Source organism: Mesomycoplasma ovipneumoniae (assembly GCF_030012565.1).
In the GTDB taxonomy this organism is placed as follows: domain Bacteria; phylum Bacillota_I; class Bacilli_A; order Mycoplasmatales; family Metamycoplasmataceae; genus Mesomycoplasma; species Mesomycoplasma ovipneumoniae_D.
Genome location: NZ_CP124621.1, coordinates 173014 through 230684, shown reverse-complemented (window position 1 = coordinate 230684; position 57671 = coordinate 173014). Strand labels below are relative to the sequence as shown.

Here is a 57671-nt window from a genome sequence, read left to right as displayed (position 1 = left end):
AGTATAAAGCAATAAATCGTCAAAGTCAATTATGTTATTTTCCCTTGTTTTTTCAATGTAATTTTTATAAACATTGGCCTTAATTAATTCAGCTTCAGTATTTGCTAGCTTGAGTGCCTGAGCTGGAGATTGTTCTAAATTTTTGGCTCTTGAAATAAATTCAATCGCTTGAAATGCAGTAATTTTTTTATCGTCTTTGTCTTCAGTTGTTTTAAGATTTGCACCTAAAAGTTTTTCAATAATTTTACGCTGATCTTGCTCGTCAATTATATTAAAACGGTAATCATCTATTTGAATTTCATCAATTTCAACAATATTTTTTGCTTCAGTTCGCAAAATTAAATTACAAAGCGAGTGAAAAGTTAAAATTTGGATGTCTTTTGCCTTTTCATGAACAAGTTTTTCGACACGAGTTCGCATTTCTTCGGCTGCTTTATTTGTAAAAGTTAAAGCCAAAATCCGATTGGGATATGCCAGTGATTCATTAATAATATAGGCAATTTTTTTTGTTAAGACGGTTGTTTTTCCAGTTCCGGCACCTGCGACAATTCTTAGATGCGAACTATTGCTAATAACAGCGATTTTTTGTTTGTCATTTAGTTGTGAAAGAATATTTTGTGATGACATGATTAATTAACCTCCCAATGAATTGAACTAAAATTTGCATGAATTGAACTTAAATAATCCGCTTTTATAAGCGTTTTTTTCAAGCAAATAGTTGTTTTAGAAAAAGAATCAATAATTGTTAATTTTTTTGAACCTAAAATTGAGAGGTTATTTACAATTAAGAAGAAAAAGTTAACTTTTGAAAATAAAGCGGGAAAACTTAAGCTAATTTGTTGAAAAAAAGTTAAATTTTGACTTGAACTTTTAAAAGTTTGAAAAAAGTTAAGATCAATTCCAAAACTAAGATCTAAAATAATTGAGGAAAATAAAAGCGAAAATATTCAATTAAGACTTAAAAATGCTTCCCTTTTTAGTAAAATTAAGAATTTTTTGTAAAAATTAGGGTTTTCATCAAAAAAAACAAGTTTAGTTTTTGTTAAAAACAGTCCAATTGTTTGCTTTAAAAAAATAATTAGAAAAATGCGGTAAAAAATTACAAGTAAAAAAGCAGTTAGAATTCAAAGATAAAATTTTATTTTTGATCATTCAGTTAATACCAAAAATAGGTAGAAAAATACTAAAAAAGTAAGAAAAAGAAATACAAAATCAATTAATCCTGCAAAGGAACGTCTTCAAAAACCTGCTTTTACAAAATCAATTTTCAATTTAATTTTATCCTCTTACATTAAAATATTTTTATTTGTTCTTGGGAAAGGAATTACATCACGAATATTATCAATTCCGGTGACAAACATTAGCAATCTTTCAAAACCAAGACCAAAACCACTTGAGCCAGGGTTACCAAATTTACGCAAATCAAGGTATCATTGGAAATCTTCAACTTTCATGTTCAATTCGTTCATTCGTTCAAGTAGTTTTTCATAACGAACTTCACGTTGAGATCCACCGATTAGCTCACCAATCCCTGGAACTAAAAGATCAAAAGCTGCTACAGTTTTTTCATCATCGTTTTGGTGCATGTAAAATGCTTTTAGCGATTTTGGATAATTAATTACAACAACAGGGGCGCGGAAAATTTGTTCAGATAAAAACCGTTCATGCTCAGTTTTTAAATCAGCACCAAAAAACAGGTTCTTTTCCTCAAATTTATCAATGTGTTCAGAAAGTAATTTAATTGCTTGTTCGTAAGTTACCTGGGCTACTTGAGAATCACAAAATTGAATTAAACGGCGGCGCAGGTTTTTATCACCAACTTTTTCTAGAAATGCAAATTCATCTTTGTTACGAATTATTACAGCTTTTATTACTTTTTGAAGTAATTTTGTTGCTAATTCAATAATTTCATCAAGATCAAAAAATGCCACTTCAGGTTCAATCATCCAAAATTCAGCGGCATGTTTTCTAGTATTTGATCTCTCAGCACGAAAAGTAGGGGCAAAAGTGTAGACTTTTTTAAAACCAAGAGCATAGGCTTCGGCATGAAGTTGTCCTGTAACACCTAAAGTTGTTTTTTTGTTAAAAAAGTCTTTTTCCTCATCGTCGACAATAAAAGTTTCACCAGCACCTTCACCATCATTTGAGGTTAAAATTGGTGCTGAAAAATTAATAAATCCTTGACGACGAAAAAACTTATGAATTTCATAAAAAAGTGAAGATCTTAGTCTCATTATCACACGAAAAAGTCGAGTTCTGTGACGAAAATGTGGAATTTGCCTTAAAACTTCTAAGGAAATTTCTTGATTTTGAATTGGAAAATTATTGTTATAATTACGGCCTTTAACCTCTAAATCCTCAACTAAAACCTCTCCATTTTGCTGGCGCTCAGGAGTGCTTGTAAAAACGCCGCTAATTTCAATAGCTTCGCCAATTGCTAAATTTTCTACTTTTGTAAAGTCAATATTATCACTTTTAAGAACACATTGTAAATTTTTAAACGACGAACCATCGTTCAGTTCGACAAACATTATTTTTAAATTACCACGAATATTTGTGATTCAACCTTGAACTGCAATTTTCTTCTGATCATACAACTCAGGATGTATAAAAACTTCATTAATTGATACCGACATTTTATTTACCCCATTTTTTCAAATATTAAATATTATACCAGAAAATACTGGTATTTTATTTATTTTTTTTAACTTCTGTAAAAATTAGATTAAAATCCCAAGTTTTCCAGTTTGATGAGATAATCTTAAAAAAGTTCCGGTTTTGGGAACTTTTTAACTTTTTTGGCAAACTCGAGAAAAATAACTATCAAGGCAAAAACACTAAATTTTAAATCAAACACTAACGAAAGAAAAATCTACTTATTAATCAAATAAAGCAAACTAAAAAAGCTAAAATTTTAGCTTAAAAAGCAAAATTATGAAATTTTTAAACTACTTTTTTAGTTTAAAACACTAACAAAAATCATAAAAAATACAACTACTATTTAAACTCAATGTAAAAAGAAAACTCATTTTTATTTACATTGAGCCTAAAAAAACATATGAAGTTTTGAAAGAACAATAAAAAAAGCCTTAAATTTATAGATTTCTAAACGGTTAAATTTAAGGCATTCCATCATATTAAAAATATAATGGATAATTCGCGCTGTCTGATTTTTTTAGACAAAAGACATAATCAAGTCCCCCTTAATTCAATATCAAAATTTATTAATTCATTCTTAGTGAAACTTATTATAACATAATTTTATTTTTGACCAAGCATTTTTTTTTTTTTTTTTAAAAGGTTAAATTTAAAATTATAAATATTAAGATTTTAGATCAAAAAACACGGATTTACCGGTATTTTTGCATATTTATATTCGCTAAAAAGTGAATTTTTGCCATCAAACTGGCAAACTCAGTCATTTTCCGCATTTTTCAAATATTAGAAAAAATACCAGAAATTACTGGTATTTTATTTAATTTTTTAACTTCTTTAAAAATCAGACTAAAATATAGACCCTAAAAAAATTATTGCTTTCCGTCTTCAGCAGTTACAAAATTAACTTTAATATTTTCAACATCAAAAGCAAACTGGAAAGAATTTCCTGATCCGGCCCTAATTCGGTTGATAGTCCAGAAAGTATCGACCTCCATAATTGGAATAATTGGCGCAAATTCACGGATTATTTTTTCAAAAACTAGCACAAATTCAAAAACTCTGTTCTGAGTTCAGCCTTCTTGTTTTTCTTGGTGTGTAAAAATTGCGTTAAAAAATGAGTCAATTCTGTTGTTATATTCATCTAAGGGCTCGGCAAATTCTGGAACTAAAATTGGCTTATTATTATAATCAGTTGCAGGAATTTTTTGTTCCTTGTCAAGGTAGACTTGTTTGAAAATAGGCTTACCTTGCCCGTCAAGTTTCAATTTTCGGGTAATTAGTTCTTCAAATTTCTTTAAAAAAATGTCAGAAATCTCGAGTCTTTTAGCAATTTCAGCTCTTTGCTGAGGTGAAATTTGATTTCACATTTTCCAATAAGTCATTGAAGAAGCTGGGTTAGACTCAAGTCCAGAGAATTTATTATCACTTGGCGAAATTTCATCTGTATTGAAAAACGCTTTTATATATGAATGAGGTTGAGAATTACCGATGTTGAAAAAGTCAAAGTTTTTCATTGTCAAATCAAAGTCACCAGTTGAAAGTCTTTGTTGGTAAATTCCATCAGGAAGTCTAACAGGGTCAATTTCGATAAAATTATTCGTATTTCGGGCTAAAATGTCCTGTAGACCAATAGCAACTTTTTCTTCGGCATCGTCTTTATATATAAAAGTTAGCTTAACTTTTTCAACAGTAGGATTATTCTTTTTAAATCTTTCAAGGAAAAATTTTGAAGTCTGCGGATTATAAGATGAATCTACTCTTGGGACAGATTCAAATCAGACCCCTTTTGCTAAATGTGAGCCATAATTTTGGGCTAAAACTGGAAATTCAACTTGTTTTCCGTTTGCGTCTAGAAATTCTGAACGGTAGTTTCTGTTTTCCAAAAAGGTCTCCAAAGGATAACCGCGAGAAGTTAGTATACTGTCAAAATTAGTTCAAGTTGTCTGTGGAAAAGAGTGGTCAAGACCGTATAAATTGAGTAAATCGATACGATTTATGCCATAAAGAATCGCTTTTCGCAGATCTGAATCTTGAAGGTAAGATTTTCCTTTTTTGACATTATCTAAATTAACTTGGATCCCAATTGTACCATATCCGGTCTGTTTTTCCATGTATCTTCTTGTTCTTTCTTCAGATCAGAATTTAGACTGAAAAGTTGAAGGAATTTTGGTTTTTGCAATGTAACCATCCAAAAAAAGTGACGATAAAAGTTCGGGTTGTTCAGCAAAAAAGACTTTAATTTTATTAGGAACGGTTTTATCTGATGAATAATAACCTTGTCTTTTTGTTAAGATCATTGAACCTTGAGAACCTAAATTAAGTTCAGAAATATCAAAAGGACCGTTAATTAAAAATTTTGACAAATCGGTACCAAAATTATTAATTCCGCCAGCTTCAATCTCGACAAATTCCCGATTTATCGGGAAAATTATATCAGGATGAATAACCTGTCTAAATAAGTTAATGAATTTTTTTGCCGCTGAGTCTTCAAATTGGATTCGGAGTCCATATTCGTCTCCAGGTAAAAAATCGTATCTTGGAATCAAATTAGGACCGTCAAATACTTGTGAAGGATCTAAAAATGGATTTTTTGTTAGTTTTATTACTGATCTTTGGTTGTTTTGCACAACGTTAATTTCAGTTGAATTAGCACTAAAATTTGGGTTTAGTGACAAATTAGCCTGAACTAGATCAACAACTTCCTTGTTTGTCATTTGTTCAAAAATTTGACCTGTATACATTCCAAAATTTCTTGCATTTTCTTTAAATTGGGCAACATATTCTTCATCACCGGAGTTTTGTGATTCAAAAACTTTTTGGTCAAAGTCAAGACTAACTTTGCCAGTTTTTTGATCTTTTACATATCTTTTTTGACCAAAAGGATTTAGATAAGGATTTCCAAATTTTGAGACATAATCTTGTTGGAGCGAGATCATTTTTTGGGCATTTTTAATATTCAGTGAAAGAACCTTAACTAAATTTGGTGAGGCAACATTAATATTTAGTACATACAAAATGTAGTCAATAAAATTTTGGGCAATAACAGGTTGATTATTTGCTCATTTTGAGGCACCTTTATTGAGAAAAATTGAAGTTGAAACAATTGACTGGGAAGAATTTTGGATTCCAACAAAAGATTTTGCCCCGCCACTTGAGGGTGCTACTGAACCAAGAGCCATTCCAAAATCGCTAATTGTAAAAGAAGAACCATCCGGAGTAATACCTGCTGGATTTTGCAATATTTCATCACCTGCAGTGCTTTGAAGATTTGTGTTATAAAGTTCAAAGGTAATTGCCGGTAAATTTAATTTTGCCCCATATGAATTTGAAGCAGATGGACCTGGTTTTACAAAAGATTCAACTAAAGAATTAAGAATTTGGTGGGAAGAATTATTTTTTACGTAATTTAAAGTGTTAATTGTTGTTGTTGAAACTCCAAAGTCAAATTCTTGACGATTTCTTTCAAGAGCAGAAGCACATGAGAACAAGAAAAAAGTCGGTATTACAACAAAAGAGTTTAAAATTAGTAACTTTTTAATTTTTTTCATATTAAGTCCTATTTAAATTGAGGTCGAATTACAAGGAATGATTGATTTGCTTTTTGTTCAATGTATGTTGGGGCTAAGTTGAAATTTTTACCATTTTCAGCAAGATATTTTGATTTACCTAATGTAAATAATCCTTCAATTTCTTGTCTGTTTTGGTCTGAAAAGTAAATTCTGAATTTTTTTAGACCTTCGGCACCTGGTCTTAAAAGTGCATTTTTAAACTCACCAATAATTGACCAAGATGAAATTCAAGAACTATAACCTTCATCTTTTAGTGTCCATTTTGTTGATAAGTCAGCCTGTTTTTTTAAGTAAAAAATGTTATTTGTGTCATTACTTGCTAATTTAATGTAGAATTTTTGGGCTGTTTGTTCATCTTCAAGAGTTAAATATTTGGCTTTAGCGGCATCTTCATTTTTTAAAAAGCCTCAAAAAGCAACCCTGTCTTGTTTTGAATCACGTCAAATTCCTGAAAGAGATCTTTGGCCAACACCTTGAGTTTTAAGAGAATAATACCAAAAAGCCTCAGGTCTGTTTGTGACTTTTTCACCTTTTAAGTTAGTTATTCTTATTGTATTATCCTCAACAGGTTCAAGATTGTCATCATACAATTCTCAGTTTAAAACTTTTCTTTGGAAGCGATCTTTAAAAAACCCGTTATTTGTAGAGACATTTTGATTAATATAACCATTTCTTCAACGGAAATTACCAACAACAGGTTGAATATTTCCATCACTGTATTTTTTTGAATCAGCAAGCTCGCCTTTGTAAGCTGAAAGCACGCGAGATAATTCAACTGAAATTTGGGCAAAAATTTCATCTTTTTCGGTTTTATATTTGTTTTTAATTTTCTGAATTTTTTCTTGATTTTCAATATTAGCTAAAGTTTGATCAATGAATTTTTGAGGTTTAGGTTGACTTTCTATTTCATCAATTTCTTTCTGTTCTTGTTGGCTAATTACAAAAGATTGGTTATAAAGTTCCTGATCCTGAGCTTTTTTGAAAGTTTCAGTTAAATTTTTGTATAAAGAATTTAAATTTTCTGAATTTTTTGAAGCTACATTATTAGTTAGGAAAAAATTAGTAAAAGGACTAATTAAAGTTTGTGAATATCCTTGGGCAATATCAAAAGCCGGAATGAAATTTTTAATCCATTTTCTTGTATAAATTGCATCAACAAAATACTCATTACCGGTGTTAGATTCAGAAATATTTTTAAAACCAGGCATAATATTATCAAGCGTTTTATCACTTGGAGAATAATGAATTTGGACAAAATCTCTTGTTAAAGATTCAGGGAAATTATAGACATAATTACTGAAAAAATCGTCTGGTTTTGTTTCAAATCTTGCTGAATTTTTTGCGCGGAACCATGAAAGTTCAAGGTCTGAGTTCATTCGCTGAAATTGCTGAATTCGACTGTCTCTACTAAGTGAATAGTCAACAAAGGTTTTTGTCCCTACTAAGTATTGCAATTTGAACAAATCCAAGTCTTTTGCCTCTATTTTTGCTTGACTTAAAAAGTCCTTGAGTCATCTAAAAACTTCTGATTTTTCTGGATCATTTAAATCTGAATTAACAAATGATTCATCATCTAAAACTAATGAATTTGTTTGGTCATACCCTGCAAAAGTCAATCATGCAATTTTAATTTTATCATTAATATCTGTAAGTTTACCAAATTTGGTTGCTGGTAAATTTTGCTGTGTTTTTCGAGCAAAATTTTTAAACCCCATAAATCCAACAGATGATAAAAATAGGTGGTCAATATTTTTGTTATCAATTTTTACATTTTTGATCAACAAGTTTAGAGTTGATTGTTCAAAGGCTTCCATCAACGTATTTGCAAAATTTTGTAAATTTTGTTGCAATTCTTCTTGAGAAATATCAAAAATTGACAATAATTTTTCAAATTTTGAGTCAAATTTTTCGCCTTTAACTCATTTAAGCGAAGAATTTTCTGTTTGATTTTCTTTTAATTTGAACTTTTCAGACAATTTATCAAAACCATATTTGTAAAGGTCAAACTTAGAATTAACATAGTCAAAATTTCAATCTCTAACAAATTCACCTTCACCTTTTTTTGAAATTTTAAGTGCAAATGGATCAATTGAAATAAACTCTAAAAAATCTGAAATTGATGAAAATTCTGTTTCATTTTTCTCGTTTTGATATGCAAAATAATTATTTTGATAATCAAAACCAAAAAGAGTTTTGTCTCAAGCATCGAGGTAAATTTTCGATTTATCAATGTTTGTGCCTGTAACATTAAATTTAAAATCTTGTGCAATCCCAAAAAATGGTTTTTCAGCAGTAACATTTGAAAATTTTAAAAGTTTTCCAAGAGGTGAAGTTCAACGTTCTGATAAATCTTTTTGCTCATCAAATTCACTCTGATCAAGAACATTGTCAAGTTGAGTTTGGGCTTGAGTTTGAATTCTAACATTAAAGTCATATTTTGGATTTTGATAATATTGATTTCCGTTTGCTGAAATTATTTTTCCATAATATAAACTAGAAAAAATTGGACCGTTAGTTAATTGTGCAATATCTGGATTATTTCTTGGTGATAAAATGTTAAATTCATCTAATGATAACAATAAGTGACTAGGAGCAATGCTTTTGCCATCTTTGTCAGTGAATTTTATAATTTTATGTAAATTTTTATATAGTTCAGAATTAAGGTTGAAAGCAAAGAATCTAGTCAAAATTCCTGCTGCCTGATCAGAACTTGCATTTTTAGTTGACAAGGATTGAACTAAAGCTTGGAAATAAATAGTGTATATTCTTTCAAGAAATGAGACTACTTGGGGTATTTTTGAAAAAAGTGAGTCTTTAAAAGTTGAAATGTTGTTTAAATTTGTGAATAAATCTGAATTTGTATGATCAGAAACACTAAGCATTGAGTTAAGAAGTGGTAGAATTTTGTTTTCTAAATCAAGTGATTTTTTGAATTGTTCAAAAGCTTGGGAAATTTGATTATTAGAAGAATCAGGTTGAACTCCCTTGAATAATTTGAAAAAATCAAGGAATTTAAAGCCGGCAGTTTTTTCTTTTTCTAATAATTCCTTTGCTAAATCCGCGACACTTTGGGGAACGCTAAGTGAAAGTTGAATTTCTATCAAAAATTGTGACAAGTCAAAAATTGAATCAGGAATTTCAACACTAGCTTTTAAATTTTTCGGGTTTTGACCAATAATTGTTCCGAAAAATGCTTGATTTTCAACAGGATTATTCAAAATTGATTTAAGTGATTTTTCAAACAATGGAGATGATGGCGAAAATCTAGTAAAAGACTGAGGGCTTGAGTCTCATCCATTATCACGAAAGTTTTTGACTATTTTATTCTCAAATTCGTCCTGAATTTGCTTAATTTTTTGCTGTAATTCAGGAAGACTATTAGGATTATTAAATGTTAAAGGATCAATTACTGGTTTCCCGTTTTCATAAAATAGGTGAACTTTTAAATTGCTAAAAGTTCTTCGGTCTGGGCTTGGTTCAAAATCAGCGACATGGATTTTTCCTTGATCGTCAAATTGGATTTTATTTCCGGCTCCATCAGTTAATGAATTAGAAAAAATGCCTTGAATATCGTTGGAATTTATAAATCCTTTTTGTTTTTTAGTGTCTTGATCTGATTCATCTTCAGTATTTTCTTGCGAGGTCGAATTTCTATTTCGGAAAAATTTAGAAACTCCAGAAGTTCCCGGATTTATTGTTCCTGAATCTGGGTCAATTGAATTTAGAAGAAAAAGATCATATAATTTTAGTTTTCGAATGTCCGCAGCATTTTTAAGACCCTCAATAGTTTGCAAAAATCTACGAGATTTTTTAGAAATTAACTCGTCAATATTTTGATTTTCATTTGAACCAAAAATTTGTGACTCACTCTCAAAATTATTTCCATTATCAAAGCTAAAGTTTGGATAAATTCCTTTATCTTCAGGGTTTAAACTAGGGGATGCTTTTCGCAAACTTAGTCCTGAAGATCTTGCATTAAGGTATAACTGAAGAACATCAAAATTATAAAAAGACTGTAAACCTAGTCCTGCATTTGTCGAAATCGCGTTTAAAACTACATTTGAATCAGGGTCAGAATTATCTTGGGCATAATTTAAAGTTTGGTGATGTCCGTACTCATGAGCACCAACATATTTTAAATAGTTAATTCCAGTTGTTTTAAAAAATGGAGAAGAAGCTTTTAAAAGCGCAATATACGGAATTCTTGATGAGTGTGAATAGCCGACAAATTCGCCATGTTTTGTGGTATATTTTTTCAAACCAGTTTCTGGATCAATCTCAAAATCAACATAAGTTCCAACAAGGTCTTCACCATTTGTCAATTTATCTCTTAAAACTTTATCAATTAGGCCGTCAAAAATTTCGCCATAAAGTTGATAAACTGTTGTGGTTTTTCCGTCTTTAAGAGTTTCAATTTCTTGAATAACCTTTGGAATTGCGCGATTTTTTCAATCAACAGCAATTTTAAAGCTATTAAATTCTTCAACATTTTTGGCATAATCTGAGTTTTCTGGATCCAGGTTAAATTTTATTGTTTTTGTTGAACCTTCAGGATCGTTTGGATCTATTAATTCAACTTCTAATTCAGTTTTTGACAGTTTTTTGAGTGATTTAATTTGATATGCTGACCATAAATTAGCATCAAATTCAGATAGATATTCGTTTTGTGCTTCAATTGAAGGACTTTCAGAACGAGTACCAAGTGGAAAAAATAACCTATTATTAGAATCTTTTTGATAAATACCGATTGTTTTTCCAACTGGGTGATTTATATTATAAAGATCATAAAATCCGTTTTTTACAATTTCATCAACTTTTTGGGAAATTTTTGTTGCTAATTCAGCGGCAATAAGCGTTATAATATCAGGATTTACATTCTGAGTAATAAAAAAATCTGTTGTTTCTGCACGATTAGCAGGAGTTTTTTTGTCTTCAGGGGTTGGATCAGAATCAGGATCTTCAAGTTCTAAAGAAAGAATTCCACGCGGGGTATTATTTTCATCATTTTTCAAATTAGACCTGATTGTGTCATAAATATCACGTATTTTATAGGTTTTTCCAAAATCTTGTGGGAAATTTAGACTGTAATTTTTAGGCAATTGGATGTCATTTTCATGGGCAAACATGAGAACTGCCAATTCAAATTTTTTCTTAACATCTTCAATTGTCTGGCCTTCATTTTCAAAGACAAAAAAATTCTCTGGCTGCTTAAATTTGTCTAATTTAGCAAGAATTTCTGAATCATTATCAAATGAATTTTTTAAAATTTTAACTATATCATAAATGTAAATTTTTTCATTTTTAACAAGATCAGCGGCAGGAATTCCGGCAACAACTTTGGATTTGTCATAATTTGCTAAAACTTGTTGTTGTGGAATTTTTTTAAAATATTCATCAAGAGCTTCTTTTGAAATTGCATCTTTAAAAATTTTGTAAGTTAAATTATCCGGTGCATTACCTCTTCCGGCTAATTCTGAATAAATTGGGAATGAACCAAAAAATGAATCTGGATAAAATTCTATTTTTGCTTCTTCTTTTCTAACAGCTGAATGCTGACCTAATAATAAATTATTACCTGATCGAGTTACACCCTTTTTTAGTGCAAAATGTTCTAAAGTTAAGGCATCTGGACCTCAGGCAACATTTTTAGTAAATCATTTTGCATATTCAAGAAATTCTGAAGGAGAAATAGCATCCCAATATTCGTTGACAAATTTCATAACCCCTAATTTTAGTTCAAAAATTGGAGTTTGACGGTTATAATTTATGGCAAATCAGTCTGCAAACTCTGATTCAGTAAAAACTCGTTTTTCTGATTTGATGTTTGGATTTAAAAAAATGCCGTATTTGCCGTCTTTATCGTCTTCTAATGGTTTAAATTCGGCAACATTTTCGCCTTGAGCATTATAAAAATTAGCATAAACTAACTCGCCTTGCTTAGTTTCATCAATGGTGTCTGAGGCAACATCAAGATTGTAAACTCCAAGTTCGTTATTATTTGCATAAAGTTTAATTCCGCCCATAATTCCGCCAACTGCTGCCGTCAGGCCGCCGCCAGCAAGCAAATAACTAACTAAAATACTAGTTTTTTTCATAATTATAGTCTCCTAATCTCCAACGTTTTACTTCAGAAAAAGTGGCTAAAATGTAGTGATTATTTCCTAAATCAATCCACTCAGGTTGGTTTGTTTCAGAATATTGGTGCATTTTTGGATCATAAATATATCCTGCAAGTGATTCGCCTTTTGATTCAATTGTTGGAATTGATTCAATTAGTGATTTTGTATAAGGGTGTAAAAATTTTTGGGTTATTTCTTTTGTTGGGCCAATTTCTAAAATTCGACCACGATAAACAACGGCAATTCGGTCTGAAATATATTCAACCATTCGAAGATCATGCGAAATGAAAAATATTGTCAAATTATATTTTTCCTTTAAATCTTTAAAAATGTTGATAATTTGGGCTTGAATTGAAACATCAAGCGCCGAAATTGGCTCATCGGCAACAAGAATTTTTGGTCTAAGCAATAAAGCCCGACAAATTCCGATTCTTTGCTGTTGTCCTCCTGAAAATTCTAAAGGAAATCTTGACAAAACTGAGCTATCAAGTCCAACTGATGCAAGCATGTCAGTAACGTATTTATAAGTAACATCTTTTGTCGGTTTTTGTAAAATATTGTTTAAAAACAGTGATTTTTTTTCAATAAAATCAGTGATTTTGGGGTGAATGGCACTGATTTTTTTAAGGTGATTGATTAAATTAGTAAATAATTCAGGAACTGAAGCCTGGGCTGTGTTTTTGTAAAATAAATCACTAATTTGGTTTATTAAATTTAGGGGCACTTTTTGGTTTTTAAGAATTTTCACTAACATTTCAAAGGTATTTTGATAATAATGCTGTGAAAATAGTAGTTTTATTGAGCCTTTTTTTCGCTGTTCAAGATTGACTATTCCTTCGGTGACTACATCGTAAATATTTTTATAAGGGTTAAGTGAAGAAAGTGGATCTTGGAAAATCATTTGCACATTTGAAACTAGCTCATCAAGAATTTTAGCCCGTATTTTACGAGTATTTTTTGGGAGTTCTAAATTATTAATAGTAATTTTCCCAAAACTTCGCGGAATTAAACCTGCTAGGGCAGACCCGGTTGTTGACTTTCCTGAACCAGACTCGCCAACAAAAGAAAGAACCTCACCTTCATAAATATTGAAACTTATGTCATGAATAACTTTGTTTTTTCGATTTCCGCTTCCATAAGTAATATCGACATTTTCAAAGCTAACAATTGGTTTTTTACCGCTAGATTCAAGCATTTTTTTAACACCAGGAGTCAACTGACGCCAAGTTTGGCGGACGATCTTACCAAAAAAATAAGTGTTTTTTTCAAGATAAAATTTAGAATTATTGCTCATTATTTTGCCTCATTTTTTGAAATTGGAGTCATTTTTGGTAAATAATTTTTGGCGGCATAACCTTTGGTGCTTTTGGATCAAGAAGTGCTGATTTTATACGGTGAGTTGGACTTATTTTATAAAATTTTGGCTCAACAAAAAAATCTTGTTCTAAGGCATAATCATTTCTAACCGCAAATGCATCACCGACAATTGAATTTAATGAAGATGGAACTACCCCACGAATTGAGGCCAGACGATCACCTTTATTTATGTCAGGCATTGAAGTTATTAGCCCTCAAGTATAAGGATGTCTTGGATTTAAAAGAATTTCGTCTCTTGTTCCTTCTTCAACAACTTGACCAGCATACATAATTGTGATGTAATTTGCAAGTGAAGCAACCACTCCTAAGTCATGAGTTATAAAAATGATCGTAATTTTCAGTCTTTTTTGCAAATCACGGATAATATCAAGAACCAAAGCCTGAACTGTTGTATCAAGGGCGGTAGTTGGCTCGTCCATAACAATAATTTTAGGCTCAAGTGAAAGAATTGCGGAAATAACAATTCTCTGAATCATTCCACCTGAGAGTTCATGAGGATATAATTTCATAACCATTTCAGGATTGACAATTTTTGTCATTTTTAAATATAAAAGTGCTTTTTCATAGGCTTCTTTTTTATTTTTGACAATTTTATTTAACAGCATTCCTTCCATTATTTGGGCACCGATTTTTTTGGTTGGATTCAAAGTTGACATCGGGTTTTGGAAAACAGCAGAAATTATTTTTCCCCGATAATTTGAAAGTTCTCAAGCCCGAAAATCAAAATTATGAACTGGATTGTTAAATAATCTTATTTCTCCTGATTCAACAACAGCATTTTCGCCCGCAAGTCCATAAAGACAAGAAGTAATTACCGATTTCCCTGAACCTGACTCACCGATTATTGCATGAATTTTACCTTCATAAAAATCAATTGAAGCATTACGAATTACGATATTTCGTATTGAAGGATTGGCTGGATTAACAAAGGATAAATTTAAATTTTTAATTTGGGCAACAATTTTGTACTTTTTATTGCCAATTTGTTTGTAGAGAACATTTTTTGAAAAAGCTTCAAAATCAAAGTGAGAACGGTTAAAACTTGTGTGCCAATATTGTTGAATTCTGTTTAAAATAGCTTGGATTTTATAGGATTTTTTTGATTTATAATGTTTTTTTATGTTAACTTCATAAGCTAAAAATTCTTCTTTAAGTTCAAGGAATTTTTCTTGATATTGCTTTGGATCCAAGTTTTTTTGCTTTAAAAGTTCTAAGTCTTTTTTAAACTTTTCTAAATTTTTTGCTAATTTATAACACAAAGTTGGATTTTCAGCATTTTTGCAATCAGAAAATTTGGCCAAAAAATAAGAAATCATTTATCTTTGCCTCCTTAGAGCATCTTGAACTGAATTTCCAATCATTTGAATTGAGGAAGTTAATAAAATTAAAAAGAATGAAGGAATTAAAACATAACGAGGATACAAAGTTACAATTGGAATTCCTGAATTAATTGCATTTCCTAAAGTTGGAACATTTGGTAGTGACAGACCAATAAAAGCAAGACCAGTTTCGCCAAGAATTGTACCTGGAATTACAAAAACAATATTTGTAATTAAAAGTGGAATAATTACTGGCACAAAATTAAGGAGAATTTTATAAGAAGGAGTTCCTAAAACACGTGAGGCAATTACTCATGTAAAGTTTCTAGCTCTTTTTATTTGCGCACGAACTTGATTTGCAAGTCCGATTCAGCCAGTAAGTGAAAATGATAAAACTAAAACTCAAAAGCTCGGACGCAAAACTAATGTCATCAAAATAATTACTAAAATTGTTGGTATATTTGAAACTATTTTAATAATAAAGGTAAAAATTTTGTCAAAAAGGTCAAAATTACCCATTAGTGTTCCAAAAAAAGTTCCAAGCGCAACATCAAAAAGGGCAACAATAAAACTTAAAATTAAGGAAAACTGCAATCCGTGTCATAAAAATGCCCAAACATCACGACCTTGAGAATCAGTACCTAAAATAAATCCTTGTGTAAAATAGTTTAAGTTTTTCATATCAGGTCGAAGTTGAGTCGGTGATCCAGTTGTAAAAGGGATAATAATTGCTAAAATTAGCATGAAAATAATAGTAACAATTCCAAAAACACCTGAAAAGGAACGGGAAAATCGAAGGAAAACTTCATAAAAATTATTACGGGGCTTACCAAAATAATTACGATCAAAACTTTTTGACTGAGCAACCATTAATTTTCACATTTGGTATGAAAAAGGCTGTAAAAATGGATTAGGTTTTAAGTTTTGGTCAATATATTTTTCAATTGACGGAAATTGATTCATTATTTTGCCCTCCTTCTAATTCTAGGATCGAGCAATTCGTAACTTATATCACGTAATGTATAAGAAATTATTGTCAAAAGTGAGTAAATAATTACTAAAAAGAGAATAATATTATTATCTTTTGACTGAATTGCATCAATCATGATCCCCCCAGATCCTGAAATTAAAAAGATTTTCTCAACAAAAATTGAACCAACAAAAGAACCTAAAACAACTAAAGGAAAAAATGTTGCAATTGGGAAAAGTGATGCCTTAAGTGCATGAGTTCAAACGAAGCGATTTCTTGTTAAATTTTTTAAATATGCAAATTTAGCATGCATAGAATTTAACTCATTATTAAGTTCAAAACGAATGTATCGCACATAACTAATTACAGATCCAATTGAAAGGGCAATGGCAGGTAGGACAAAAGTGGAGAAATCCTGTATATTAAAAATGTAAGGAATTCCGGCTTTTTGTCCAAAAATTAAAAGAAAAATTGCAAAAACTAGCGAAGGAATTGAGGAAAAAATCGCAATTCAGACTGTCGCTAAATTGTCAAAAAACTTACCTGGATTTTTTCCAACAGCAATTCCAAGCGGAACTCCAACTAAAAGTGTTAAAATAACTGAAACGATACCTATTGAAAAAGATGTGAAAAATCTTTGTCAAATAAAATCGCTAATTTCGACACGAGGTCTAAGACTATATGAAATTCCAAAATCAAAATTAATAAAATTCCAAAGGTAATTAAAATATCGTTGTGCTTGAGGCAAATCAAGTCCATAAAGATGTTTTTCTGCTGTTTTTTGAGCGTCATTTAGACCATGAAGAAAACCTGGCTCACCCGGAATTGAGTCAATCAGAAGAAAAACTAGTGTCGCAACAATTCAGGCCACTATTACGAATTCGAGAAAAATTTTTACAATTTTTTTCGAAAAGCGAAAAAAAAGCGATTCAAAACCGAAATATTTAAATAGTGGATTTTTCTTTTTCTTTGTTGGCGGAATAGTATAAATAAAGTTATAATCAATAATTTTTCTGTTTATGCCTATTTTTAACAGATCTCTGCGATGTTCACCATCATTTTTTAGGGTCATTTTTTTCCTTATTATTTAGTTTTAAGTGTTTTTAAATAAAAAAACGGGTTTTTGGCCCGTTTTCAAATTAAATTTAATGCTATTTTAGAAATTTCACAAAATCAAATTTGAAATGGCCGAGTTTTTAATATTATTAAAAATATTTTTATTTTTGTAAGAGTTAATGGATTTATAAAAGGCATTGAAAAAAGAATATGCAAAAACACTGATTTTTTTGGAAAAAACCATTGACATTAACTCTCACATTTTAAAAATATTTAAAATAATTTGCATATTAATTTCCTTATATTATGAAAAACAATTAACATTTTAACACAAAAAGTAAAAAATAAGCCAAAATGTTTTTTTTTTTTTTTTTACTGAACAATAAGTTTATATAAATAACCTAATTTTCATATTTGAAAAAGCTTTTGGATTAGTCAAATTCATAATCAAATTTAAAATTATCACTTTCAAAATTAGCAACACTGTCTTGATAAGGGATGGCAAAACTTTGAATAACAACTCGAAAAATAGGGTCTATGTGTGTAATTTTAAGCGGACTCTCAGGTATTTTTGGATTTGAGTCAGCAAAATTAAAGCTATAATCAGCAACAGATTCCGGCTGGTCAATATTATTAATTAGCTGCAAATCATACTCAGAGTTTAAATCATCTTTTGAATTAAGTTTAATTTTGAACGGATTTTCTAGGCTTTGATTATGCCAGTGAAGTCTCAAAATAGGGGTTGGTTTTGTGTTTGGGGCGGTTATTTTTCATTTTTTATCAGCTTTTTTATCAGATTTTGTCTCAGTTTTTTCATTAGTTTGAGGGTTTGAACTGTTAAGTGGGGATGAAAAAATAAATTTATATGCATTAATTAAAAGATAATTTTTATTGTCTTTTTGAATAACATTTGGTTTTAATAACTTAGTTTCAATATAGCGTCAATTTTGCGCAAAAATTTTTGAAATTTTTTTATGTTTTTCAAAATTATCTTGATCTGAATCATTTAACAGGTCGGTATTCCCATCATTTATTTTTTTACCCGAATAAACTGCAGATGTTTTTTGAAAAATATTTTTCAAAAAATTTGGATTAGTTTCCTCAGATGAGCCAAAGTTGTCCTGAAGTGCTAAAATTCGATTTTTATTGTCAAAAACAAAACTTTTTGCAACACCAGAAGCATAAATTTTGCTTTTTTCCTCAGGCAAAAGATTAATTAAGCTAGGTTTATTTAAAAATCATTTCAACCTAATAGCATTTACTTCTGAAACATAAAGGTCAAATGAACGCGGATTTTGTTTTTGGAATTCATCCTTGTTTTCTGAAATTGGAATAATCAAAGATGGAGTAGAAGAAACATTTGTTTCTGTTTCTGGTTGAGAGCAGGAAATCAAAAAGATTGGCAAAATTACTAATCCACTGAAAAATTTATAAAAATGTTTTTTTATTGCCACCAAAAACCTCGCTTTTTAATCATTTTATTTTAGCTTTTTTAATCTTTATTGAAAATTAGAGGTCTAATATTAAATTTTAGAAGTTATTTTTATTAGGTTTTTACTTTAATTTAATAAAAATTGTAATATAATTTTTAGATATTTTACTAAATTATAATTTAAAGAGACTCAAAATGATTGAAATTAAGGATTTATCAAAAATTTTTGCCGATAAAGTTTTATTCCAAAATGTAAATTTAAAATTTACAGAAGGAAATACTTATGGAATTATCGGTGCAAATGGAGCTGGAAAATCAACTTTTTTAAAAATTTTAGCTGGTTTTATCGAACCATCATCAGGATCAATTCAAACATCACAAAATCAAAGAATTTCGGTTTTATCACAAAATCACTATGAATTTGACGATTTTATTGTTACTGATGTTGTAATAATGGGAAACCAAAAATTATATGAAATTCAACAAGAAAAAGATCAAATTTACGCAAACCCGGATGCTACAGAAGCTGATTATAACCGCGCTGGCGAACTTGAAGAACAATTTGGACTTTTAGGTGGCTGAAGTGCTGAAAATGATGCACAAATTTTACTTTCTGCACTTGAAATTCCTAAAGAATTTTGATACTCAAAAATGTCAGAATTAAAATCTTCCTATAAAGTCAAAGTACTTTTGGCAAAAGCGCTTTTTGGAAATCCTGATATTTTGATAATGGATGAGCCAACTAACCACTTAGATTTTAAAGCTATTAAATGACTTGAAGAATTTTTGATTAATTATAAAAATATTGTCTTAGTTGTTAGCCATGATAGCGATTTTTTGGATCAAGTTTGCACTCATACCGTTGATATTGATTATGGTGAAGTTAAAATTTTTACTGGAAATTACAGTTTTTGAAAACAATCTTCTGAGTTATTAAGAGAACTTCAAAAAAATGCTAATGCAAAAAAAGAAGAACAAATTGCAAAATTAGAGGCATTTATAGCAAAATTCTCTGCAAATGCATCAAAATCTGCTCAGGCGACTTCACGAAAAAAATCCCTTGAGAAAATTCAGCTCGAGGAAATTAAACCTTCATCACGAAAATATCCTTACATTCGTTTTAATGTTTTTCCAAGACCTGGAAAACAAATATTAAACGTTGAAAATTTAAGTTATAAAAATCCTGAAACTGGCGAATTTTTATTTAAAAATGTGTCTTTTACACTTTTACCTGGTCAAAAAATGGTAGTTTTTGTCGATGATGATTTGATAAAAACTAAATTACTTGACATTATTGCCGGAAAAGAGGTCCCAACTTCAGGGACAATTACTTGAGGCTCAACTATAAAATTTGATTATTTACCAGCAAACACTGATGATTTTTTTAATTCAGATTTAGATTTAATTTCTTGAATTTCACAGTGGCCAATTTTTAACACACAAGATGAAAATAAAGACAATTCAACCCATAGAATGCGTGCTTTTTTAGGAAGGATGTTTTTTAGCGGCGATCAAGTTTTCAAAAAGGTCAACGTTACATCTGGTGGCGAAAAAGTTCGACTTATGTTTTCAAAAATGATGTTAAGTGAGTCAAATTTTTTAATTTTTGACCAACCACTTAACCATCTTGATTCTGAATCAATTGATTCTTTCATTGAAGGTTTAAAACTTTATGATTCGGGAGCAATTTTTACAACTTACAATCTTGCCTTAATAAAAGAAGTTGCAAATGCGATTTTGGATATTAAGCAAGATTCAGCTGTATTTTTTCAAGGTTCGCTAGCTGAATATGAGAAAAAAATAGGAATTTAGTACATAAAAGTACTTTTTTTAACTTTTAAATTTAATTTAGGAATATATTAAATGGTTTTTGATACTATTTGTGCGATTGCTTCAGGCGCAATAAATCAGGCAATTTCGATCATAAGAATTTCAGGACCAAATGCCTTTAAGATCATGGAAAAAATTTTTACCGGGAAAATTGGTAATTCCATGGAAATAACTTTTGGCTGGATTCATGATAATCAGACTAAAATTGATCAAGTTTTAGTTCTATGATTTGCTGGGGATAAAAATTTTGTCGGCGAAGAAACTGTAGAAATAAACGCTCATGGTGGTGTTTTAAATACAAATCTAATTCTGGAAACTATTTTAAAAACTAAACTCGCTAGACTTGCAAATCCTGGAGAGTTCAGTTTGCGTGCTTTTTTAAATGGGAAAATTGACTTAGTTAAAGCTCAAGCGATTAATGATTTAATTCATGCTCAAGTTAAATCGCAACACAATGTTGCTCTTAAACAGTTTTCTGGTGTAAGTTCAAATTTTATTAAGAAATTAATTCAACAAATCGAGGAAATTATCGGGACTATTGAGGTAAATATTGATTACCCCGAGTATGATGATGTTGAAATTCTAACAAATCAGATTCTTATTCCTAAAATTGATGAATTAATAAAAAATTTTAATGAATTAATAAAAATAGCCGATAATTCAAGACTAATTTATGAAGGAATAAGAACATCTTTAATTGGCGAACCCAATAGTGGCAAGTCTTCACTTCTAAATGTTTTAATTGACGAAAATAAGGCAATAATAAGTGAAATTCCTGGAACAACTCGTGATATTGTCGAGGGTAATTTTGTAATTGACAATTTGCTTTTCAAAGTTTTTGATACTGCCGGAATTAGAAAAACTAAACAAAAAATTGAACAAATTGGAATTAGTAAGACTTTTGAAAACATGGAAAAATCTGATTTAATTTTACATGTTATTGATGCAAGTCAAAAAAAATCTAAACATCTTGATTTAAGTGAAAAAATTAGCGAAAATCAAGTATATTTACAAGTCTATAATAAATCTGACCTAATTGAAAATAGGGAAGAATTTGCTGATAAAATATTAATTAGTGCTAAAAACAAAGAAATTAATAGCCTAATTGGTAAAATTAAAACTATTTTTGCTTTTTTGGGAAAAGAAAACCAATTTGTCGCTAATTCATTCCAAATTTCACAGATAGAATTGGCGAAAACAGCAATTATTGATGCTAAAAATAGTCTAGAATCTGGTTTTGGACCTGAAATTGCAATTGTAGATTTGCGTAATGCTTGAAGAGAATTACAAACTATTTTTGGTAGAACAGACGATGAAAACTTGCTTGATTCAATTTTTTCACGGTTTTGTCTAGGAAAATAATAAAAATTGGCCACTTTAACATGATCATATGACGGCATTTTATCTTTAATAATGAATAAATGTACGCTAAATTCGATCACACGAGCAAATTTTTATGCTAATTTATAGCGTTAAAACAATTTTTTTTTTTTTTTTTTTTTTAAAATGTTTTGTGTAAAATCAGAGTTTTTTTATAAAAATCAGTGTTTTATACCGTGATATTTTAAGAAATTTTTGATACTAATTTATTAATATTCTAATTTATTTTTGCTTTTATAAGTTATAATTTTTAAAAGAAACAACCAAATTTATACTAGCAAGATTTTAAAAAATGCTATAAAAACAAAGGTTATTTTAAAAAAGAGAGGCAAAATGGACAAATTCATTCTTTTTGATATTGGCGGTACAAACATTAAAATGGGAATTATTGATAATAATAATTTTTTTCACCAAACAAAAACTTTTAAAACCAATATCAGTTCAATTCTAGAGAATTTAGATGAAATTATCAACTCAATTTTAGAAAAATCAGATTTTTCTAAAGACATAAAAGGAATCGCTATTGCTACAATGGGCGGGGTTGATGTTGAAAAAAAGAAAATTATTTTTGTAAATCATAAAACATTACCATATTTTGGCAGCGATTTTTCTACTTTAGAAAAAAAATTTAATTTACCTGTTGTTGTCGAAAATGACGCAAATGCCGCTGCAATTTCAGAAAAATTTTATCACAAAAACCTAAAAAATTACGCAACTGTTACTTTAGGGACTGGCGTTGGAATTGGAATTGTCAAGGATGAATTAATTCGAGGTGAAAATTTTCTTGCTGGTGAATTTGGTTATCTAATTTATGAGGGTCAAAGACTTGATGATTGACTTTCTTTTAGTTTGCTTGATAAAGAAATTAGTAAACTTTATAATATTAGAATTTCTGAATATGAAAAGTTTGATAATTTATATAAAAGTAACGCTGATTTCCAAAAAATGATTGATGACTATTTCCAAAAAGTTGTTGACTTTACTTATCAACTAGCAATTTTTCAAAATTTGGAAAAAATCTTTATTGGCGGCGGTTTTTCCTATATAAATAAGAAATACTTTGCAAAAATTCAGGAAAAATTCCTAAAAATGTTAGAGCAAACTCCTTATAAGTGTGAACTTTTAATCGCCGAATCCAAAAATAATGCCGGTATGCTCGGCGCTTTTTATCTTTTAAGGCAAAAATTTAATCTTTAGTAGATAAATTAATAGAAACTAACAAAAATAAAGAAAAATCCCGTTTTTGAAAAAAATACGGGTTTTTTTATGTCCGGTATGCTGGCGCTTTTTTTATCTTTTAAGGCAAAAAATTTAATCTTTAGTAGATAAATTAGCAGAAACTGACAAAAATAAAGAAAAATCCCGTTTTTGGCAAAAATACGCGTTTTTTTATATATAATTATTTTATATACAAAAAATAGGAAAATCAGTACAAAAGATTTTTCTATAAGAAGGAGGCTAATATGGAAAAATATCATGGATTTTTCCCCGCTTTAATAAGTCCTTTTAATGAAAAAGGCGAACTTATGACTGAAAATCTTGAGCATATTCTTGATTTTTTAATTGATGTGCAAAAAGTTGACGGTCTTTATGTCACTGGATCAACGGGCGAATTTTTGCTAATGTCTGTTGAAGAACGGCAAAAAATTTATGAAATTGTAGCTAAAAAAGCAAAAAATAAGGTAACTTTAATTGCTCAGATTGGAAGTTTAAATCTTGAAGAAGCAATCCAACTAGGAAAAAAAGCTAAAGAACTTGGTTTTGATGCAATCAGCGCAATCACACCTTTTTATTATAATTTTTCTTTTGATGAAATCAAAAACTACTACGAAGAAATTGCAAAAAACGTTGATTTACCGATGTTTATTTATTACTTGCCTCAACTTGCAGGTTCAAAAATTAACATTGAACAATTTGGAAGCATTTTAAATCTTAAAAATGTTATTGGCTGCAAATTTGGGTCAAATGACATCTTTTTATTCGAAAGACTAATCAAAACTTATCCAGAAAAAATTTGAATGTATGCTTTTGATGAAGCTTTTGGGCTTGCTTACCTTTTAGGAGCTCGTGGATTTATCGGTTCAACTTATAATACAAACGCAATCAAGGCAAGAAAAATTCTTGATTTAGCAAAAAAAGGTGATTTACTAGCCTTTAAAAACGAAATTCACATCTATAATGACTATATTCAATCACTTTTAGAAGTTGGACTAATGCAAACAATCAAAGCAATTATGCAACTTTATGGTGTTGATGCTGGTTATAATCGCCTTCCATTTAAAAAAATTTGCCAAAAAACACTAAATCAAAAGGCGCTTGAAATTAAAGAAAAATTTTTAGACTAGCTTCAACTTTTTCAAATTTTTAATTATAAAAAGTTGAAAAAGGGGGAAATATGGAAGAAAATAAATCAAGTTTTTCAACAACTGATTGAATTATTTTAGCAATTTATATGCTTTCAATGCTATTGCTTGGATTATTTTTTTGGTATCAAGAAAAAAATAATAAGCAAAAAAGCACTGATTCTTATTTAGTAGCCAAGTCAATTAAAGTGCCTTCAATTGTTATTGCTCTTTCGATTTGGGCTACCGGGCTTTCGTCCCTTACATTTTTAGGTCTCCCCGGACTTGCTTTTAAAACAGGATGAATGTGATCTGTCGGGCAAGTGGCAATAATTTTGATTAGTCCGGTTTTAATTAAATGAATTATCCCTTTTTATCGCCAAATTACTGCAAATACTGCCTATGCTTATCTCGAAAGTCGTTATAATTATTTAATTCGGGCTTTAAGTGGTGGTTTATTTGCTATTTTTCACATTTTCCGGATTGCAATTGTTTTATATATTCCTGCACTGACTTTGTCACTTTTTGTTGATTTAGACATTTATTTGATTATCGGAATTATGGCGATAGTCGTAATTTTAAACACTTTTTTAGGTGGTTTTAAGGGTGTTTTGTGAACTGATGCAATCCAGGGTCTCGTTTTACTTTTGGGAATTATTTGCATTTTGATTTTTGGATTAGTTCAGACTGACTGAAGTAAAGGCGATATTTATCAGTCAATTTTTAATGCAGGTCAATGAAAAATAAGTGCCGCTAGCGGTGGTATGTTCCTTCTTTTTTTAGGAAAATATGTTGAGACTATTTTCTCCTATACAGCATCTCAAGACATCGTCCAAAGATATAAAACCTCTAAATTCATTTCCGGAACTAATAAAACTATCTATATTAACGCAATTTTAACTTTAATTACTATTTTTGTGTTTTATGGCGTTGGTTCAATGTTGTATAGTTACTTTAAGTCCCAAGGATTTGACGTTGATGCCAAAAATGCTATTGACCAAATTGTTGGTCGCCAGGGTGCGGCAAATAATCAACTTCTTTCATTTTTCATCATAAAAGTCTTACCGACCGGACTTTCTGGTTTGATTATTGCCGCAGTTTTTGCCGCAAGTCAGTCAACAATTTCTTCTTCAATGAACTCGCTAGTTAATGTAATTGTTAGTGACTTTATCCAACCAATCCGTAAATTCCGGAAAAAAGCACCTATAAAAGACCGAATAATGTTGATTATATCAAAAATTTTAATCACATTTTTCGGAATTCAAGGAATGTTAGTTGCTTTTCTTTTGGCTTATTCAGAACAAACTAATTTATTTAACCTTTTCCTTGCAGTAGTCGGACTTTTTGGTGTGCCAATTGGTGCTGTTTTTATGTTAGGAATTCTAACTCGAAGAACAAATTCTTTTGGCGCCGTTCTTGGAATTAGTGTTGCTTTTATTACTGCTTTATTTTTATGAATCTTTACAAACAAAAGACTTGTTCCTGAAAATTTAGCAATTGAATTTGCTAGCGAATATGTAGCGCTAATTTCCTTTTTCGTTACAATTATTTTTGGCTATGTTGGTTCAATAATTTATACTTTCTTTAGTAAAAAAGAGAAAAACTTAACAAATTTAACAATTTGGACAAAAACACCTGAATTTGATCAGCTAATTGCCTTAGAAAAACAAATTGCAAAAAACGATTCTAAGTTACAAAAAGTTGCCAAAAAAGTTGCAAAAACTGTACCAAATTTAATGCCAAAATGGTATAATATTCTAATTTTTGGACATCCTAATTATAGAGAAAATGAGACAATTCAAGCAAATCAGGAATTTTCTCAAATCCAAAAAGTTCAAGACGAAAAATTAGAACAATATGAAAAAATAAAGGAAAAATTAGCAAAAATCACTAATTAAAGGGTAAAAAAATGCGTCTTTTAAAAAATAGTTTCATTGTCTCATGTCAAGCGCTCGAAGATGAGCCACTTTATGGGCCAAAAATAATGCAAAAAATGATGAATGCTGTGCTTTTAGGTGGGGCTGATGGTATTAGAACTTCACAAATTAACAATGTCAAAGATTTTTTTGAACTAAACCAAAAAGTACCTTTAATTTCTTTAATTAAAAAAACCTACACAAATTCAAGTGTTTTTATTACGCCGACTTTAGCAGAACTCAAAGAATTAATGCAATTTGATAACCAAATAATTGCAATTGATGCAACTCTGCGCAACAGGCCGGCCGAAAATCTTGATGAAATTGTTGACTTTTTTCATAAAAACCGAAAAAAGAACCAATATTTACTTGCAGATTGTGCTGACTATGAAGATGTTGAAAATGCAATTAGATTAAAATTTGACTATGTTGCCCCAACTTTGCGCGGTTATACAGAAACAACAAAAAACCATAATAATATTGAAAATAATTACGAATTTTTACGTTGAATGGTTGAAAAAGTCCGTAATACCGGCATAGAAGTTGTCGCTGAAGGTGGTTTTAACGAGCCTCAAAATGTAATTGACGCTTTTAAAATTGGTTCTCATTCAGTCGTTGTTGGTTCAATGATAACTAGACCTTATGTTATCACTAAATTTTTTGTTGACAAAATTCGCAAAGAAATTAACTAAGAATTTACCACCTATTTGAAAATAAAAGCTTCTTGTTGATTAATTCAAGAAGCTTTTTTAAAAATTTTCATAAATTTTCCTGGGTTTGACAGTTTGATGGCAAAAATTGACTTTTTAGCTAATATAAATACGCAAAAATACCAGTAAATCCGTATTTTTTAACGCTAAAATCCTAATTTTTATTGCTTTAAAATCGACCTTTTGCAAAAAAATGCTTGGTCAAAAATAAAATTATGTTATAATAAACCACACTAAGAATAATTAATAAATTTTGATATTGAATTAAGGGGGAATTAATTATGTTTTTGCCATAAAAAATCAGAAAATGCGAATTATCCATTATATTTTTAAATATGATGGAATGCCTTAAATTTGACCGTTTAGAAATCTACAAATTTATGGCTTTTGGTTATTGTTCTTTCAAAACTTCATATGTTTTTTTAGGCTCGCTGCAAATAAAAACGAGTTTTCTATTTGCATTGAGTTTAAATAGTAGTTGTATTTTTTATGATTTTTGTTGCTTTATCCATAAATTGATTTTTGCCAGTGTTTAAAAATAGGTAATTAACTTTTGCCAAAAAAGGTAAAAAAGCGGCCAAAACTAAACCAGGACACTTTTTTAAAATTATCTAAACTGGAAAACTTGGGAGAAGCTTTTTTTAAAAATTCATAAATTTTAGGCAGAAAATAATTTGTCTTGATTTTCTAAAAGAATATCGATAGTTCTTGCGATTGTGTCAGATTTACAACTTCCAATTTTTCTTGAGGCTACCTCAATTAAATCAGGAGTTGCATCTTGCATTGCAAAACCATAACGAGCTAGTTTTATCATTCCATAATCGTTAGAACTATCGCCAAAAGTTACTAATTTTTTGGTACTTATGTTGTTTTTTTCTAGTAATTCTAAAATTGCAGTAGATTTATCGACGTTTAAAGGATTAATATCCAAAAAAATTCGGTTTGTTATTGTTACTTTATATAAATTATTTAGCTTTTCAGACCATTTTTTATGAAGATTTATAATTGCTTTTTCATCATTACGAAAGGCAATTTGTGTTATTGGATCTGCTTGAATAATTTCTATAATTTCAAAATCATTCAGTTTTGTATAGTGATTTAGGTCCATTATATGCTGATCTTTTAATCAGTCATAATTTTTTTGAGGAGAATATTCAAAAAGATTGTGCGGGGTTGAAAAAGCACAAATTGAGTTAGTATCTTTGCAATCTTTAAATAAATCAAGTACAACTGATTTTTTGAGTGTGCCTTTGTTTATTGTTTTTTTAGTTTTAATATCATAAATTAGAGTGCCATTATTCGAAACAAGATAATGAAAATATGGATATTGTTTTGCTAAATCAATGCAAGCTGACAAACCTCGACCAGTTGCTACAACTAAAATGTGCCCTAATTCATAGAGTTTTTTGAGCATTTTAACATTTTCAGGATGGATTGTATTGTCATAGCGCAATAATGTTCCATCAAGATCAAAAGCAAAAAATAGTTTCATTTTAATCCTTTTTAGATTTAAGTTGTGGAAATAAAATAACTGACCGAATGGATTCATTATTTGTTAATAACATCACAAGACGATCTATCCCAATTCCGCAGCCTGCCGCTGGGGGCATTCCGTACTCAAGAGCTTGAACAAATTCGTGATCAACTTCAGAAGCTTCCTGATTTCCTTTTTCTTTTTCATTAATCTGTGCTTGAAAACGACCTAATTGGTCAATAGGATCATTCAACTCGTCAAACATATTTGCAAATTCTTTTGTAGCAATAAAAAGTTCTGCTCTAAGCGTAAAATTGCGATTATTAGGATCAGATTTTGCTAAAGGCGAAATTTCAATAGGATGACCGGTAATAAAAGTCGGATTTATTAAAGTAGGTTCGACAAATTTTTCAAAAAATTCGTTGATTAAATGACCTTTTGTAAAAAATGGTTCAATTTTTATATTGTATTTTTTAGCTTCTTCAACTAAAGCTGAAAAATCTGCATTTTTAAGGTCAAAATTCATTTTTTCCGAAGTTATTTGGACCATGTCAAACCGTGCAAATTTTTGTGAAAAATCAATTTTATTTTCGCCATATCAGTGTTCTGACTGATTTAATCCGAGTTCTTCAAACAAAAAGCGAATTAAATTTTCAGTTTGATTCATTATCTTGTTTAAATCTGAATAAGCTTGGTAAAATTCAATTGAGGTAAATTCGGGATTATGAGTTGTATCAAAACCTTCATTACGAAAAATTTTCCCTATTTCATAAACGGCATCAATTCCGCCAACTAATAATTTTTTTAACGGTAATTCAGTTGCAATTCGTAAGTAAAAATTTTGACTTAATGAATTATAAAATGTTATAAACGGCTTAGCCGAAGCACCACCTAAAACTGGTTGCAAAACAGGTGTGTCAACTTCTAAAAATCCTTGTGAGTCAAAAAACTTGCGAATTAAGGAGATAATTTTGCTTCTAATAATAAAAGTGTGCCTTGATTTTTCATTTACTAACAAATCCAAATAGCGCTTACGATATTTATCATCGGCATTTTCAATTCCATAATATTGATCAGGCAATGGGTGCAATGATTTTGCTAAAATTGAAAAAGTTTCTGCTTTAAGACTTATTTGATTTGTTTTGGTTTTAAATAAATATCCAGAAATTTCAACTATGTCACCAAGGTCTAAATTTGAAAAAGTAAACTGATTTTGTGTTTGAAAATCTTTATTTGCATACACTTGAAATTCTAATGATTGACTATAAATAATGAAAAATGGGGAGCGTTGGCGAATAAGACGACCTGCAAAAGCGACTTTAATTTGGTTTTCAACAAAAAAATCATGGTTTTTATCTTGATATTGTTTAATTATTTCGTCCAAATTATCATGCAAGAAAATTGATTTTGGATAATTAAATCCTTTGGATTGTAAATTTTTAAGTTTTTCAAGGCGAAATTGTTGTTGGTCGTTTAATTTTGACATAGTCTTATTCCTTAAAACGTCAATTTAATTCTGAAACTATTTTCAGTATTTCTAAAATTTAAATAAAAATGAAAAAAATTTTAATTAGTCTTGTTTTGGGGTAGTGTCTGAATCTTCTTCTGAATTTTCTTTTGAATTTTCTTTAGGGTTTTGTTCTGAATTTAGTTCAGGGTTTTCTTGTGAACTTTGATCTGAAATTTGTCCAGAGTTTTCTTGTGATTCTTGTTCTGAAATTTGTTCAGGATTTTCATCTGATTTTTGTTCAAGATTCACACTTGAATTTTGGTCAGAATTTTGTACTGATTTTTGTTGAAGATTTTCATCTAAAATATCTTCAGGATTTGGATCTACTGATAAAAGTTCACTCAAAATATCAGAAGGTTTTACAGCACTTGTTTGAACTGGGTCTGATTTTGGAAGTGGCTCAAGAGTTTCAGCTAATTGTTGAATTTCTTCATAAACAATTGTCTCTTTTTCTAATAAAGTATCCTTGATTAATTCAAGTAAATCTAAATTATTTTTAATTGTTTCAGAAGCTTGTTTGTAAGCATTAGAAATAATTTGGCGAATTTCAATGTCAATTTCGTGACCAACTTTTGAAGAAAATGATGTATTTTTTATATAATCTCTTCCTAAAAATGGCGATGATTGATCTTGTTCATACTGAATTGGACCAAGCGATGACATTCCAAGTTCGGTAACCATTTTACGGGCAATTTTTGTAGCTTTTTCAATATCATTACCAGCGCCAGTAGAAATTTCTTGTTCACCATATTTTATTTCTTCAGCTGCTCGACCACCCATAAATGCCGCAATTGTTGCTAAAAGTTCTGATTTTGTGCTATTATATTTTTCTTCTTCAGGAAGCATTAAATTATAACCGCCGGTATTTCCACGGGGAACAATTGTAATTTTTTGAACTTTGACTCCAGATCTTAATTTTAGACCAACAACGGCATGTCCAGCTTCGTGATAAGCAACCATTATTCTTTCTTTTTCAGTTATTACGCGATTTTTCTTAGCAGGTCCACCAATTACTCGGTCAATTGCCTCGTCAATTTGCTCACTTGTGATGACTTGAGTTTTTTCACGAACTGATAAAAGTGTTGCTTCATTTATAACATTTTCTAATTGAGCTCCTGAAAATCCAGGAGTTCTTTTTGCAATATTTGCAAGTGTGATATTTTTAGAAATTCTTTTACCTTTTGCATGCAATCTTAAAATTTCTTCACGTTCTCTAACGTCAGGAAGTCCAACAATTATTGAACGGTCAAAACGACCCGGACGTAAAAGGGCTGGATCAAGAACGTCAGTTCTATTTGTTGCTGCTATTACTAAAAGTCCGGTATTTTCAACCATACCATCCATTTCAACTAGAAGTTGGTTTAATGTTTGCTCTCTTTCGTCGTTACCCCCGCCAATTCCTGAACCACGGGAGCGTCCAATTGCATCAAGCTCATCAATAAAAATTATTGCCGGTGAATCATTTCGTGCATCTCTAAATAATTCACGTACTCTTTTTGCTCCAACTCCAACATATAATTCCACAAAATTAGATGCAGAAATGAAGAAAAAAGGCACATTCGCTTCACCAGCAGTTGCTTTTGCAAGTAATGTTTTCCCTGTTCCTGGAGGACCTCCTAGCAAAATTCCACGCGGAATTTTTGCACCAGCGCTAGAATAACGCCCAGGATTTTTTAGGTAGTCGATAAATTCAGAAATTTCCTCTTTAGCCTCAACATTTCCTGCAACATCAGTATATTTTTTATCAGATTTAATACGGATTGCTTGATTTTTTCCAGGATTGAAAAATCCTGCACCTCCTTGAGAATTTCTGTTTGCGCGATAAATGAAAAAACCAATTATAAAAACTGGTATAATTACCGGGAGAAGTGAGAGAATATATTGAAGAATTGTTGTAGACGGTCTATCGGCTGAAGTAAAAGAAGGCAAATAGACATTATCTTTGGGTTTTTGTGCGCCGACTAAATCATAAAGTTCATTAAGAAGGAGCTTTGTTGGTTCTGTAGGATTTGTATAATTTGAGGGAACTGTTTTAACTGAAAGTGAAACTAATTCTGAATATGTTGTAATATTTGAATTTTGCAGTTGATTTTTAATCAATGGGCTAAGTTCAGCAGCACCAGATTGGAATTTTGTAATAACAGCAGGATCTGCTATTACCGAATAAGCAATTATTTTACCTTCAGTAGCTTCAACTACACGAATTCGATAAGCATTAATATCAAAAATAACTGAGTAAAAGAAATTACCATCGGTTGTGTTTTTGGCATTTTTAACTAACTGTTCTTCGAAATGAGATAAACTCTTAACAGTAAGGCTAGGTTGTAATTGAGTATATACAAAATAAGCAATCACTATTAAAAGTATAATTAAAAGAACAATTCAACCGGCCGATGGTTTCCTTTTTTGTTTTGCTTGCATGATTTTCCTTTCTAGTTCAACAAATCTTACTAAATTTTACTAGATTTTACATATATTTTTAGTTTTTTTTTAATTATATAGTTATTTTTTTTTATTAAAAAGGATCCATTGGGTGCTTTTGAACTAATAAAGTCAATTATTGAATTGATTTTTCCCTTTGATAATTTAATATTGTCAAAATTTTGGTGCAAATATAAAAAGATAATTTCTGGTTTTTTTCGAATTTTTTGAAAAAAATAAGCATGATATTCTGTTTTTTTTCACTTTTCAAGAGTTTTATAATTTTTTTTTAGTTCTATTAATTTAAAAAAATTTGCAATGAAATGAACAGAAAAAGTAAAAAATAAAGAAAAAGTGCTTAATTTTTGTAATTTAAAACGAATTGCGTTCCTTCTATATTTGTCTGTGAAATTTGAATCATCATCAAGATAAGGGATTTTCCTTTTTTTACAACTATTAAGAATTCTTTTTTTTGTGTAAAAATACAAAAGTGGCCTTGAGATTTGCATTCCAAAAAGGAAATTTTGCCCGCGGATTCCTCAAAATGTTACTAACTTTTTTTGCTCTTTTTGCAAAAAAATTGTCTCAACAAAATCATTTCAGTGATGAGCCACAAGTAATTTTGTGCATCCAAAATGCTTATAAACTCGGTAAAAAAACTCGTAACGAACCTTTCTTAAATTTGACTGTAAATTTCCTGAAACAGAAAAGCTATCAAAGGATAAAATTTTAAGCATTAAATTATATTTTTGGCAAAATTTTGCAACTAACAAAGTTTCAAAAATGGCCTGTGGCCTCAAATTATAATTGACATGAACAACAATTATATCTTTATTTTTATATTTGTCAAGCAAAAACATTGAATCAGAGCCGCCAGAAACTGCAATTAAAAATTTTTCTTTAGGCTTTGTTTTTGTTAGCATTAAATTTTTGAACCGTAGTCATAAAACTATTTGATAAATAAAAAATAAGAATGTCAGCAGCTTGGTCAATAACTTGTTTAACTTTAATTTTGGCCTGATTTTCAAAAGGACTAAGCACATATTCCTTAGAATTTTCGGACCGCGAAATACCAATTTTCAGTCTTTTTATATCTTTAGTACCGCATTTTTCAATAATATTTTCCATACCTCGCTGGCCGCCTGCGCTTCCGGTTGCTCTAATTATTGCTTGGCCAATTTCAAAATTCATATCATCATAAACAATTATCACGTCAAGAATATTAATTTTGTAAAATTGGACTAATTCAAAGACAAAATCACCTGATTTATTCATGTATGTTGTTGGTTTTGCAAGAATAAAATCACTTGTTTTACAAAAAACGCCGTTTTCAGTTTTTTGATCAAAGGTTAATCCGAGTTTTTCAGCTAATAAATCAAGAACTCAAAATCCAACATTATGTTTTGTTTGAGCATATTTTTCTCCTGGATTACCAAGTCCAACAATTAGTTTCATCTTAATTTACCTTTGATTTTATAGCTTTTTTTGCCTTATTTTTTAATTCAGGAACTCTAATTACTTCTTTATCGCTAAGTTCTTCAATTATATCATCATAATCGGTTTCGGGCGAGAAATTATTAAAAAAAGTGAAAGGATCAATTGGCTTACCTTCAAATATGAACTTATTTGTGTCAAAAAATTCACTAATTTGCATCTCTAAAAGTTCAATAGTCTGGTCGTCAAATTCAACAAAGGTTTTTGTAGTTTCTCAAGTATTTCTGTCAATTTCAAAGGCAAGAATATTCTTTTTCTCATCAAAAACAACAGAAAAAATTCTTAAATCTTCAAATTCAGTATAAAAAAGTGAATAAAGTTTTTCGTAAGTTGGATTTGTTGAATTTGAAATTTCTTTTGCGATTATTACTCGTTGCGGGTCTGAAAGGTTTATTGATTCTTGAGTTAAAGTTTTTTTATTTTTCATATCCATTTTGTGTTTGTAAAAATCTTTCAAGTATAATTTGAGCTGCTAATTTGTCAATAATTTTTTGCCTTTTTTTAAAGGACAGACCTGAGTCAATTAAAATTGAGTTGGCTTCCTTGGAAGAAAGTCGCTCATCTTGAAAAAAAAGCTGTATTTTATAGTGTTTTTTTATTAATTGGGCAAATTCTTCAACCATAATTGTTCTTGGAGAAATTTTACCTGATAAAGTCAAAGGATAACCTAAAACAAGAGTTGAGACAGAATATTGTTCCAATCAAAAACCAATTCGCGCGATAACTCTTGCAAAATCATACCTATTAAAATTATATTGCTCAAGGGGCAAAGAAATTTTCCATTCTGAATCAGAAATTGCAAAGCCGCAAGACTTAACCCCTAAATCAAGCGCTAAAACTCTGGGTCTAATGCTCATAAAAGCTTAATTATATCGTCTTTTATAGGTTTTTTCTTGATTTTTGCCTGAGCTATTTTAGAATTTCCACCTCCTGCACCATCGTAAATTTCCATAATTTTTTCAAGAATGACATTTGATTCTAAGTTAAAAGATGCAACTGTAATTAAATAATTTTCATCTTCGAGATTTGTGGCTAAAATAAATGTTGACTTTGGATTTTTTTGTCTAAAAGTAGCTGCTGATTGTTTTAGATTTTTGGAATTAAATTCCAAATCAATATAAAACTTATTTTGATTAATGTCAACAAAATTGTCTAAATTTAATTCTAATGATTCAGAAATATCTTGATTTTTTAAGATTTTTTTATATTTTTCTTTGAGCTCTTCTTCAATTTTTGTCAAGTGCTCAAATTCTGAATCTAAATCAGTAAAACTTGGAATATCAAAGCTAAAATCTTGACTAATTTTTGCAATTTTATTAACCAATGAACTAATTTGGAACTTCAAAAGTTCAATATTTTGTTTTAAAAACTCAACATTTTTGGCAAAAGAGCTAACTGCACGAATCCGATAAATTCCCGAACCCTTAGTTTGACAGGATAAAATTGTGAATTTTTCTAATAATTTAGTGTTTTGAATGTGAGTTCCACCACATAAATCCGTTGTAATTCCAGGAAAAACTACAAGCCGAAGCGCATTAGGATCCATGTATTCTGATTCTTCTAATGTCATAATTGCATTTAGTTTTTGGGCTTTTTCTAGGTTTGTGACTAAATATTCACGCTGAACTTGTTGACTTATATATGAATTTACGCGATTTTCGACAGATTTTATTTGTTCTTTCGAAGGTTTTTGAGCACAAGGAAAGTCAAAAGTCAGTCTTTCTTCATTATTGTCAGATCCAAGTTGCTTAATTTGAGGCCCAAATTCTGCCCGAAGTGAAGCAAATAAAAGGTGAGTTGCTGAGTGATTTCGCTCTAAATTCAAACGGTTGTCTGAATTTAACTCTAAAATTACCGGTAAATTTTTTGATAGTTTACCTTCAAAAACATGGACATTATTTAAAAATTTATCTTTAAAAACGTCAATAATTTCAATTTTTTTGTCGCCTTGAATTATATATCCCTGATCATGTTTTTGACCACCTGCTGTTGCATAAAAAGGAGTTTTTTCAAAAATTGCATATGAAATTTCGCCCTCAGTAGTTTGGTCAACTTCATTAAATCGATTTGCTAAAAAAGCAATTTTTGTTTCAGTTTTGTGAAATTCATAACCTATAAATTCTGAAATTTTTGACTCAACTTGATTTAAAGAATCAATAACTTTTCCCATGCCTTTTTTAATATTTGCCCGGGAAATTTGAGCATGTTTTTCGTGATATTCTTCTAATGATTTAAGGTCAAAACTAATATTTTTTTCTTGAAGAATTTCCTGAGTTAGTTCAGGAGGAAATCCGTAGGTAACAAAAAGTTTAAAAACAATTTCTGGAGAAATTTGGCCTTCAGTTTTTTTTATCTCATTTTCTAAAAGTTCATGGCCAATTTCAAGAGTTTTTATAAAGTTTTTTTCTTCATTATAAATCACGGACTCAATTTTTTCAATATCAAAATTAGCATTCAGTGTTTTAGCAACAATTGGGATTAATTTGTGTAAAAACTCTTCTGAAATTCCTAATTTTTTCCCGTTTCAATAAGCTCTTCTAATTAAACGCCTAATTATATAGCCTCGGTGTAAATTTGATGGCATAACTCCATCATTTACTGCGGCACTTATTGCACGAATGTGGTCAGCAATTAGTCTAAAACTTTTATTGATTTGGGCTTGTTTTGCATCTTTTTTAAAATAATTTTCAATATCGTATTTAAAATTAGTGTACTTTTGAATTTCTGCAATAATTGGCAAAAATAAATCTGTATCATAATTAGTTGGACCGTTTTGCAAAATTGAGACAATTCTTTCAAAACCTGCACCAGTATCGATATTTTTTGACATTAATGGTGAATAATTTTGTGCTCCGTCGTTATTAAATTCTGAAAAAACAATGTTTCAAATTTCAATAAAACGGTCATTTTCGATGTCATTTCTTATTAATTCATCACCACGAGCATCAAATTTTTCACCACGGTCAAAATAAATTTCGGTACATGGACCACAAGGACCTTGACCTAAGTCTCAAAAGTTAGTTTTTTTGCCACCGGGAATGAGTCTATTTTCAGGAAAACCTAAACCTTTCCATTTATTTAAAGTCTCAAAATCACTATCATAATAAGTTATATAAAGTTTTTCAGGGTCTAATTCTAATCATTTAGTCAAAAATTCAAAGGCAAAATCTATCGCTTCAAGTTTAAAATAGTCTCCAATCGAAAAATTTCCTAGCATTTCAAACAAAGTATGATGTCTTGAGGTTTGCCCAACATTTTCAATATCATTAGTTCTTAGTGCTTTTTGCGAATTAACAAGTCGTTTTGAAGGTGGAATTTTTTTACCAATAAAATAATCTTTTAGTGCCGCAACTCCTGAATTAATTCAAAGAAGTGAATCATCATTTTGGGGAACAAGGGGTTTAGATTCTATAAGAAGATGATTTTTTAGTTGAAAAAAATCATATCAAAGTTGACGAACTTCATTAGCTGATAATTTTTTCATTTGTTTTATCCTTATAATAATAATTTTACTTAATTTTTAGGATTTGTAAAATTTTATATTAAAATTTTATCTATGTTCCGTTTTTTTGTTAGTGAAAAACAAGAAAATTTCTTTATTCTTGATGATTTAAATTTAAGTCATATTAAAGTTGTGCGAATTAAAAACGAAAATTTTATCTGTGTTTACAAAGGTGAATTTTACCTTGCAAAATTAGTTCAAAATTCAAACAAAGCTGAAATTATTGAAAAACTTGAAATAAATAATGAACCTAAAAACAAGGTTATTTTAGCGCTTGCAATTCTAAAGACAAAATCCTTTGAATTTGCAATTCAAAAAGCTGTTGAAATTGGAGTAAGCGAAATTTGACCGTTTTTTAGTAAAAATGTAAGTCAAAAATTAGAAGGGGATCTAAGAAAAAAATTAAAAAGATGAGAGCAAATTTGTCTCCACAGCGCACAACAGAGTTTTCGAAATTTGATTCCAAAAATAAATTTACCTATAAATTACAGTGATATTTTGAAAAACTCTAGTAATTTTAGTCAAAAATTAATCGCCTTTGAAGGTGAGAAAAACCTGACAAAAATAGACCAATCAGAAAGCGACACAATTATAATAATCGGTCCTGAGGGTGGTTTTGAACAGTCAGAAATAGATTTAGCACAAAAATTTGATTTTAAAGTTGTGTCTTTAGGCAAAAGAATTTTACGCTCTGAAACAGCCGCAATTTTTCTATTAAGTAAGTGCATAAATGACTAACTTTTTAGCAAAAAGTGGTAAAATCTTCGAAATTTAGCAGTTTTTTCTAAAGTTTCGAAGATTTTTTATTTTATTCATTTTTAGCAATTTTTTATTTTATTCTTTATTTTTTCAATTGTGACTTAATTTTAATAAAAAATTCGAAAAACATTGTATAATTTAATAAAATTAAATTTAATTTTTTACTCCCAAAAAACACTAAAATAGGAGATTTTATGAAAATAATATCAATCGGAACTAATCATGCCGGAACTTCGTTTTTAAGAACCCTAAAAACTATTTACCCACAAGCAGAACTTGTATCATATGATAGAAATACTGACATTTCGTTTTTAGGTTGCGGAATTGCACTTTGAGTTTCTGATGAATTTAGCGATCCATCTGGACTTTTTTATTCAAGTCCTGAACAATTAAAATCAATGGGAATCGATGTTCATTTACAGCATGATGTTCTCGAAATTGACCGTAAAAATAAAATTATTACTGTTAAAAATTTAGTTAGTGGCGAAATTTTTAAAGACAGCTATGATAAATTAGTTTTTGCCGGCGGAACTTGGCCCATTATTCCACCTTTTGAGGGAATTGATCTTGAAAATATTTTAGTTTCAAAAACATTTACTCACGCAAAAGAAATTAAAGCAAAAGCAGTTGATCCAACAATTAAAAATGTAATTATTATCGGTGGTGGTTACATTGGTATTGAATTACTTGAAGCATTTCACAAATATGGTAAAAAAACAACGCTAATTGACATGCAAGACAGAATTATCCCTAATTATTTTGACAAGGAATTTACTCAAAAAATTGAGGATAAAATTGTTGAAGAAGGTATTAATTTACAATTTAATCAAAAAGTTGTTCGTTTCATTGCTGATGAAAGTGGAAAAAAAGTTGCTTTTGTTGAAACAGACAAAGGTAAATATGCTGCTGACCTTGTAATTTTAGCTATCGGATTTGCACCAAATACTAAAATTTTAACAGACGTTGAAAAAACTGCTAATGGCGCAGTCAAAGTTGACCAGTTCCAACGTTGCCTAAGTGATAAAGATCTTTATGTAATTGGTGATTCAGCTTCAATGGTTCACAATGTAACTAAACAACACGCTCACATTGCGCTTGCAACAAATGCCGTAAAATCAGGGATAGTTGCTGCTTTCCACATTGCAGGACGTGAAGATATTCCTTTCCCAGGTTATGTTGGAACAAATGCAATTTCCGTTTTTGGATTTAATTATGCCTCAACTGGATATTGTGAAAATGCTTGTCCAAAAATGGGCTTAGATAATGTTGGTGTTGAATATCTTGAAGACTGAGATCGCCCAGAATTTATGCAAAATAAATCTAAAGTATGAATCAAAATTGCTTATGACAAGCCAAGTCTAAAATTAATTGGTGCTCAAATTGGTTCATATGGAAAAGAATATAATCACACTGAAGTAATTTATTTCCTTTCACTAGCAATTCAAAAAGGTCTAAAATTACCAGAAATTGCTCTTTCAGATTTCTACTTCTTGCCTCACTACAATAAGCCATTTAACTTTGTAATCCAAGTAATTTTAAATGCACTAGGGCTAAAATATAATAAAAAATAGGATTTTTGCCTCAAAAATTTAACTAAAAAAAACCAGTTTTATCTGGTTTTTTTTAGTTTCTTATTTTCCCAGTTTAATAAGCTAATCTTAAAAAGTGTCGTGTTTTATAGACTTTTTTAACTTTTTTGGCAAAAATTAATTACCTATTTTCTAAGTTTTGCCTTGTTTTTTAGTTTTTAAAATTCAAGGCAAATTTTAGGGCTAAAGTTTTTTCATAAGTAAGATTGACTGTCGTTTTTCAATAATATTTTGACTAAATTCTAATTTAGAGTTAAAAAGAACATCAAAATCTTCAAAATTATAGTCATAAGAATTGGCTGAAAAATTATGAATAACCTTAATAATTTCGTTTTTAATTTGGATGCTAAAAATAATTAAGCCTTTTTTATTATCAACAGTTTCAAATTTTATCGAATCACAAATTGTTTGATTATCTGGCAATCTAAAAAACTGGGTTTTTAGACGAAATTCGTTAATTTTTGCTAAAAAATTAAAAATTTTAGTTTTAATTTCGCTAATTTCAAGAAGACTAAAATCAAGACCGTTTGTAAAATCGGTAGTTTTGTTTGAATAAAAATCAAGAAATTTATGAGCCTGATATGGAAAAGGTGGTTTTGTTGCATTTAAATTAAGTTGACAATTCGAATAACTAGCACCCGAAAAATCACATGCTTTTGAAAAGGCAAACTCAGTTCCTGAACTTAAAAGAACTTTTCCTTGAACAAATAAAGCCATCATTAATGCCTGACGATAAGTTTCGATAAAAGCATTTTTTGTCAGTCCTGAAGCACTTGTTAAAATTTTGTCAGCCAAAGTAGGACCATCATATGAAGTTATATAAGAAACATTTATATTGATATCGTTTGCAAAAAGGTCATCTCTTCTAGCTGAGTGATAAAAATCGCCAAAATCAAAGTCAAAAATTCCGCCTGGAATCAGTGAGACATATGAGGCAAATTTTGAACTGTTTTTTGACAAAATTAGACCTTTATCGCCAGGAACATTTGATCCGCGAATAACATTTGGAAGTCCATAATTTAAATAAGCAAAATTAAAATTATTAGAACGACTAGTTTTTTCAGTTCGACTTTTGTGCTGTAAGTCAGTTTTTTTACAAAATTTACCAAACAAAATAATGTTAGGATTTATTTTTTTAAGTTCGATACTTATAATTTCAAGCGATTTTTTGTCAAAATACGAAGCCGCATCAAAGCGAAATCCATCAACTTTATAGTATTTAACAAAAAAAATGAGTGAGTCTAGAATTAATCTAAATGCCATTGGCTTTTGCGAATCAAGAGGCGGAAATTGGGAAGGAAAAGACAAAGCCTCATCGCGATAAAAATAACCACGGGCAACATCATCTAAAATTGATTTGCAAAAAGTTTGACTAAAAGCAACATCAAGAATAATTCCAATATTTTTTTTATGAGCTGAGTCAATAAATGCTTTAAATTCTTTTATTTTTAAATACGGATCAAGCGGATTTGTCGAATAACTTGAATTAATTGAAAAAAATCCAAGTGGATCATAGCCCCAATTATAGTTTGTAAAATGACCTTTTCCTTGACCTTTTTTAAGAATTGAAACATTTTTTTGACTAAAAGTATAACAAGAATGGACTGGTAATAATTGCAAAAAATTGAAATTTAGTGCAGATAAATAATCAAAAATTTTCTGATCTAGAGCCCCAAGAAAAGTACCTGGATTTGCTATGTTTGAATTTTTTGAACTAAAATCACGAATATTTAATTCATAAATTAGTGCATCATTCAGCGGATTTTTGCTTTGAAATGATAAATCTGAAGGACTTTTACCAGCCTGAGTCGAATAAATATCAATTAAATAACTTTTTGGAACTTCATTTTTAGTTCAATCAAAAGGAGAAATACTATAAGAATAAGGATCGAGCGCTTCGGTTATTGTTGAATCACGGTGCTCAATTAATAAATTATAAAGATATCCGTGAAATTTTTCATCAATTTCGCAGAACCAGACATCATATCGCTTTGTCATTGCGATTATTTCGGTTGGATTTGTGTCTTGAAAATTTTCATAAATTGCAAAGTGAACCCGCGTTGCATCAGGCGATCATAAATAAAATTCAAAACGGTTTGAATTAAAAATTAAGCCAAGCGGTCCTCAATACGATTCGCCGCGCGAATTTTTTCTAATTAAAGCTGTATCATAATTTATAAACATATTTACTATAAAAACCCAAAAAAGTGCTAAAATAAACGATAAATCTAGAAGTTGTTATAATACTTATGTTGAAAAAATAGCAAAACTTCTATTAATGTGCTAAAAAAACATATTTTTAAATTATAACATAACAGCTTAAAATCATTTACTTTTAATTTTTTATTTTAAAAAAAATTTAAAAGTTGTATAATTATTTTAACCTTTATAAAATTAACATTTCAATAAAAGGTTGTCCTTTGTGACGACTTTTTTGTTTTAAACCTAACAAAATTATTGAAAACATTGAAGAAAAAGGAGAAAATTTGAATTTAATACAAAGGTTAAAAGATGAATTTAATGATATTTTGTCAATTAATTTTGTTTTAGAAGACGGGCTAAACTATTTAAGAGTTGTTACAAATTATAATTCACTTGATCAAGTTGAAGCGATTTCTAAAAAAATTTCTGAATTTATTGATAAAATTGAGTCTAGTGAAAATAATTTTATTTTAGAAGTGCTTTCAAGAGGACAGGACTGCCAAGATGAATAGAAAAAGAGAAAAAGTTACTAAAATTAACCCAAAAGACAATGCAAAATTAATTGTTCAATCAATTAAGGAGGTTGCTAAAAACAGCGAATTATCGCTAGATAGAGTTGTTGACATTTTCCAAGAAGCTATTGAATTTGTTATATCACGAAAAATTGACCCTGACGCCCATATTTTAATTGAAGCTAATTTGGAAGATTCGAATTTTAAAGTTTTTAATACAAACGGAATTGTTGTTGAAGATACTTATTTTGATGAGCTGACAAATGAAGAAAAAATTAATGAATCTATTTCATTTATTTTAGTTTCTGACGCAAAAAAGGTTAACGAAAATGCCCGTGTTGACGACATTTTTTCAATTGAACTTGACCTTACAGCTTTTGAACAATGACTCTTTACAGCAATTATGCACACTTTTAAACAAAAAATTTCTGAAATTGTCCGTAATAATGTTTTTAATAAATATTCATTATTAAAAAATCAAGTTGTCTCTGCGACAATCACAAACAAAATTTCAGCTGGTTACATTTTTGAAATTGATGATGATAAAGTTTCTGCTTTTATGCCAAGTCATTATGCAACTGGAAATAATTTAAAAATCGGTTCACGTCATGAAGTTGTTATTGAAAATGTAACTAAAAATACAAAACAGTCGCAAGTTGTCGTTTCATCAAAATCAGTTCAACTTGTTAAGAAAAAAATAATTGATGCAATTCCTGAATTGCAATCTAAATATCTTGAAATAGCTTCAATAGCACGAATTCCTGGTGAAAAATGTAAGGTTGCAATCCGAAAAACTGATGATGCCGAAGCAAGTGATATTTCCGAAATTGGCTCAGTTGTTGGTGAGACTGGTTCAAGAATTTTTGCAATTAGCCAAGAACTTGATGGCGAAAAAATTGAAGTTATTAAATATGATGACAATATAATTCAATTTATTGTAAATGCAATGTCACCTTCAAAAGTTATTTGCGTAAAAGAGTTCAAAATAAGTCATAAATTACGGCGTTTTACTGTAGTTGTGCCTGATTTTCAACATAGTCTTGCTATTGGAAAAAACGGTTCAAACGTAAAACTAACAGCCGACTTAACTCGTAGTCAACTTCAAATTTTACCTTATTCTGCAGTTCTTAAAGACAATAATTTCCAAATTGAGTGAAACGGAAATGTTAAAGATCATCAAGAACTAATCGATCTCAAAAACGAATATATGCAACGTCAACAAAGTCGCGCTTATCAAAATCAAAATAAGTGAAATTCATATAGTCGACCTAGCAATAGTTTTGACTCAATTTTGCAGCAATTTGAATCTGATATTCTCGAACTTGAAAAACCTTATGGGGTTGAGAATGAATTTATACCTAGAAGTAAGCTAAAATCTGCTAAAACTCAGCCAGAAGTTGCTAAACCAGCTAGTCCTGTAAAACAACCGGCAACTAAAAATAGACCTTCAGCTAAAGTCGTTAATAAAAAAGAAAATAATACAAATTACTCAAATTATCAATCGGATTCGCAAGAAAATTCATATTCTTTTTCAAATGTAAGTCAAAAAAAATTTTTTGACGCCGACTCTTTGTTTGACTCAGCCCTTAACGAAGCAATCAGCGAAAATGAATTAATTGACAAGCAACATTTAGAAGAAGAAGGTAAAAAACAAGAACAAAAAGCTCAAAAAGTACAAGTCAGTCCTCGAACCGAAGAAGATAATGAATCATATATCCAAAATGAAAGACAGATTAAAAATTTCAAATCAGATGATGATCTTGTAAAATACACCGGTGTTGATGATATTGATATTGACGATTTTGACTTTTAAGGTAGCAAAATGAAAAATCACACAAGAAAATGTATAGTTGATCAAAAAGTTTATCCTATAAATAATTTAATTAGGTTCACTTATATTAATCAAAAATTAATTATTGATAAACATTTTGATAAAAAAATTGGTGGCAGGGGCGCTTACATTTTCAATGATTATGAAAAAATTCAACATGCGATTAAAAGAAAACTTTTTAATCGCGCTTTTAAAACAAATATTTCCGCTTTTGCTTACCAAAATTTAGCAATCGAGGTAGAAAACTTATGAAAAAACCGCAAAAAAGAATCTCAAATGTAGGCGAAATTAAGGCTCAACTAAAAACTGTTGAAACTAAAGTTCACAACGGAGTTTTCCTCTTTTCGGGAATAATGACAATTAGCGAACTTTCAGAAAAAATTAATGTCTCTGTTAATGAAATTATTACTTATTTTTTCAAACAAGCAAAAATGTACAATTTAAATCACAGTCTCTCTGAAGATGAAATTGCCGAAGTTTGTCTTGAATTTGGACTTGATTTTAAAAAAGAAGTCCAAATTGATGCATCAAATTTCATGGAAGAAGTAAGTATTAAAGACGAATCTGACCATCTCAGCCACCGCCCACCAATTATTACGGTTATGGGTCATGTCGATCACGGAAAAACAACACTTCTTGATTTTATTAGAAAAACTAATGTTGCAAAAAATGAGCGCGGCGGAATAACCCAACACACCGGTGCTTATCAAGTTAATTTTGAAGACAATATTATCAATTTTATTGACACTCCAGGTCATGAAGCCTTTACACAAATGCGAGCTCGCGGGGCAAAAGTTACCGATATTATCGTGCTTGTTGTTGCCGCTGATGATGGAGTTATGCCACAAACTAAAGAAGCTATCAGTCATGCTACTGCCGCAAATGTGCCTATTATTGTTTTTGTTAATAAAATGGACAAGCCTAATAAAGACGTCGATCGGATCAAAAATGAACTTTCAGCATTAAATATTGTCACCGAAGAATGAGGAGGAAACAATATTTTTGTCTACGGTTCGGCACTAACTGGTCAAGGAATTGATGAACTTTTTCGGTCTATTTTGCTAGTTGCTGAAATACTTGAGCTTAAGGCAAACAAAAATCGTTACCCAATTGGAACCGTTATTGAAGCAAAACTTCACCATAATAAAGGAACAATTGCAACACTAATGGTCCAAAATGGAACTTTGATGGTTCGCGATTTCATTGTTGCTGGTTGTCAATACGGTCGAATTCGTTCACTTGAAGACACAAACGGTAAGCCAATTAAATTTGCGCCTCCGGGAACTCCGGTTATTGTCACAGGTCTAAATTATGTTCCTGAAGCTGGTGATAAATTTTTTGGTTTTCATGAGGAAAAATTTGCCAAACAACTTGCATTAGAAAGAAGACAATCAGAAAAACTTTCAAAAACAAAAGCCCAAACTACACAACAAACAAAAGAAAAAACCTTAAATATTATAATAAAAGCTGACGTGACCGGAATTGCCCAAGCTTTACACTCAACAATTGAACAACTTGCTTCAAAACATGTTCATATTCACATTTTACACTCAGGAGTTGGGATTATTAACAAAGCGGATATTTTGCTGGCCCAAACTTCAAATTCAACTATTTACACTTTTAACCTCCAAGTTCCACCAGCAATAAAAGCTCAAGCTAAACAAGCTCAAGTTGAAATTCGCGAGCACACTATTATTTATAAAATAATTGATGAAATTAAAAAACAAGTTAAAAGCATGCGTGAAATCAAATATGAACTTCAACATATTGGAACTGCTAAAATTATTGCTAAATTTTGGTTCTCAAAAGTCGGTTCAATTGCCGGATGTAGCGTTGTTAGTGGAAAATTTGTTGAAAATTGCAAAATTGAATTGTGAAGAAATTCCAAATTAATTCACTCAGGAAAAATCGAATCACTTCAGCGCGATAAAAATCCTGTAAAAGAAATAACAATTGGAAATGAATTTGGAACACACATTTACAAATTTGATGACATCGAAATCGGTGATGAACTTAGATCTTTTATTGAAGTTGAAATTGATAACTAAAGGAGAAAATTATGTCTGTTAGTCATGAAAAACGGCAAACTTATTATCACCAGTTGATTTCAAAAATTATCGACTCACATTTTTCTGAAAGAATGCCAATTGCTGTAAATTGAGTTCGACTTTCAGGTGATAATTCTCATCTTTTTATCTATTTAGAGTTCGAATATGATGAAGATAAGTTTCTAGGCGAAATTATTAAAGCTGAAAAATTTATACGACTCAAATTTGGTAACCTTCTTGAAGGATTTAAGGTTCCAGAACTGCACTTTAAACTTGATCCGGTTGCAAAACGTGTCGATGAAATGGACAAAATTTTTGCTAGAATCAAATCTCAAGATGAAAATGATGAAAAAAACTAACTATTTTAAATACGAATCTAATACCCGAGTTTCCCAGTTTTAAATAAAGTAAACTAAAAAAGCTTAAATTTTAACTTAAAAAGCAAAATTATGAAATTTTTAAACTACTTTTTTAGTTTAAAACAATGACAAAAACCATAAAAAATACAACTACTATTTAAACTCAATGCAAATAGAAAACTCATTTTTATTTACGCTGAGCCTAAAAAAATATATGAAGTTTTGAAAGAACAATAAAAAAAGCCTTAAATTTATAGATTTCTAAACGGTTAAATTTAAGGCATTCCATCATGACTAAAAACATAATGGATAATTTGCATTTTCTGATTTTTTAGACAAAAAACATAACTAATTCCCCTTAATTTTAAAATCCAAATTTATTAATTTATTCTTAGTGATGGTAATTATAACATAACTTTATTTTTGACCAAGCATTTTTTTTTTTTTTTTACAAAAGGTCAATTTCAAAACTATAAAAATTAAGATTTTAGGTCAAAAAACACGGATTTACCGGTATTTTTACTATTTGTATTCACTAAAAAATGAATTTTTGCATCAAACTGGAAACTCAGGAATAACTATTTTAAAAAGTTTTTCAAGGAAAATTCATTTATTTTTTGACATTTTTTCAAAAAATAAATGAATTTTTTTAAATTTAAAATAAAATTACTTGAAATATGAATCTAATAAATTTACACACAAGAAGCGAATATACATTTTTATCATCAACAATCAAATTAGACTCACTAATTGATTTTGCGCTAAAAAATGATCTAAAAACATTGGTTCTAACTGATTTTAACACAATGTTTGGGGTTCCAAAGTTCTACAAATTATGTAAGGAAAACGGGATTAATCCTGTAATTGGCCTTGAAATTGAAATTGAAAAATTTCATTTTATTTTGCTTGCAAAAAACTATCAAGGCTATGTTTTTTTGTCGACAATCTCGACCAAAAAAACAAAAAATGAGGACATTTTTCTTAGTGATTTACAAAATCAAGACAATATAATTATTATTGACCACCCCAAAAAAGGTTTTTACTGGCAAAAAAAGGTGCAATTGTCAACCTTTTTAGGCCAAAATAATTTAAAAAACTACTATATTGTCGAAAATAATCCCAAAATTAGCAATGCAATTTATGTGCAAGAACGAAATGTACTTCATGCATCAGAGAAAATTTATTTAGAAGCCCTTTATAAAATCAAAGGCGAAATTTTTGATGCTAGCCAAAAATTGTACGATTTTGATGACTGAGAAGTTGAAATTGAACCTGAAATTATCAAGAGAACCAACGGTCTTGTTGAAAATATTAAAATTGAATTTCCTAAATTTGGCATTAATTTACCAAATTTAGACCAGACTGGCCAAGATGATCCTGATATTATTTTAAAAAATGTTCTAATTGAAGCAATAAACAAAAAAAGAGCTGAACTTGAAAATTACAACTACTCCTCAAGGTTAAAATATGAATATAAAATAATTTCTGAACTAAAATTCAGTAACTATTTTTTGATAATTTGGGATTTACTTAAATGAGCAAGAAAAAATAATATTCTAATTGGGCCAGGTCGAGGTTCGGCTTCTGGATCACTTATTGCTTATTTATTAGATATTACCGCCGTTAATCCTTTGAAATACAACCTAATTTTTGAAAGGTTTTTGAATCCTAAACGAATTTCAATGCCCGATATTGACATTGATATTCAAGATACTCGTCGAAATGAGGTAATTGATTATCTTTTTCAAAAATACGGTCCTGAGCATTGTGCGACAATTATCACTTTTTCGACACTTGCGGCAAAAAGTATTTTTCGCGATATTTCAAAAGGTTTTGGTATTCCTGAGGTTCAAATTAATAAAAACGCTAAATTAATTAGTGCAAATATGACACTAGCTCAAATTTATCAAAACACTAAGTCCGAATTTTACAAACTAATCCAAAAAGGTGATAATTTTCAAGGTCAAGACAACAGTGCAATTTACAAAAAAATCTATGAAATCAGTGTCTTTTTAGAAGGAATGCCCCGTCAGTCCTCAACTCATGCAGCCGGAATTGTGCTTTCAAAAACACCAATTTCTGAGCTAGTTCCGCTTCATTATTCAAAGGAAAATCTTAATCAGATTCAGTATTCTGCTGAATTTATTGAAGATTTTTCACTTTTGAAAATTGACCTTTTAGGTCTAAAAAACTTGACTATTGTTGCAAATATTCTTGCCGAAATTAATAAAAAAGGTCACAATTTGCAATTTAGTGAGCTTCCAATCTATGATAAAAGTGCAAATAAGCTTTTATCTGAAGGAAAAACAAGCGGAATTTTCCAACTTGAGTCGCCTGGAATGACAGCAAGTATTATAAAAATCGGTGTTAATTCAATTAATGATGTTGTTGCGGTAATTTCGCTTTATCGACCTGGGCCAATCAAGCAAATTCCGACCTATGCGCAAAACAAAAAAAGTAGAAATTGACCTAAATATTTTCACGAATATGACAAAATTCTTGAGTCAACTTTTGGAGTTATTATTTACCAAGAGCAAATTATGGAAATTTGTCAAGTTGTTGCAGGTTTTGATTTGGCTCAGGCAGATATAATTCGTGTTGCTATTTCCAAAAAAGATGAATCAAAACTGGAACAAATTAAGAAACACTTCCTTGAAGGAGGTGCTAAATTAGGGCGTGATCCTAAATTAGTCGCTGAAATTTATGATAAAATTTATGAATTTGCTGACTATGGTTTTAATAAAGCCCACGCGGTTGCCTATGCAAATTTAGCCTATAAAATGGCGTATTTAAAAGCTAAATTTCCCCTTTATTTTTTTGCTGAACTTATTTCAAATGAAAACGGGGCTCAGGCAAATATTAAAAAATATGTCCAAGAAGCAAATAATTTTGGAATCCAGATTTTACAGCCAAATATTAACTTTTCGTCCCACAAGGCGACTTATTTTGAACAAAATAACAGGATTTACCTTCCACTTTTAATGATAAAAGGTCTTGGAACAATCGCAATTAAATCAATTATTGACGAACGCCAAAAAAATGGAAAATACAAGTCTTTCCTTGATTTTATAAGGCGAATGAAAATAATTAATTTTTCAAAAGTTGCAATTGAAAAATTAATTTATGCAAATTCACTAAAAGAATTTGCAAATCAAGAAACACTAGCTCATAATTTAGATTTGCTTTGAAATCATGCTACTTTAGTCTTAACTGACAAAGACGGAAATTTGGTTGCCCTTGAAAATAATAGCGAAACTGAGTCAAATTTGCTTGAAAAACTACCTTATAATGAAGATGAAAACTACGAAAATGAAATAAAATATCTCGGAATGTCATTTATTGAAAAAAAGCAGGCATCGGTTATTGGAAATCATACTCCACTTAAAGATTTGAGACCTAATAATGAATATTTATTATATCTTGAGTTTGAAAATGTAGAAAAACGTGTTGCAGCGAATGGATTTCCACTTCGCTATCTAATTCTAACAGATGGAGAAAAAACAATTGAGGCCTATGCAGGCCATTTAGATTATCGTTCCCTTGAATTAGGAAAAACCTATAAATTTAAGTTATTTTTAAAAAATGATGGAAAATATACAATAAAACAAATATTAACAAAATAAAGTTGACAACTATGAATAAAAAAATTTTGCTAATTGATGGAAATTGACTTGCTTTTAAGTCATTTTTTGCTGGCTACTACGGAAATCAGCTAGTTAATTCTAAAGGTGATATGACTTTTGCAATTCATATTTTTTTTAATACTGTTTTTAAATTAATTAAACTTGTTGAGCCAAACAATATTTATTTTGCATTTGATTTTGGCTCAACAACTAGTCGTCACCAAAGCTATCCTGATTACAAAAAAGGTAGACAAAAACCGCCTGATTCTTTATTTCTTCAAATAAATATAATCAAAAAAATCCTTAGTTTATCAGGGTTTTTTTGATCACAGGACAGCGAATTTGAGGCTGATGATTTAATTGCATCTATGCAAAAAATAATAAGAAATACCGATCCTGAAACAGAAATTTTCATTTTTAGTTCAGATCAAGATTTACTACAATTAGTTGATGAAAAAACAACTATTATTAATAAAATTAAAAATGATTCTATTAATGCAGTTAATTTGGAAAATTTTCACCAGAATTTTGGGATTAATCCTGAGCAAATCGTTGATTTTAAGGTTTTAGCAGGTGATAGTTCTGATAATATTAAGATAATTGATGGTCTAGGAACAAAAGGTGCAATAAAATTACTAGAAAAATATAAAAATGTAGATAACATTTTGGAAAATCTTGATAAAATTAGTGCAAAATTGTCAAAACAGATCGAGGAAAAAAGGGACAAAATAGTGTTTTTTAGAGATTTTATTAGATTAAATTATGGTGCCAAATTTAATTTTGATATTTTTGAAAGTTTAAATATCAAAATTTGTCCTGATTTACTAGAAATTTTAAACGAACTTGAGTTAAAAAAAGTTAGTGATGCTCTAATTGAATTATCTAAAAGGAAAATTTATTAACAAAATTTAATCTAAAATGAAGAAATCTATTTTATTCCCGCTTATTTTTGCAGGATCGGCGGCAGCTATTGGCGCTGGTGCATATTTTATTTATAATTCATCTACCGGAGAACAAACTGGAAAGGGAGTTGTTATAAATAAAAGTGAAACATTGCCTAAAAATGACTTGACCGGCGCGACTGATGAGACTGAAAAGCAAAACCAAAATCAAGAAAAAAGCCAAGAACCTGGAAAAAATGTAGAAAATGACTCATCCTCATTAAGCGATGAGTCTCAAAAGCCAAACCAAAATCAACAAAAAAGTCCAGAACCTGAAAAAAATCTGCAAAATAATAATATCCAATCAATTCGTGTTGGTTTTTGAAACGTTTTAAATTACACAAATAAATCAAAAAATCCAAATAGTGCAAAAACTTATGCTCTTGCTAATGTTATAAATTCTTCCGGAAGTGATGTTGTTGGTCTTGCTGAAATTACTTCAACTGGTGATGGGACTGATATTATAAAAGAACTTGAAAAATTAAATCCCTCCGCTGGTTGAAAAGAAATAACTACTAACGAATATGGGAAAGAAAAGCAACGAGAAAAATATACTTTTTTATATAAGTCTTCGCTTCTTGAAACAATAAATTTTGAGGGAAAATCTAATCCATACTTAATTCAAGAAGGAAAAAATTTGACATGAGCTCGACCAGTTGCGGCTGTTAAATTTAAAACTAAAACCAATATTAAAAATGATTTTACTTTTGCAATTGGACATTTTGATGCGCCGGGTAATAAAAGTAAAAGTCGTAAGGAAAAGGCTGATCCTGAAGCTTCTGGTCAAGGTGAACAAGAAGCAAATGAAGCTCGTGATTTAGTTAATGTTTTAGCTGAAATTGACAAAAAAGATGGACCAAACAATGAAATAATCTTCATGGGTGACACAAATATTCGCACTGAAAACACTGATAAATTATTTAAGTCAACATTAGAATCATACCGTTTGCTCCTTAATAAAGATGAAAAAACAAGTTTATCTTCTAAAAATTTTGGCGAATATGCAAATTCTTATGACAAAATTTTTTATAAAGGAGATTTAAAGACAAAAAATGCGCAAAAATACAACATATTTTCAATTTTCGAGAAAAATGTAGTCGATTTAGAAAAATATGACAAAATGCGCAAACAAGATGGTAGATCAATAAATTATAAAACTACCAACCCAAAAGATATAGATAGAATTAGGGGAATTTCAGATCATACAATGGTTTATTTTGACCTTGAATTAAGCGAATCTGACAAAGATTAACATAGATCAATTTTTTCCCAAATAATCAAAAAAACCTATGAATTTCAGCGTTTTTTCTCAAAATATTAGTGTGCAGTTATAAAAAATCCAAGCTTAATTTATTATGGCTTACATAATTGCACTTTTACTACTTTTTACCAAGGTCAAAAAGTGCAAATTCGAATAGTGAAAAATAATTTTGTCGATTGACAAAATGGAAAAAATTTCATTCAAAATGATCCAAATTTTCTTTTTTATAAAAGGGAAATTACATTAAAAATGGATTGAAGAGCAAATTTTACATTCAGAAAACTTGGATTTTTATATTAAAAAGTTATTCACTGAACTTACAAAGTTTCACCAACAAAAAATAAAAAATTAGTGAATTTACTTAACAAATTGACGAAATTAACGATGAAAAATACAAAAAACTAGTTCGAAAATATCAATTTGATCCTCAAGTAATTTGTCATAATGATTTACAGTTTAAAAATATTATTGTTTCAAAAAAATAAATTAGTAGAAAAAATATAAAAATGTAGATAACATTTTGGAAAATCTTGATAAAATTAGTGCAAAATTGTTAGAACACATCGAAGAAAAAAGGGACAAAATAGTGTTTTTTAAACATTTTATTAGATTAAATTATGGTGCTAAATTTAATTTTGATATTTTTGAGAGTTTAAATATCAAAATTTGTCCTGATTTACTAGAAATTTTAAACGAACTTGAGTTAAAAAAGTTAGTGACGCTCTAATTGAATTATCTAAAAGGAAAATTGATTAACAAAAATTTAATCTAAAATGAAAAAAGCTATTTTATTCCCACTTCTTTTTGCAGGATCGGCGGCAGCTGCTGGTGCTGGTGGATATTATATTTATAGTACATCTACCGGAGAACAAACTGGAAAGGGAGTTATTATAAATAAAAGTAGTCAAACATCACCTAAAAAAGACTTGTCTGCCTCGGTTGGTGAGACTCAAAAGCAAAACCAAAATCAAGAACAAATCCAAGAACCTGAAGAAAATGTAGAAACAGACTTGTCCGATTTGGTTGAAGAGACTAAAAAGCAAGATCAAAATCCACAAAAAAATCCAGAACCTGAAAAAAATGTAGAAACAGGCTTGTCTGCTACAGTTGATGAGACTAAAAATCAAGATCAAAATCAAGATCAAAATCAAGAGCAAAATCAGGAAAAAACTCCAGAACTTGAAAAAAATGTAGAAAAAGATTTGTCTGGCTCTGTTAAAGAAACTCAAAAACAAGAGCAAAATCAGGAAAAAACTCCAGAACCTGAAAAAAATGTAGAAAAAGATTTGTCCAATTCAGTTGATGAGACTCCAAAACAAAATCAAAATCCAGAAAAAACTCCAGAACTTGAAAAAAATGTAGAAACAGACTTGTCTGCTACAGTTGATGAGACTCAAAAGCAAAACCAAAATCCACAAAAAACCCAAGAACTTGAAGAAAATGTAGAAAAAGAATTTCCAACCTCGATCAACAAGACTGAAAACCAAAAGGAAAATCAGCAAAACACTCAAGAACCTGAAAAAAATATGCAAAAAGATAATAACCAATCAATTCGCTTAGGTTTTTGAAACGTTAAAGATTACACAAACAAAATAAATAGTAAAAAACAAACAAATACCGCCAAAACTTTTGCTATTGCTAATGTTATAAACTCTTCTGGAAGTGATGTTGTTGGACTTGCCGAAATTACCACAACTGGTGATGGGGTTGATATTGTAAAGGAACTTGAAAAATTAAACCCCACAGCTGGTTGAAAACAAATGACTACTAGCAAGTATGGGAAAACAAACCATGAAGAAAAATACACCTTTTTATACAAATCTTCGCTTCTTGAAATGATAAATTTTGAAGAAAATTCTAATCCATACTTAATTCAAGACAGTACAAAATTGACATGAACTCGACCGGTTGCTGCTGTCAAATTTCAAACCAAAACTAATATTAAAAATGATTTTACTTTAGTAATTGGCCATTTCGATACCGCGGGACCATATAAAAAATCTAAGAAAAATCGTAAGGAAGAACCTGATTCTGAAGCTCCCAAACAAGGTCAACAAGAAGCGGGTGAAGCACGTGATTTAGCTAATGTTTTAAATGAAATTGACAAAAAAGATGGCTTAAATAATGAAATAATTTTCATGGGTGACACAAATATTCTCGCTGAAAACACCGAAAAATTATTTGACTCAACATTAAAGTCATACCGTTTACTCCTTAATAAAGATGAAAAAACAAGTTTATCTTCTAAAAATTTTGGTGAATATGCAAATTCTTATGACAAAATTTTTTATAAAGGTAATTTAAATACAAAAAATGCACAAAAATATGACTTGTATTCAATTTTTGAGAAAAATATAGTTAATGTAGAAGAATATGACAAAATGCGAAATCAAGATAAGAGAGAAACAAAGTATAAATCTGGTGATCCAAAAGATATAAAAAGAATTACAGGAATTTCAAACCATACAATGGTTTATTTTGACCTTGAATTAAGTGAATCTGACAAAGATTAACATAGATCAATTTCCCCAAATAATCAAAAACAACCTATGAATTTCAGCGTTTTTCCTCCAAATATTAGCGCACTGATAAAAAATCCAAGCTTAATTTATTGTGGCTTACATAATTGTACTTTTACTGCTTTTTACCAAGGACAAAAAGTACAAATTCGAATAGCTAAAAATAATTTTGTTGATTGACAAAATGAAAAAAATTTCATTCAAAATGATCCAAATTTTCTTTTTTACCAAAAAGGAAATTACATTAAAAAATGGATTGAAGGCCAAATTTTAGACTCAGAAAACTTAGATTTTTATATTAAAAAGTTATTTACTGAACTTTCAAAGTTTCATCAGCGAAAAAATCAAAAAATTACTAAATTTGATTGACAAGTTAACGAAATTAACGATGAAAAATACAAAAAACTAGTTCGAAAATATCAATTTGATCCTCAAGTAATTTGCCATAATGATCTACAGTTTAAAAATATTATTGTATCTAAAACCAATCTGTATTTTATTGATTTTGAATGAGTTAGGCACAATAACCCTTATTTTGATTATGTTTCTTTGCATCTAAATTTAGGAATTTCCGCTGATAAAATCATTGAATTTTTTGGTCTGAGTGCTGAAAAATTCAGTGATTTTATGCATTTATACAAGATTTTTACAGAATTTTGAAATAAAAAGTGGTATACTTAGCATTTATTTTGGCAGCCTTTTTTATAGGTAAATTTAAATTTTTAACTTGATTTTGATAGTATTTTTTATTATTTTTTAACTTATTTTTCAAAATTATTAATTAAAAAATAAGTTAAAACACTTATGTTTTTTGCTTTTTATGGTAAAATTCTAATGTAACTTGTCGGAGAAAAAATATAATGTCAAAAGATTATCAAGCTGAAAATATTGTTGTTTTAGAAGGTCTAGAAGCTGTTCGCAAACGACCTGGAATGTATATTGGTGGAACCGGAATTAACGAATTACACCATTTAGTTTGAGAAGTTGTTGACAATGCTGTTGATGAAGCACTTGCTGGTTTTGCATCTAAAATTACCTTAACAATTATAGACGATAATACAATAAGTATTGAGGATAACGGGCGTGGAATTCCAGTTGGAATTCACCCAAAACACGGTGTTTCGGCTGCTGAAGTTGTTTTTACCGTCCTTCATTCAGGTGGAAAATTTGATGGAAAATCCTATAAAGTTTCAGGCGGACTACATGGGGTTGGTGCCTCAGTTGTTAATGCCTTAGCTAAAAATTTAAAAGTTTATATTAAACGTGAAGGCAAATTGTGGTTTCAAGAATATGTAAATGGTGGCCAAAAACTTGCTGATTTAAGTCCAATTGCTGACTTGGAAAAAAATGAAACAGGAACAACTATTATTTTTCAGCCCGACTTTCAAATTTTGGAAAAAAATAATTTTCAACTTTTAACAATCGTAAATCGTATTAAAAACACAGCTTACTTGACTCAAGGAATCGAGTTTGTAATTATCGACAAGAGAAACGGATTTAATCAAAGTTTTTGCTACAATGGCGGAATTCGTGACTATGTTTCTGATCTTAGCAAGGATTTTGAAAAAGTTAGTGACAAAATCATTTATGCCGATGGTGAATTCGAGCATAATGATGAAATTATTAAAATCGAAGTTGCGCTAAATTATATAAGCGAAGATCACGAACAAATTAAATCATACACAAATAATATTCACAATATTGAAGGCGGAACTCACGAACTGGGACTATCAGACTCACTTTTAAGAATTCTAAATAATTATGCGATTAATAATAAATTTATTAAATCTGATGCAGACAAATTTGACAAACAAGATATAAAAGACGGTCTAATTGCAATTATTTCTGTTAAACATACAAACCCTATTTTTGAAGGGCAAACAAAAGCAAAACTAAATAACAAAGAAGTTCGTCCACTTGTAAACAAAACTCTAAGCACTGTTCTTGAACGGTTTTTAGCCGAAAATCCAGAAAATGCCGACAAAATTATTAAAAGAAATCTGTTAGCCCAAAAAGCAGCTCGTGCAGCTAAATCTGCTCGTGAAGCAGTAAAGCGTAAATCAGCCTTTGATGTAGGGACGCTTCCAGGAAAACTTGCGGATTGTTCAACAAAAGATCCCCAAATCGCCGAATTATATATAGTTGAGGGAAACTCAGCTGGTGGGAGTGCCAAAATGGGTCGCGATCGTAATTTTCAAGCAATTTTACCTTTGCGAGGAAAAGTGATTAACTCACAACGTTTTCAACTTGAAAAAGTTTTGCGAAATGAAGAAATTATTTCAATGATTACCGCTTTTGGTACTGGAGTTGGCCCTGAATTTAATATTAGTAAAATTAGATACCAAAAAATTATAATAATGACTGACGCTGATTCAGATGGATCTCATATTCGCTCGTTACTTTTGACATTTTTGTTCCGTTATTTTAAAAAGTTAATTGAATATGGTTTTGTTTATATTGCAATTCCACCGCTATACAAAATTTCTTACAATAAAAAGATCGAATATGCCTATAATGATGCAGAAAAAGAGGCTATTTTAAGTAAAATTAGTGGCGAAAATCCTAAATTTAATATCCAAAGATACAAAGGGCTTGGAGAAATGAATCCTGAACAACTTTGAGAAACAACAATGGATCCAAAAACCCGTCGAATGACTCAAGTTCAAATTCATAATATCCAAGAAGTAGCACAAATTTTTGATTCCTTAATGGGCACAGACGTAACTTTGCGTAAAATTTTTATCGAGGAAAATGCCCAATATGCAAAAATTGACGTTTAATTTTTGCATATTGCCAAAAAAAAAGAGATAAAAACTAGAAGTAATGTTTCTAGTTTTTATCCTTTTTTCCGAGTTTCCCAGATGGATAAAACAGCAAAAATCACAAAAAAAATACAACTACTATTTAAACTCAATGCAAATAGAAAACTCGTTTTTATTTGCAGCGAG

General features: G+C 29.8%; 38 protein-coding genes and 1 pseudogene (1 of these 39 running past the window's edge). 20 read left to right on the top strand and 19 right to left on the bottom strand.

Translation table 4 applies throughout. The features are described from left to right. The 10 genes from QJQ40_RS00900 to QJQ40_RS00855 form a co-directional block, all read right to left on the bottom strand. Positions 1 to 627: the start of an ATP-dependent helicase gene (locus QJQ40_RS00900; RefSeq protein WP_282861429.1), read on the bottom strand. 1632 nt of this gene lie to the left of the window's left edge; only the first 627 of its 2259 coding nucleotides appear in the window; its start codon is at positions 625 to 627; its stop codon lies off the left edge, out of view. A gap of 2 nt (positions 628 to 629) precedes the next feature. Continuing rightward, entirely contained in the window at positions 630 to 1271 is a 642-nt protein-coding gene (locus QJQ40_RS00895) for an RDD family protein (RefSeq protein WP_282861428.1), read from the bottom strand. A gap of 15 nt (positions 1272 to 1286) precedes the next feature. Beyond that, complete coding sequence (asnS, locus tag QJQ40_RS00890) at positions 1287 to 2636, bottom strand: asparagine--tRNA ligase (protein WP_282861427.1); 1350 nt, start codon at positions 2634 to 2636, stop codon at positions 1287 to 1289. Between the two features lie 891 nt (positions 2637 to 3527). After that, positions 3528 to 6206, bottom strand: coding sequence for an ABC transporter substrate-binding protein (locus QJQ40_RS00885; RefSeq protein WP_282861425.1), 2679 nt, complete (start codon positions 6204 to 6206; stop codon positions 3528 to 3530). A gap of 8 nt (positions 6207 to 6214) precedes the next feature. After that, positions 6215 to 12322 carry a PDxFFG protein gene (locus QJQ40_RS00880; protein WP_282861424.1) on the bottom strand — a complete coding sequence of 2036 codons (6108 nt, stop codon included), beginning with the start codon at positions 12320 to 12322 and terminating at the stop codon, positions 6215 to 6217. Beyond that, positions 12309 to 13640, bottom strand: coding sequence for an ABC transporter ATP-binding protein (locus QJQ40_RS00875; protein ID WP_282861423.1), 1332 nt, complete (start codon positions 13638 to 13640; stop codon positions 12309 to 12311). Before QJQ40_RS00875 ends, QJQ40_RS00880 begins: the two co-directional genes overlap by 14 nt. Beyond that, positions 13630 to 15039, bottom strand: a complete 1410-nt coding sequence (locus QJQ40_RS00870; protein WP_069099225.1) for an ABC transporter ATP-binding protein — start codon at positions 15037 to 15039, stop codon at positions 13630 to 13632. Before QJQ40_RS00870 ends, QJQ40_RS00875 begins: the two co-directional genes overlap by 11 nt. Then, entirely contained in the window at positions 15040 to 16005 is a 966-nt protein-coding gene (locus QJQ40_RS00865) for an ABC transporter permease (RefSeq protein ID WP_129643768.1), read from the bottom strand. It abuts the gene before it with no gap. Then, a complete protein-coding gene (locus QJQ40_RS00860; RefSeq protein ID WP_069099227.1) occupies positions 16005 to 17084 on the bottom strand; it encodes an ABC transporter permease in 1080 nt (359 codons plus the stop codon). The genes QJQ40_RS00865 and QJQ40_RS00860 overlap by 1 nt, the downstream gene beginning before the upstream one ends. A gap of 415 nt (positions 17085 to 17499) precedes the next feature. Further along, positions 17500 to 18522: a hypothetical protein gene (locus QJQ40_RS00855; RefSeq protein WP_282861422.1), complete on the bottom strand. Its 1023-nt coding sequence runs from the start codon at positions 18520 to 18522 to the stop codon at positions 17500 to 17502. A 173-nt stretch (positions 18523 to 18695) separates the two neighbouring features. On the opposite strand from QJQ40_RS00855, the gene QJQ40_RS00850 reads away from it, so the two are divergent. The 6 genes from QJQ40_RS00850 to QJQ40_RS00825 all read left to right on the top strand — a co-directional run bounded on the left by QJQ40_RS00850 (position 18696) and on the right by QJQ40_RS00825 (position 26660). Continuing rightward, the gene (locus QJQ40_RS00850; RefSeq protein ID WP_282861421.1) at positions 18696 to 20312 is read left to right on the top strand and encodes an ABC-F family ATP-binding cassette domain-containing protein; all 1617 of its coding nucleotides are present in this window, start codon (positions 18696 to 18698) and stop codon (positions 20310 to 20312) included. 51 nt (positions 20313 to 20363) lie between these two features. Next, a complete protein-coding gene (gene mnmE, locus QJQ40_RS00845; RefSeq protein WP_282861420.1) occupies positions 20364 to 21692 on the top strand; it encodes a tRNA uridine-5-carboxymethylaminomethyl(34) synthesis GTPase MnmE in 1329 nt (442 codons plus the stop codon). A gap of 351 nt (positions 21693 to 22043) precedes the next feature. Then, positions 22044 to 22907 (top strand): ROK family protein, encoded by an 864-nt coding sequence (locus QJQ40_RS00840; RefSeq protein WP_282861419.1) that lies wholly within the window; start codon positions 22044 to 22046, stop codon positions 22905 to 22907. 266 nt (positions 22908 to 23173) lie between these two features. After that, positions 23174 to 24055 carry an N-acetylneuraminate lyase gene (locus QJQ40_RS00835; protein ID WP_282861418.1) on the top strand — a complete coding sequence of 294 codons (882 nt, stop codon included), beginning with the start codon at positions 23174 to 23176 and terminating at the stop codon, positions 24053 to 24055. Positions 24056 to 24105: 50 nt separating this feature from the next. Next, positions 24106 to 25950, top strand: a complete 1845-nt coding sequence (locus QJQ40_RS00830; RefSeq protein WP_282861417.1) for a sodium:solute symporter family transporter — start codon at positions 24106 to 24108, stop codon at positions 25948 to 25950. Positions 25951 to 25961: 11 nt separating this feature from the next. Continuing rightward, the gene (locus QJQ40_RS00825; protein WP_282861416.1) at positions 25962 to 26660 is read left to right on the top strand and encodes an N-acetylmannosamine-6-phosphate 2-epimerase; all 699 of its coding nucleotides are present in this window, start codon (positions 25962 to 25964) and stop codon (positions 26658 to 26660) included. A gap of 676 nt (positions 26661 to 27336) precedes the next feature. On the opposite strand, the gene QJQ40_RS00820 is transcribed toward QJQ40_RS00825, so the two are convergent. The 8 genes and pseudogenes from QJQ40_RS00820 to alaS all read right to left on the bottom strand — a co-directional run bounded on the left by QJQ40_RS00820 (position 27337) and on the right by alaS (position 37061). Beyond that, positions 27337 to 28170 (bottom strand): HAD family hydrolase, encoded by an 834-nt coding sequence (locus QJQ40_RS00820; RefSeq protein WP_282861415.1) that lies wholly within the window; start codon positions 28168 to 28170, stop codon positions 27337 to 27339. Position 28171: 1 nt separating this feature from the next. Beyond that, positions 28172 to 29638 carry a lysine--tRNA ligase gene (gene lysS, locus QJQ40_RS00815; RefSeq protein ID WP_282861414.1) on the bottom strand — a complete coding sequence of 489 codons (1467 nt, stop codon included), beginning with the start codon at positions 29636 to 29638 and terminating at the stop codon, positions 28172 to 28174. 437 nt (positions 29639 to 30075) lie between these two features. After that, positions 30076 to 32083, bottom strand: a pseudogene (gene ftsH / locus QJQ40_RS00810) (ATP-dependent zinc metalloprotease FtsH); the annotation flags it as partial. Between the two features lie 29 nt (positions 32084 to 32112). After that, complete coding sequence (gene tilS, locus QJQ40_RS00805) at positions 32113 to 33006, bottom strand: tRNA lysidine(34) synthetase TilS (RefSeq protein ID WP_282861411.1); 894 nt, start codon at positions 33004 to 33006, stop codon at positions 32113 to 32115. After that, a complete protein-coding gene (gene pth / locus QJQ40_RS00800) occupies positions 32984 to 33538 on the bottom strand; it encodes an aminoacyl-tRNA hydrolase (protein WP_069099212.1) in 555 nt (184 codons plus the stop codon). The genes tilS and pth overlap by 23 nt, the downstream gene beginning before the upstream one ends. A 1-nt stretch (position 33539) precedes the next feature. Continuing rightward, positions 33540 to 34004 carry a hypothetical protein gene (locus QJQ40_RS00795; RefSeq protein WP_282861410.1) on the bottom strand — a complete coding sequence of 155 codons (465 nt, stop codon included), beginning with the start codon at positions 34002 to 34004 and terminating at the stop codon, positions 33540 to 33542. Continuing rightward, complete coding sequence (gene ruvX, locus QJQ40_RS00790; protein ID WP_282861409.1) at positions 33994 to 34434, bottom strand: Holliday junction resolvase RuvX; 441 nt, start codon at positions 34432 to 34434, stop codon at positions 33994 to 33996. The genes QJQ40_RS00795 and ruvX overlap by 11 nt, the downstream gene beginning before the upstream one ends. After that, entirely contained in the window at positions 34410 to 37061 is a 2652-nt protein-coding gene (gene alaS / locus QJQ40_RS00785) for an alanine--tRNA ligase (RefSeq protein WP_282861408.1), read from the bottom strand. Before alaS ends, ruvX begins: the two co-directional genes overlap by 25 nt. 72 nt (positions 37062 to 37133) lie before the next feature. On the opposite strand from alaS, the gene QJQ40_RS00780 reads away from it, so the two are divergent. Both QJQ40_RS00780 and QJQ40_RS00775 read left to right on the top strand, forming a co-directional pair. Then, positions 37134 to 37817, top strand: coding sequence for a 16S rRNA (uracil(1498)-N(3))-methyltransferase (locus tag QJQ40_RS00780; protein WP_282861407.1), 684 nt, complete (start codon positions 37134 to 37136; stop codon positions 37815 to 37817). Positions 37818 to 38032: 215 nt separating this feature from the next. Beyond that, the gene (locus tag QJQ40_RS00775) at positions 38033 to 39409 is read left to right on the top strand and encodes an FAD-dependent oxidoreductase (RefSeq protein WP_282861406.1); all 1377 of its coding nucleotides are present in this window, start codon (positions 38033 to 38035) and stop codon (positions 39407 to 39409) included. Positions 39410 to 39610: 201 nt separating this feature from the next. Here QJQ40_RS00775 and QJQ40_RS00770 read toward each other — a convergent pair whose 3' ends face one another. Next, complete coding sequence (locus tag QJQ40_RS00770; RefSeq protein WP_282861405.1) at positions 39611 to 41611, bottom strand: pullulanase; 2001 nt, start codon at positions 41609 to 41611, stop codon at positions 39611 to 39613. Positions 41612 to 41847: 236 nt separating this feature from the next. Here QJQ40_RS00770 and QJQ40_RS00765 point away from each other — a divergent pair, with 236 nt between their 5' ends. The 12 genes from QJQ40_RS00765 to QJQ40_RS00710 all read left to right on the top strand — a co-directional run bounded on the left by QJQ40_RS00765 (position 41848) and on the right by QJQ40_RS00710 (position 57503). Then, positions 41848 to 42141: a ribosome assembly cofactor RimP gene (locus QJQ40_RS00765; protein ID WP_230580393.1), complete on the top strand. Its 294-nt coding sequence runs from the start codon at positions 41848 to 41850 to the stop codon at positions 42139 to 42141. Then, positions 42134 to 43954 carry a transcription termination/antitermination protein NusA gene (gene nusA, locus QJQ40_RS00760; RefSeq protein WP_282861404.1) on the top strand — a complete coding sequence of 607 codons (1821 nt, stop codon included), beginning with the start codon at positions 42134 to 42136 and terminating at the stop codon, positions 43952 to 43954. The genes QJQ40_RS00765 and nusA overlap by 8 nt, the downstream gene beginning before the upstream one ends. 9 nt (positions 43955 to 43963) lie before the next feature. Continuing rightward, on the top strand, positions 43964 to 44254 hold the full coding sequence (locus QJQ40_RS00755; protein ID WP_282861403.1) for a YlxR family protein: 291 nt from the start codon (positions 43964 to 43966) through the stop codon (positions 44252 to 44254). Then, entirely contained in the window at positions 44221 to 46020 is a 1800-nt protein-coding gene (infB, locus tag QJQ40_RS00750; RefSeq protein ID WP_282861402.1) for a translation initiation factor IF-2, read from the top strand. Before QJQ40_RS00755 ends, infB begins: the two co-directional genes overlap by 34 nt. An 11-nt stretch (positions 46021 to 46031) precedes the next feature. Beyond that, positions 46032 to 46379, top strand: a complete 348-nt coding sequence (locus QJQ40_RS00745) for a ribosome-binding factor A (RefSeq protein ID WP_044285845.1) — start codon at positions 46032 to 46034, stop codon at positions 46377 to 46379. Positions 46380 to 47056: 677 nt separating this feature from the next. Continuing rightward, on the top strand, positions 47057 to 50002 hold the full coding sequence (gene dnaE / locus QJQ40_RS00740) for a DNA polymerase III subunit alpha (RefSeq protein ID WP_282861401.1): 2946 nt from the start codon (positions 47057 to 47059) through the stop codon (positions 50000 to 50002). 11 nt (positions 50003 to 50013) lie between these two features. Continuing rightward, complete coding sequence (locus QJQ40_RS00735; protein ID WP_282861400.1) at positions 50014 to 50904, top strand: 5'-3' exonuclease; 891 nt, start codon at positions 50014 to 50016, stop codon at positions 50902 to 50904. Between the two features lie 16 nt (positions 50905 to 50920). After that, positions 50921 to 52195: an endonuclease/exonuclease/phosphatase family protein gene (locus tag QJQ40_RS00730; RefSeq protein ID WP_282861399.1), complete on the top strand. Its 1275-nt coding sequence runs from the start codon at positions 50921 to 50923 to the stop codon at positions 52193 to 52195. A 529-nt stretch (positions 52196 to 52724) separates the two neighbouring features. After that, positions 52725 to 52931 carry a hypothetical protein gene (locus tag QJQ40_RS00725; RefSeq protein ID WP_282861398.1) on the top strand — a complete coding sequence of 69 codons (207 nt, stop codon included), beginning with the start codon at positions 52725 to 52727 and terminating at the stop codon, positions 52929 to 52931. Positions 52932 to 52977: 46 nt separating this feature from the next. Then, on the top strand, positions 52978 to 54717 hold the full coding sequence (locus tag QJQ40_RS00720; protein WP_282861396.1) for an endonuclease/exonuclease/phosphatase family protein: 1740 nt from the start codon (positions 52978 to 52980) through the stop codon (positions 54715 to 54717). 36 nt (positions 54718 to 54753) lie between these two features. Beyond that, positions 54754 to 55404: a phosphotransferase gene (locus QJQ40_RS00715; RefSeq protein WP_282861394.1), complete on the top strand. Its 651-nt coding sequence runs from the start codon at positions 54754 to 54756 to the stop codon at positions 55402 to 55404. A gap of 179 nt (positions 55405 to 55583) precedes the next feature. Beyond that, positions 55584 to 57503 carry a DNA gyrase/topoisomerase IV subunit B gene (locus QJQ40_RS00710; RefSeq protein ID WP_282861392.1) on the top strand — a complete coding sequence of 640 codons (1920 nt, stop codon included), beginning with the start codon at positions 55584 to 55586 and terminating at the stop codon, positions 57501 to 57503. The last annotated feature ends 168 nt before the right edge of the window (positions 57504 to 57671 follow it).